At 53.5% G+C, this 56,654-nt stretch carries 58 protein-coding genes and 2 tRNA genes (1 of these 60 running past the window's edge); 34 read left to right on the top strand and 26 right to left on the bottom strand.

Annotated features, from left to right (window positions below; genetic code table 11):
* From AAA927_RS09770 to AAA927_RS09750, 5 genes are all read left to right on the top strand, one after another.
* On the top strand, positions 1–739 hold the 3' end of the coding sequence (locus AAA927_RS09770) for an AAA family ATPase (RefSeq protein WP_338217695.1). Its footprint begins 2,345 nt before the window's first position; 739 of the gene's 3,084 nt are visible here — the last part of the coding sequence; the start codon falls outside the window, past its left edge; its stop codon occupies positions 737–739.
* Between the two features lie 111 nt (positions 740–850).
* A complete protein-coding gene (locus AAA927_RS09765; RefSeq protein WP_164507870.1) occupies positions 851–994 on the top strand; it encodes a hypothetical protein in 144 nt (47 codons plus the stop codon).
* A gap of 227 nt (positions 995–1,221) precedes the next feature.
* Entirely contained in the window at positions 1,222–1,602 is a 381-nt protein-coding gene (locus AAA927_RS09760) for a GntR family transcriptional regulator (protein ID WP_338217694.1), read from the top strand.
* Position 1,603: 1 nt separating this feature from the next.
* Positions 1,604–2,548 carry a DUF5808 domain-containing protein gene (locus AAA927_RS09755; RefSeq protein WP_338217693.1) on the top strand — a complete coding sequence of 315 codons (945 nt, stop codon included), beginning with the start codon at positions 1,604–1,606 and terminating at the stop codon, positions 2,546–2,548.
* 10 nt (positions 2,549–2,558) lie between these two features.
* Complete coding sequence (locus tag AAA927_RS09750; protein WP_338217692.1) at positions 2,559–2,897, top strand: DUF1648 domain-containing protein; 339 nt, start codon at positions 2,559–2,561, stop codon at positions 2,895–2,897.
* A gap of 86 nt (positions 2,898–2,983) precedes the next feature.
* On the opposite strand, the gene AAA927_RS09745 is transcribed toward AAA927_RS09750, so the two are convergent.
* The 4 genes from AAA927_RS09745 to AAA927_RS09730 all read right to left on the bottom strand — a co-directional run bounded on the left by AAA927_RS09745 (position 2,984) and on the right by AAA927_RS09730 (position 5,258).
* Positions 2,984–3,601, bottom strand: a complete 618-nt coding sequence (locus tag AAA927_RS09745; protein ID WP_338217711.1) for a sugar O-acetyltransferase — start codon at positions 3,599–3,601, stop codon at positions 2,984–2,986.
* Positions 3,595–3,828 (bottom strand): hypothetical protein, encoded by a 234-nt coding sequence (locus AAA927_RS09740; RefSeq protein ID WP_338217691.1) that lies wholly within the window; start codon positions 3,826–3,828, stop codon positions 3,595–3,597. The genes AAA927_RS09745 and AAA927_RS09740 overlap by 7 nt, the downstream gene beginning before the upstream one ends.
* Before the next feature lie 333 nt (positions 3,829–4,161).
* Positions 4,162–4,719, bottom strand: coding sequence for a chromate transporter (locus AAA927_RS09735; protein WP_338217690.1), 558 nt, complete (start codon positions 4,717–4,719; stop codon positions 4,162–4,164).
* Positions 4,716–5,258 (bottom strand): chromate transporter, encoded by a 543-nt coding sequence (locus tag AAA927_RS09730; protein WP_338217689.1) that lies wholly within the window; start codon positions 5,256–5,258, stop codon positions 4,716–4,718. Before AAA927_RS09730 ends, AAA927_RS09735 begins: the two co-directional genes overlap by 4 nt.
* Before the next feature lie 97 nt (positions 5,259–5,355).
* On the opposite strand from AAA927_RS09730, the gene AAA927_RS09725 reads away from it, so the two are divergent.
* The gene (locus tag AAA927_RS09725) at positions 5,356–6,234 is read left to right on the top strand and encodes a LysR family transcriptional regulator (RefSeq protein WP_338217688.1); all 879 of its coding nucleotides are present in this window, start codon (positions 5,356–5,358) and stop codon (positions 6,232–6,234) included.
* A gap of 83 nt (positions 6,235–6,317) precedes the next feature.
* Here AAA927_RS09725 and AAA927_RS09720 read toward each other — a convergent pair whose 3' ends face one another.
* Positions 6,318–7,124 (bottom strand): Cof-type HAD-IIB family hydrolase, encoded by an 807-nt coding sequence (locus AAA927_RS09720; RefSeq protein WP_338217687.1) that lies wholly within the window; start codon positions 7,122–7,124, stop codon positions 6,318–6,320.
* A 102-nt stretch (positions 7,125–7,226) separates the two neighbouring features.
* Here AAA927_RS09720 and mutY point away from each other — a divergent pair, with 102 nt between their 5' ends.
* From mutY to AAA927_RS09700, 4 genes are all read left to right on the top strand, one after another.
* Positions 7,227–8,324, top strand: coding sequence for an A/G-specific adenine glycosylase (mutY, locus tag AAA927_RS09715; RefSeq protein WP_338217686.1), 1,098 nt, complete (start codon positions 7,227–7,229; stop codon positions 8,322–8,324).
* A 1-nt stretch (position 8,325) separates the two neighbouring features.
* Positions 8,326–8,988 (top strand): NAD(P)H-dependent oxidoreductase, encoded by a 663-nt coding sequence (locus AAA927_RS09710; protein ID WP_338217685.1) that lies wholly within the window; start codon positions 8,326–8,328, stop codon positions 8,986–8,988.
* A gap of 2 nt (positions 8,989–8,990) precedes the next feature.
* Complete coding sequence (locus AAA927_RS09705) at positions 8,991–9,170, top strand: hypothetical protein (protein WP_338217684.1); 180 nt, start codon at positions 8,991–8,993, stop codon at positions 9,168–9,170.
* 69 nt (positions 9,171–9,239) lie between these two features.
* On the top strand, positions 9,240–9,761 hold the full coding sequence (locus AAA927_RS09700) for an HdeD family acid-resistance protein (RefSeq protein WP_338217683.1): 522 nt from the start codon (positions 9,240–9,242) through the stop codon (positions 9,759–9,761).
* A gap of 73 nt (positions 9,762–9,834) precedes the next feature.
* Here AAA927_RS09700 and thiD read toward each other — a convergent pair whose 3' ends face one another.
* From thiD to AAA927_RS09680, 4 genes are all read right to left on the bottom strand, one after another.
* Positions 9,835–10,674: a bifunctional hydroxymethylpyrimidine kinase/phosphomethylpyrimidine kinase gene (gene thiD / locus AAA927_RS09695; protein WP_338217682.1), complete on the bottom strand. Its 840-nt coding sequence runs from the start codon at positions 10,672–10,674 to the stop codon at positions 9,835–9,837.
* A 572-nt stretch (positions 10,675–11,246) separates the two neighbouring features.
* A complete protein-coding gene (locus AAA927_RS09690; RefSeq protein WP_338217681.1) occupies positions 11,247–11,744 on the bottom strand; it encodes a hypothetical protein in 498 nt (165 codons plus the stop codon).
* 129 nt (positions 11,745–11,873) lie between these two features.
* Entirely contained in the window at positions 11,874–12,929 is a 1,056-nt protein-coding gene (locus tag AAA927_RS09685; protein ID WP_125580456.1) for a hypothetical protein, read from the bottom strand.
* Positions 12,922–13,761: an SbcC family exonuclease gene (locus tag AAA927_RS09680; protein WP_204117880.1), complete on the bottom strand. Its 840-nt coding sequence runs from the start codon at positions 13,759–13,761 to the stop codon at positions 12,922–12,924. Before AAA927_RS09680 ends, AAA927_RS09685 begins: the two co-directional genes overlap by 8 nt.
* Before the next feature lie 217 nt (positions 13,762–13,978).
* Between AAA927_RS09680 and AAA927_RS09675 the strand changes: the two genes are divergently transcribed.
* The 3 genes from AAA927_RS09675 (at position 13,979) to AAA927_RS09665 (ending at position 15,888) form a co-directional block, all read left to right on the top strand.
* A complete protein-coding gene (locus AAA927_RS09675; RefSeq protein ID WP_338217680.1) occupies positions 13,979–15,139 on the top strand; it encodes an MDR family MFS transporter in 1,161 nt (386 codons plus the stop codon).
* A 277-nt stretch (positions 15,140–15,416) separates the two neighbouring features.
* Positions 15,417–15,489, top strand: a tRNA-Ala gene (locus AAA927_RS09670).
* A 78-nt stretch (positions 15,490–15,567) separates the two neighbouring features.
* On the top strand, positions 15,568–15,888 hold the full coding sequence (locus AAA927_RS09665) for a YjgN family protein (RefSeq protein ID WP_204117882.1): 321 nt from the start codon (positions 15,568–15,570) through the stop codon (positions 15,886–15,888).
* A 46-nt stretch (positions 15,889–15,934) separates the two neighbouring features.
* Here AAA927_RS09665 and celB read toward each other — a convergent pair whose 3' ends face one another.
* Entirely contained in the window at positions 15,935–17,284 is a 1,350-nt protein-coding gene (gene celB / locus AAA927_RS09660; protein WP_338217679.1) for a PTS cellobiose transporter subunit IIC, read from the bottom strand.
* A gap of 350 nt (positions 17,285–17,634) precedes the next feature.
* Between celB and AAA927_RS09655 the strand changes: the two genes are divergently transcribed.
* The 3 genes from AAA927_RS09655 (at position 17,635) to AAA927_RS09645 (ending at position 18,542) form a co-directional block, all read left to right on the top strand.
* Positions 17,635–17,707 (top strand) — tRNA-Ala (locus tag AAA927_RS09655).
* A 139-nt stretch (positions 17,708–17,846) separates the two neighbouring features.
* Positions 17,847–18,329, top strand: a complete 483-nt coding sequence (locus tag AAA927_RS09650) for a DUF2975 domain-containing protein (protein WP_338217678.1) — start codon at positions 17,847–17,849, stop codon at positions 18,327–18,329.
* Between the two features lie 9 nt (positions 18,330–18,338).
* Entirely contained in the window at positions 18,339–18,542 is a 204-nt protein-coding gene (locus tag AAA927_RS09645) for a helix-turn-helix domain-containing protein (RefSeq protein WP_204117886.1), read from the top strand.
* A 56-nt stretch (positions 18,543–18,598) separates the two neighbouring features.
* Here AAA927_RS09645 and AAA927_RS09640 read toward each other — a convergent pair whose 3' ends face one another.
* A complete protein-coding gene (locus AAA927_RS09640) occupies positions 18,599–18,769 on the bottom strand; it encodes a hypothetical protein (RefSeq protein WP_204117887.1) in 171 nt (56 codons plus the stop codon).
* Positions 18,770–19,048: 279 nt separating this feature from the next.
* Here AAA927_RS09640 and nrdD point away from each other — a divergent pair, with 279 nt between their 5' ends.
* A complete protein-coding gene (gene nrdD / locus AAA927_RS09635) occupies positions 19,049–21,235 on the top strand; it encodes an anaerobic ribonucleoside-triphosphate reductase (RefSeq protein ID WP_338217677.1) in 2,187 nt (728 codons plus the stop codon).
* Positions 21,236–21,398: 163 nt separating this feature from the next.
* Here nrdD and AAA927_RS09630 read toward each other — a convergent pair whose 3' ends face one another.
* From AAA927_RS09630 to AAA927_RS09620, 3 genes are read right to left on the bottom strand one after another with little or no spacing between them, the layout of a single operon-like run.
* Positions 21,399–22,658, bottom strand: a complete 1,260-nt coding sequence (locus tag AAA927_RS09630) for an MFS transporter (RefSeq protein WP_338217676.1) — start codon at positions 22,656–22,658, stop codon at positions 21,399–21,401.
* Positions 22,659–22,673: 15 nt separating this feature from the next.
* On the bottom strand, positions 22,674–23,432 hold the full coding sequence (locus tag AAA927_RS09625; protein WP_338217675.1) for a LiaF transmembrane domain-containing protein: 759 nt from the start codon (positions 23,430–23,432) through the stop codon (positions 22,674–22,676).
* 1 nt (position 23,433) lies between these two features.
* On the bottom strand, positions 23,434–23,877 hold the full coding sequence (locus AAA927_RS09620) for a LytTR family DNA-binding domain-containing protein (RefSeq protein ID WP_338217674.1): 444 nt from the start codon (positions 23,875–23,877) through the stop codon (positions 23,434–23,436).
* A 270-nt stretch (positions 23,878–24,147) separates the two neighbouring features.
* Between AAA927_RS09620 and AAA927_RS09615 the strand changes: the two genes are divergently transcribed.
* From AAA927_RS09615 to AAA927_RS09585, 7 genes are all read left to right on the top strand, one after another.
* Positions 24,148–24,939, top strand: a complete 792-nt coding sequence (locus AAA927_RS09615) for a transporter substrate-binding domain-containing protein (RefSeq protein WP_338217673.1) — start codon at positions 24,148–24,150, stop codon at positions 24,937–24,939.
* Between the two features lie 414 nt (positions 24,940–25,353).
* The gene (locus tag AAA927_RS09610; RefSeq protein ID WP_338217672.1) at positions 25,354–26,520 is read left to right on the top strand and encodes an RNA-guided endonuclease InsQ/TnpB family protein; all 1,167 of its coding nucleotides are present in this window, start codon (positions 25,354–25,356) and stop codon (positions 26,518–26,520) included.
* Positions 26,521–26,708: 188 nt separating this feature from the next.
* Positions 26,709–27,410, top strand: coding sequence for an amino acid ABC transporter permease (locus tag AAA927_RS09605; protein WP_338217671.1), 702 nt, complete (start codon positions 26,709–26,711; stop codon positions 27,408–27,410).
* Positions 27,411–27,620: 210 nt separating this feature from the next.
* Positions 27,621–34,262: a mucin-binding protein gene (locus AAA927_RS09600; protein ID WP_338217670.1), complete on the top strand. Its 6,642-nt coding sequence runs from the start codon at positions 27,621–27,623 to the stop codon at positions 34,260–34,262.
* Between the two features lie 363 nt (positions 34,263–34,625).
* On the top strand, positions 34,626–34,982 hold the full coding sequence (locus AAA927_RS09595; RefSeq protein WP_204117895.1) for an iron-sulfur cluster biosynthesis family protein: 357 nt from the start codon (positions 34,626–34,628) through the stop codon (positions 34,980–34,982).
* 79 nt (positions 34,983–35,061) lie between these two features.
* On the top strand, positions 35,062–35,481 hold the full coding sequence (locus AAA927_RS09590; protein WP_125580391.1) for a GNAT family N-acetyltransferase: 420 nt from the start codon (positions 35,062–35,064) through the stop codon (positions 35,479–35,481).
* 23 nt (positions 35,482–35,504) lie between these two features.
* The gene (locus AAA927_RS09585; protein WP_125580389.1) at positions 35,505–35,798 is read left to right on the top strand and encodes a hypothetical protein; all 294 of its coding nucleotides are present in this window, start codon (positions 35,505–35,507) and stop codon (positions 35,796–35,798) included.
* A 53-nt stretch (positions 35,799–35,851) separates the two neighbouring features.
* Here the strand turns inward: AAA927_RS09585 and AAA927_RS09580 are convergent, their stop codons facing one another.
* A complete protein-coding gene (locus AAA927_RS09580) occupies positions 35,852–36,871 on the bottom strand; it encodes an alcohol dehydrogenase catalytic domain-containing protein (protein ID WP_338217669.1) in 1,020 nt (339 codons plus the stop codon).
* 116 nt (positions 36,872–36,987) lie between these two features.
* Here AAA927_RS09580 and AAA927_RS09575 point away from each other — a divergent pair, with 116 nt between their 5' ends.
* Positions 36,988–37,422 carry a hypothetical protein gene (locus AAA927_RS09575; protein ID WP_338217668.1) on the top strand — a complete coding sequence of 145 codons (435 nt, stop codon included), beginning with the start codon at positions 36,988–36,990 and terminating at the stop codon, positions 37,420–37,422.
* A 37-nt stretch (positions 37,423–37,459) separates the two neighbouring features.
* Here the strand turns inward: AAA927_RS09575 and AAA927_RS09570 are convergent, their stop codons facing one another.
* A complete protein-coding gene (locus AAA927_RS09570) occupies positions 37,460–37,930 on the bottom strand; it encodes a hypothetical protein (protein WP_125582188.1) in 471 nt (156 codons plus the stop codon).
* Positions 37,927–39,090, bottom strand: a complete 1,164-nt coding sequence (locus tag AAA927_RS09565; protein WP_338217667.1) for an AI-2E family transporter — start codon at positions 39,088–39,090, stop codon at positions 37,927–37,929. The genes AAA927_RS09570 and AAA927_RS09565 overlap by 4 nt, the downstream gene beginning before the upstream one ends.
* 252 nt (positions 39,091–39,342) lie before the next feature.
* On the opposite strand from AAA927_RS09565, the gene AAA927_RS09560 reads away from it, so the two are divergent.
* The gene (locus AAA927_RS09560; RefSeq protein WP_338217666.1) at positions 39,343–39,537 is read left to right on the top strand and encodes a hypothetical protein; all 195 of its coding nucleotides are present in this window, start codon (positions 39,343–39,345) and stop codon (positions 39,535–39,537) included.
* Between the two features lie 135 nt (positions 39,538–39,672).
* On the top strand, positions 39,673–40,299 hold the full coding sequence (gene lexA / locus AAA927_RS09555; protein WP_338217665.1) for a transcriptional repressor LexA: 627 nt from the start codon (positions 39,673–39,675) through the stop codon (positions 40,297–40,299).
* A 42-nt stretch (positions 40,300–40,341) separates the two neighbouring features.
* Here lexA and AAA927_RS09550 read toward each other — a convergent pair whose 3' ends face one another.
* From AAA927_RS09550 to AAA927_RS09520, 7 genes are all read right to left on the bottom strand, one after another.
* A complete protein-coding gene (locus AAA927_RS09550) occupies positions 40,342–41,286 on the bottom strand; it encodes an AEC family transporter (RefSeq protein WP_338217664.1) in 945 nt (314 codons plus the stop codon).
* Positions 41,287–41,337: 51 nt separating this feature from the next.
* Positions 41,338–41,880, bottom strand: coding sequence for a 5-formyltetrahydrofolate cyclo-ligase (locus AAA927_RS09545; protein ID WP_338217663.1), 543 nt, complete (start codon positions 41,878–41,880; stop codon positions 41,338–41,340).
* Positions 41,873–42,238 (bottom strand): DUF488 domain-containing protein, encoded by a 366-nt coding sequence (locus tag AAA927_RS09540; protein WP_338217662.1) that lies wholly within the window; start codon positions 42,236–42,238, stop codon positions 41,873–41,875. The genes AAA927_RS09545 and AAA927_RS09540 overlap by 8 nt, the downstream gene beginning before the upstream one ends.
* 324 nt (positions 42,239–42,562) lie before the next feature.
* Positions 42,563–42,823, bottom strand: coding sequence for a helix-turn-helix domain-containing protein (locus AAA927_RS09535; RefSeq protein ID WP_338217661.1), 261 nt, complete (start codon positions 42,821–42,823; stop codon positions 42,563–42,565).
* Positions 42,823–43,191, bottom strand: a complete 369-nt coding sequence (locus AAA927_RS09530) for a type II toxin-antitoxin system RelE/ParE family toxin (protein ID WP_338217660.1) — start codon at positions 43,189–43,191, stop codon at positions 42,823–42,825. Before AAA927_RS09530 ends, AAA927_RS09535 begins: the two co-directional genes overlap by 1 nt.
* 183 nt (positions 43,192–43,374) lie before the next feature.
* Positions 43,375–44,742, bottom strand: a complete 1,368-nt coding sequence (locus AAA927_RS09525) for a class II fumarate hydratase (protein ID WP_338217659.1) — start codon at positions 44,740–44,742, stop codon at positions 43,375–43,377.
* A complete protein-coding gene (locus AAA927_RS09520) occupies positions 44,726–45,631 on the bottom strand; it encodes a LysR family transcriptional regulator (RefSeq protein ID WP_338217658.1) in 906 nt (301 codons plus the stop codon). The genes AAA927_RS09525 and AAA927_RS09520 overlap by 17 nt, the downstream gene beginning before the upstream one ends.
* Positions 45,632–45,745: 114 nt before the next feature.
* Here AAA927_RS09520 and AAA927_RS09515 point away from each other — a divergent pair, with 114 nt between their 5' ends.
* The 5 genes from AAA927_RS09515 to AAA927_RS09495 all read left to right on the top strand — a co-directional run bounded on the left by AAA927_RS09515 (position 45,746) and on the right by AAA927_RS09495 (position 52,714).
* Positions 45,746–47,401: a malolactic enzyme gene (locus tag AAA927_RS09515; protein WP_338217657.1), complete on the top strand. Its 1,656-nt coding sequence runs from the start codon at positions 45,746–45,748 to the stop codon at positions 47,399–47,401.
* Positions 47,402–47,404: 3 nt separating this feature from the next.
* Entirely contained in the window at positions 47,405–48,382 is a 978-nt protein-coding gene (locus AAA927_RS09510) for an AEC family transporter (protein ID WP_204117908.1), read from the top strand.
* A 266-nt stretch (positions 48,383–48,648) separates the two neighbouring features.
* The gene (locus AAA927_RS09505) at positions 48,649–49,245 is read left to right on the top strand and encodes a YitT family protein (RefSeq protein WP_338217656.1); all 597 of its coding nucleotides are present in this window, start codon (positions 48,649–48,651) and stop codon (positions 49,243–49,245) included.
* Complete coding sequence (locus AAA927_RS09500) at positions 49,245–50,747, top strand: metallophosphoesterase family protein (RefSeq protein WP_338217655.1); 1,503 nt, start codon at positions 49,245–49,247, stop codon at positions 50,745–50,747. Before AAA927_RS09505 ends, AAA927_RS09500 begins: the two co-directional genes overlap by 1 nt.
* Positions 50,748–51,376: 629 nt before the next feature.
* Positions 51,377–52,714: a KxYKxGKxW signal peptide domain-containing protein gene (locus AAA927_RS09495; RefSeq protein ID WP_338217654.1), complete on the top strand. Its 1,338-nt coding sequence runs from the start codon at positions 51,377–51,379 to the stop codon at positions 52,712–52,714.
* Between the two features lie 91 nt (positions 52,715–52,805).
* Here AAA927_RS09495 and AAA927_RS09490 read toward each other — a convergent pair whose 3' ends face one another.
* Entirely contained in the window at positions 52,806–53,303 is a 498-nt protein-coding gene (locus tag AAA927_RS09490) for a thiol peroxidase (protein ID WP_338217653.1), read from the bottom strand.
* 146 nt (positions 53,304–53,449) lie between these two features.
* On the opposite strand from AAA927_RS09490, the gene AAA927_RS09485 reads away from it, so the two are divergent.
* The gene (locus AAA927_RS09485) at positions 53,450–53,941 is read left to right on the top strand and encodes a flavodoxin domain-containing protein (RefSeq protein WP_338217652.1); all 492 of its coding nucleotides are present in this window, start codon (positions 53,450–53,452) and stop codon (positions 53,939–53,941) included.
* Here the strand turns inward: AAA927_RS09485 and AAA927_RS09480 are convergent, their stop codons facing one another.
* The gene (locus tag AAA927_RS09480; RefSeq protein ID WP_338217651.1) at positions 53,942–55,750 is read right to left on the bottom strand and encodes a M3 family oligoendopeptidase; all 1,809 of its coding nucleotides are present in this window, start codon (positions 55,748–55,750) and stop codon (positions 53,942–53,944) included.
* 124 nt (positions 55,751–55,874) lie between these two features.
* On the opposite strand from AAA927_RS09480, the gene AAA927_RS09475 reads away from it, so the two are divergent.
* Positions 55,875–56,219: a hypothetical protein gene (locus AAA927_RS09475; protein WP_204117915.1), complete on the top strand. Its 345-nt coding sequence runs from the start codon at positions 55,875–55,877 to the stop codon at positions 56,217–56,219.
* The last annotated feature ends 435 nt before the right edge of the window (positions 56,220–56,654 follow it).

Here is a 56,654-nt window from a genome sequence, read left to right as displayed (position 1 = left end):
CCGGCAGATTAATGGTCAGGCACTGCCTGACGTTGACGAGTTGCAAACAGCGCGCCAAAGTGCGACTGAGGTTCAGGCGCAGGCCCAGGCAGCTGCAGTCACTTTGGCCCAAACGCTTCAACGCGATCAGGAATTGCATGCCACCATTAGCCAGGATTTTGCTAGCAATCAAACCGCGTTGGACGAGGCAGTGGCCTGGGACAATTTGGCCCAAGTGTTGTCTGGCACCAACTCGCGGAAGTTAAGCCTCGAACGGTTCGTGCTGCGGGCGTACCTGGCTGAGGTCCTGAAGGTGGCCAATGTCCGGCTGGCCAAGTTAACGGCTGGCCGCTATCAATTCGTGCTCCACGACGAACCAGGGAGCTATCGCAATGACTCAGGCCTTGAAATCGATGTGTATGATGACCAGGTCGGCCAAACCCGGTCGGTGCACACATTGTCCGGCGGTGAAAGCTTTATTGCGGCCCTGAGCCTTGCCTTGGCGTTGGGTGAGGTCATTCAACAAGAGGCTGGCGGCGTCTCCATTGATGCCCTGTTCGTCGATGAAGGCTTCGGCTCTTTGGACATGGGCAGTCTTAATGTGGCGATGGAGGCCCTGGAAAGCATTGAAGGCCAGGCCCGCATGATTGGCATCATCAGTCACGTCGCCGAGCTCCAAGAAACCGTGCCCGATCAGCTGCAAGTGACCGCTGATGGCAATGGCCAGAGTCACCTGAAAGCCGTGCATGCGGACCGCTAATTTTTAGCACTTGAAATCGTGATGTGCTAACATCGGCAAAAAGTGTTATCATATGTCTGTCGAGAGATGAAATGCCCTCAACTCTATTTCAAAGAAAAAGAGGCGAGAATGATGGCAGGAAAACTCAGTAAGCAGGAACGCAAGGCGTTGATCCAAGAAGCAGAGAAGAAACGCGCTGAGCACCCGGCAAAGAAGACCGAGTCAGGGTTTGCCACAATCGACAAAGAAGCCGAGAAGCTTGAGAATGAACACTAGTTTCTTCATTCGCACTGACTCTGTTCAAAACCAAAAAACCGCCCCGCAGCTTGGCTGCAGCGCGGTCCGATCCCAGCAAGCTTAGGCTTGATGGGATTTTTTAGTCCCTGTACATAATTTTTTTAAGTCTTCAGAGCTGGCTTGGATGCAATCCTGACTTGCGGAAAAGGCTTGCATGGTCGCGCACTGGGTGTTATACCGTTCGTATAACAATAGGAGGCGCTAGCATGGAGCTAACCGTTGATTTTGCCAGTACGGTGCCGATATACACGCAAATCCGGAATGCTGTGATTCGGGCGATTGCGGATGGCCACCTCAAGCCTAGTGAAGCCTTACCTTCAGTGCGCGCTTTGGGCAGTGCGCTAGGCGTGAATTATCATACGGTCAATAAGGCCTATACCCAATTGGCAGATGAAGGCTTCATCACCATGCGCCGCGGTTTAGGCGCCATGGTGGCTGAGCAGTTGCCGGCGGTGGACCCGCACTTTGAACAAGAAGTGGTACCGCAGATGAAGGCTTTGTTCACTGAAGCCAAGGTGCGCACTGTTGATCGGCAGGCCCTGGTTGCGTTGATTGATCAAGTCTATAACGAAGGACGGCACAGCTAAGATGACAGCCTGGATAACCTATCTCGTCACTGCTGCGGGGTTGACGCTGGTGGCGCTGATCCGCCCCTTTTGGGCTCGGCAAAATGAGCTGTTTGGCGTCGTTTTTGGTACTCGTAACTTACGCCAAGACCTAGTTGGCCGTAGCTTGAAGCAACAGTATCTGGTTGAAACGATAGCGCTGGCGGTGCTAGTGTGGGGCGGGCTAGCGCTGATGGCCTGGTGGCGGCAACAAGCTCCTTATTTAGCGCTGGGCATGATTGCTTTTCTTTTGGCAGCATTGGCGGCGACGGCCAATGCCCATCGGCAAAGTAGTCAATATCACAAGCAGTTGGCGGTACCGGAAGCGACGCGTATCAGCGTGGATCTCACCCAATTGGCCAACGAAAAGGCGTTAAGTCCGGTCTGGGGTTTGGTGCTACTGCCCATGGTTGTGTTGAGTTTTGCGTTGCCTTGGTCGGCTGTGGCCTGGGCTAATCTGGTGGTTGCGTTAGTGGCTGGCGGCACGTTTTTGCTGACTAGGCATTTGGCCGCCAATGTGCATGGACTGGCTGCGGCGCCTGGCGCCGGGCAGGCCCGCAATATTTTGCTGAGCTTTTTGCTGGCCGTTGCGGTTGTGGCTCAGGGCTTCGGCCTAGCCTGTGCCTGGCAGCCCGCACAGGCGGGTCTGTTTTCGCTAATATTTGGCCTGCTTACCTTGCTTGGGCTGTTACTCTTGCTGATCACCTGGCTGCGTGTGACGCGCCGGCAAGCCCCAGCAGGAGCTGCGCGCACGGATAATGCGCGTTGGTATTGGGGCGTTTTTTACTATGCGCCTAACGATGCGTCGTTGTTCGTGACCAAACGGATTGGCGTGGGCTTAACGCTGAACTATGCGCATCCAGCATCGTGGTTTTTGCTGTTGGGAGTGGTGGCAGTGGTAGCCACCATCGCGGTCTTGAGCAATTGAGGGGAAGAACATGAAAAAATTTCGATGGTTGAATTGGGGCATCGTTTTGGTAAGCATGCTGATTACTGTAGGCTTCATCGCCCTTAGTCCGAGGCAGGTCATGATGCACTTTAACGGCAGTGGGGCTGCAGATAGTTGGAGCAGTCGCTGGGGCTTATTCCTCGAGCCAGCCATTTTGGCCGGGCTTGGATTGATTTGTGATCGGGTCGCCGCAGTGCAACGGAAGCGGTCGGGGATGCAAGCCGTGCCAGTAGTGCTGTTTAACGAATGGCGTTATCTGGCGTTGATGGGGATCGCCCTGATTGGGTTTGCTTTACTGCAACTCTCGCAAATGGGTTGGCTCAATTAGTGGTGAACGGTTGGCCAAGCGCAGTTAAGCGGATGGCATAAACAAAGCCGGCACGCTCTGAACAGCGCATGCCGGCTTTGTTTGGTCTAGTTGAACATCTCTGGTTTAATCCGATGGTCCTTGAAGTAGAATTCGCGGTCGTGTTCATTGACCGGCCGGGCTACTTTGCACGGATTACCATACGCCACCACGTCGCTGGGCAAGTCGTGAGTGACCACGCTGCCGGCACCGATGACGACGCGATCACCAATCGTGATGCCAGGTAGAACAATCACGCCGGCGCCCAGCCAGCAGTTTTCGCCGATATGGACTGGCGCGTTGTATTGCAAACCACGAGCGCGCAGCTCTGGCAAAATTGGGTGGCCGGCGGTGGCGATGGTGACATTCGGCCCGAACATGGTGCGACTGCCGACGTAAATATGCGTATCATCAACCAGCGTCAGGTTAAAGTTGGCGTAGACGCGCTCGCCAAAGTGAACGTGATGCCCGCCGAAGTTAGCATGAAACGGGGGCTCCAGGTAGCAGCCTTCACCGATGTCAGCAAATAGTGCTTTTAACAAAGTGGTGCGCTTGGCCTGTTCGGTTGGCCGCGTTTGGTTATAGTCGTAGAGCTTGTCCAAGTAGGTCAGCTGTTGTGCCGAAATCTCAGCATCGCTGGGATCGTAAAGCGATTCGTCGTGCAATTTTTTAGATTCAGTCATGATTTGCTCCTTTGCGTATCAATGGTGGTCAGTAGCGTGCCCAAAGCGATGACAGCCAGTGCGCCAGCCATCCAGCTTAAGACATTAATCGTCAGCGGCCCCGCACCGAAGTGGCTCAGGCCATTCCATAACGGCGGGGCCGGGAAGGCACTGACGATGGTGGCAATGGTCAAGCTGCTGGCGGCCAGGTCAATCTGGCCTGGCCCCAGGCCAAGGTTGGTGCGATACACCAAGTATGGCCCTGTGTAAGAATAAATCCAGTTAAAAAAATGGCGGCGGCAATGACCCCGGCTGGCTGTTGTCCAGCAAGCATGGCCCACACACTCAGCGCCGTCCCGAGATAGCCAAGAGCCAGCACATAACGGCCAAGCCGGGCATGCAAACGGCCGAAAGTGAGGCCTGCTAGCAGCCGCCATCCAAGGACAGACTAAGGATGCTGGCCAGGAGCCAAGGTTTGCTTTGTCGCATCGAAAAAGGCCTCGCTTTCTAGCGAGTACCTTTTCATGGCAAACTTTGAATGACGCGACAGTATTCAAGGCAAGTGAGGACCTAATTGCGAGCAGTTAAACCAGGTAATACCACACGCCGCCGATGAGGCCGGCAATCAAAATCGAAAATACCGGATTGAGGTGCCATTTGGCGTCCATGAGCAGGACAATCACAAGCACCAGCAGGTTCGCCCAGTTGAGCTGAGCCTGCGAGATTTGGCCGATCGTGTCCACGCCGCCAATGGTCGTCAGCGCCAGTGTGACCGCAACCGCCAGCACTAACCCGGCACTGGCCGGCTTAATGCCACGCAAAATGGCGCTGAGCCCCCAGTTGTTTTTGATGCGATGTTCGAAATGCAGATAAAGCGGCACAATCACCATTGAAGGCACGCAAACCGTCAAGGTGGCCGCTAACGCGCCGGAAAAGCCGGCGGTGAGTTGGCCGATGTAAGTCGCAGAATTAATCGCAATCGGGCCGGGAATTAGGCCATCCAAGGCGTTGAGGTCGGCGAATTGCGCGGCGCTTAACCCCAGATGCGCGGATTCGGCATAAATCAGCGACAGCATGGCATAACCGCCGCCGAAACCAAGAAAACCGATTTTTAAAAAGGCTAAAATCAACGTAATAATCATGACTTCACCTTCTTGGGCCGGGCACTGATTAGCCCAATGACCCCAGCCAAAATAATCAGCGTCGGCGCGCTCAGCAGGTTAAATAAGGTCGCCAGCAAGCAACCTGCCGCGATTGCCAGGCTGAGCGGGTCTTTCAGATTATAGCGGGCCAAACCATACGCCGCCGAAAATAAGAAGGCTGCCGAGGCCGCCCGAATGGCGCTCATGATGCTTAGGAACACGCCACTTTGCGGCACGTGCTGATAGCCAATGGTTGCCGCCAGCATCAGCACAAAGGCCGGCAAAATGGCGCCGAGACCAGCTGCCAGCATGCCGCTTTTGCCGTTGACCTTTTCCCCGACGAAGCAGGCGTTGGTCAGAGCAATCACACCGGGGAAAGTCTGCGAAAGCGTAGTGTATTCGTATAATTCGTCGCGCGATAGTAGGTGCCGTTTTTGGCAGAGTTCACGTTCGATCACTGGGAGCATCGCCATGCCGCCAGAGAAGGTGAAGGTGCCGGCCATGAGGTACACCTTGAAGAGTTGCCAGTCTTTGTTCATCGTTAAAACCTCCGCTTCCAGCATAGCAAGTTGCGGGTATAATTGAAAATATATAAAGCGAGCATCAAGTATACTGAATTGGTTATAGGAGGGCAGCATGAATCAACGACAACTCCGGATTTTCTTAGCGGTGTGTGACCACGGTACCACGGCGGAGGCCGCTAAGCAGCTCTATCTCTCTCAGCCGGCAGTTTCCAAAGCCTTACGCGACTTGGAAACAAGTATCGGCGTAGCGTTATTCGACCGCGAAGGCAACCGCCTGCGCCTGAATCAAAAAGGGGCGGCCTTTCGCATTCAGGCTACGGCGCTGCTCCGGGATTATGAGCAGCTCGCGCAATTTGGGGCGCGCAGCCGCCACCAGTTGCCATTGCGGGTAGGAATGAGTTTGACGTTTGGCCAAGCCACCATGCCCGCCGCCATTGCCCGCTTTCAGCAGGCCCAGCCGCAAGTGCCGCTGCAACTCTTCGCAGAGAATGTCGCTCAGATTCAAGCCCGTTTGCGGCGCGGTGAGATTGATTTGGCTTTGGTCGAAGGCACCTTGGCCGAGGCGGCTTATACCGCTCAGCGGCTTTCTACTTATGCGTTGTGGGCGGTCGGGGCGCCGCAAGCAGCCAGCCGGTTGACCTTAGCAACTGTTGCCAAGCAGCGTTGGTTGCTGCGCGAGGTGGGGAGTACCTTGCGCGATCGCTTTGAGGCGGCACTTCATCGCCAAGGCCTGCAGGTGCAGCCTTGGTTAGAAAGTACGAATACCACGGTGCTGACGAATGCGGCCGCGGCTGGTCTGGGGCTGACGATTTTGCCCGCGTCACTGGCCTCGCCACTGCTGAAAGCGGGCCGACTGGTGAAGGTTCCGCTGCCCAAACCGCTGGCCATGCGCACGGAGAATTATGCGATTATGCGCGAAGATGGTGTTCAGGATATGCGGCAGGTGATGATTCAGTGTTTTCAAGCGGCTGAATCAGAGAAAACAGTGTGATCGTGTGTCCTTCAAAAAATGTGGCGCGTCTGGCGCACAAAAATAGGTTCATCGCTGGCTTACCAGCGATGAACCTTGCTTGATTAAAGGGCAAATTTACGAATGGCTTGGGCCAGCCCGTCGTCATCGTTGGCGGCGGTGACGTAATCGGCATGCGCCTTGGCTTCAGCAGTGCCATTACCCATGCTGACGGCCACGCCGGCGAAGTCAAACATCGGTAAGTCGTTACCTTCATCGCCCACCGCCATCACATTCTCGGCCGTCATGTTAAGCTGCTCGGCCAAGTCGCTCAGGGCCTGGCCTTTGTTGACGGCGGGGTCCATCAGCTCGATGAAGTTGCGCCCGGCTCGCACCACGTAAAAGCGGTCTTGGAACGCGGCTTTCACGGCGGATTCGTGGGCATCGAGCAAGCGCTCCGGCCCAACAAAGGCGCCTTTGGCAATGGCAAAATCAGCTGGGAGTTCATCAGGTTGGCGAATGAACAGCCCAGCCTCGTTCTCCGCAGCCTGCTCGACAATCCACCAATCCACGTCGCGGTTGGCGGTGTAAATGTTGCTGTGGGCGTCGAGCACATTAGTGGGTAGGTGGTGGGCCTGACCGTAAGCGGTAATTTCACGGTAAGCGGCATTATCGAGCAAGTGCTTGGCCATGACCTGCCCAGAAACGGTTTCCGTTACCGCACCGTTGTAGGTGATGACATACTGCTCATCGCCTTGAATGCCCAGTTCATCGAGGAACAGTTTCGCGCCAGCCAGCGGGCGGCCAGTGCAGAGCACGACTTTGATGCCTTGGGCTAGCGCATCCTGCACAGCCTGTTTGGTGGTGGGCAGGATGTGACGCTGTGAGGTCAGCAAGGTATCGTCGATATCGAGCGCAATCAATTTAATCATCGTATGCCTCCTGAAGTTGATACCTGAATCATAGCATAGCTGCCGAAGCCTTGTGCAAGCCGGCTGGCTTTTCCGTATAATGAGAAGCGAGGTGAACTTGCTTTGGAAAAATTAGATTGGCCACCAGCTAAAATCAGAGCCTTCCGCCAGGCGCTGCTAGACTGGTACGACACCGAAAAACGCGATCTGCCGTGGCGGCGTGACCATGATCCTTATCATATTCTGATCAGCGAAACGATGCTGCAGCAAACCCAAGTGGCAACCGTGATTCCCTACTATCAACGCTTTTTGGCTCAGTTTCCTACGGTTGAGGCGCTCGCCTCCGCCTCGGAAGCGGCGGTAATGAAGGCCTGGGAGGGGTTAGGCTATTATTCTCGCGCACGCCGCTTGCAGCAAGCGGCCAAGCAAGTGGTGCGCGATTACGGGGGTCAGTGGCCGACTACCGCCGCTGAGTTGCAAGCGTTGAGCGGCATTGGGCCGTACACAGCCGGCGCCATCGCTAGCATCGCGTTCAACGAGGCCGTACCAGCCATTGATGGCAATGCCTTTCGTGTGTTTGCGCGGCTGTTTTGCATTGAAGACGACATCGCGAAGCCCCAAACTCGCGGCGGCTTTGAACAACTGATTGGCCAGTTGATCGACCCTGAGCGGCCCGGAGACTTTAACCAGGCAGTGATGGATCTGGGCTCGTCATACATGCGCGCGAAAGACCCTGATCCGGCCCATTCGCCGTTGGTGGCTTTTGATCAAAGCTATCAAACCAATCGGGTCTTGGATTTTCCGGTCAAAACCAAGAAGCCGCGGCCCAAGGTGGTGCCCTATTTTGCCTTGGCGATTCACAGCCCCGCTGGCTGGCTGCTGGAGCAGCGGCCTAACTCGGGCATGCTCGCGGATTTGTGGATGTTTCCGTTGGTGGCGCGAGCAGCGCTCGAAGGTGACCTCACCGCGCAAATCGCCCAGGCGGCGGCACAATTTGCGGCTGAAGCCGGCATCGCCGTTGAGTTGCAACCAGCCGACGCTAAGTTAGTTAAACATACCTTTACCCATCAACAATGGCAGTTGACCCTATTAACTGCGGCAGCGCCGGCCTTTGACTTGGCGGTGCTGCCAGCGCGCTGGGTGCCAGCCGCTGACCTGGCCGCCGTGGCACTACCCACGGTCCAAAAGAAGCTGTTTAAGGCCCTAAACGGAGGCAAGTAAGATGAAAACATTGGTGATTGTGAGTCATCCGGAATTGAGTAACTCCCTGACCCAGCAGTTCCTCAAAGCCAGCGCGGCGCCTTTAACTGACGTGCTTTGGCACCATTTGGACGCAGCGCAACCGTTTGCTGTGGCCAAAGAGCAAGCGCAATTGCTAAAGGCCGACCGGATTGTGCTTGAGTTTCCGCTTTATTGGTATGCCGCACCGGCCAGTCTGCATCAATGGCTAGCCGATGTGTGGACCGATGAGTTTGCGGTCCGGCCCCAGCAACTGCGTGGCAAGAGCTTGGGGCTGGTGGTGAATTTCAGCCAACCGGAAAAAGCCTACCAACTCGGCGGGGCGGAAGGGGTCTCGATCAGCGAATTACTGGCGCCATACGCGGCTTTGGCGCATAAAACTGGGCTGAAGCTGCTGGCGCCGCTGACGATTGCCCAATTCGCTTACCAAAGTGAGAAGCAGCGCGCGGCACTGCTGGTGCAATATCAGCAGTATCTCACCGTTGATCAGCCGCAGCATTTTGACGCGCAAGCGGCTTGGTGGTTGCAGCAGCTGGCGACGAGCACCGATCCAGCGCTCAACATTTTGGCCGATACGTTGCAGCAGCGGCAAGACCGCTTAGAATCACTGCAGCAAACGCTGGCGGAATTGAAGCAGGGGGACTGAGCATGGACGACACAACGGCGTGGTTGTTACAGACGGCACAGGCGCAAGCCAAGGAAGCTAAAAGCTACGAAGAGGCGGCGTTTTTCACGGCGCTGCAGACTTTCATTCAGACCCAGGCGAAGCGGCTCGAGCAGGCGGAAAGCGAAGTCGATGGCCGCACCTGGGACCATGAGCGCTGGTAAATCATGCTTGCGCCCGAGGAAGGGGCTGCTGGTCAGTGTTAAACTGGGCCTTAGAAAGGCGTGATCGGATTGAAAAATGCCATTGATAAACTGACGCGTTACGCGTGGCTCAAAGCGCTCTTACTAGCGCTGGTGGGCGTGTGGTTTTTGCTGGCGCCATACAGTGTCTACCATGTGGTGAAGTATGTGTTGATTGGCGGGGTACTGCTCATGGCGGCCGGCGCCTTTATCGACGCGTTTCGCGACCAAGGGCAAAGACAAGTGGCCTTGTGGCGTGGTAGCGGGCTGCTCATCGGGGCGTTGGTCTTGAGTGTGCTCCTGCGGCCGGCTTTGTCGATGCTACCGATGATTGTCGGGATTATTCTAGTGATTTACGGCATTACTCGCATCACCACCGCTCGGGATTGCCAGCAGTATGTGAATGTGTCACCATTCCCCACGATTATTTACGGTTTGGTCGTAGCCATCACGGGGATTGTGTTGTTGTTTAATCCCTTCGGTTCCATCCTTGCCCTGCTGCAAGTGCTCGGGGTGATTCTGATTGTGATGGGCGTCGCCGAATTGATCGATATTCTGCGCGGCCGCCGGTAAAGCTGACAGAATGACAAACGAGTCCTTCAACGCGGGTATCCGCGCTGAAGGGCTCGTTTTTGAGTGGTTGGCGTTAATCGTCTGAAGCAGCAGTGAAACTTGGCTGCACGATGGCGTTGGCCCAGTGGTTGATGGGCCCGAATTTGTGACCAACAGGAATTTCATTGGCAATGGCCGTGTCGACAAAATGCTTGGCCAGGCGAATCGCATCTTCCAAGTCGGTACCTTTACCCAGTTCCGCAGTGATGACAGCACTGAGGGTGTCGCCAGTGCCGTTTTTGCGGGTGGTGGGGAAATAAGGACCAGTGAGCCAAAAATGCTTGCCGTTTTCGAGCAGTACGTAATCGCGGACCTGCGTTTGCTCGTCGCTATCATGACGGCCTTTGAGCACCACGTTCTTGGCGCCCATGGCACGAATTTGCTCAGCGGCTTGGATGATGGCGGCGTCATCATCGAGCTTGAGGCCGGTCAGGTGCTCAGCTTCATAGAAGTTAGGCGTGATCACTGTGGCCATTGGAATGAGCACTTTTTTCAAGGTGTCGAAAGCGCTGGTTTCCAGCAGCATGTTGCCATGCTTCGTGGAAATCACGGGGTCAAGGACCAGGGGGCCGAAGTCATATTTTTTCAAATTCTTCGCGACAGCTTCAATCATGGCTGAGTCAGCCAGCATGCCGGTTTTGGCGGCGCGGATGTGTAGGTCAGCGGCCAGCGCGTCGAATTGGTGATCAATAAAGTCCAGTGGCATCAAGGTGCTATCTTGGATGCCGTAAGAGTTGCCGGCGACTGCGGCGGTTAAAATCAAGGCGCCGTATGTGCCGCGCATGAAGAAACTGTGCAGATCCGCCTGGGCGCCTGCACTGCCATCGCTATCAACGCCAGCGATAGTCACGACTTGTGGTAATTCGTTTGCCATTTCTTCTCTTCCTTTCGCAATCCCAGCGCACGTTCCGCCGGGTCTTCGTGGCTCTAATCATAACCGGAAAAGGGCGTCTTGACAACTAAAGGCGTCAGGCAGCGGAGTGGAGCCGCACTTAGACGGATGGGTAGCCTAGCTCAAGGCATTGCCGTTGTATTTTGACGGCGAGGCCTTGAGCGTAGCTAGCCACTCCGGCGTTGGCTCCACATAGCGCGACTACCCCGCGGCGCCAACCAGTGAGGCTCCGGGGCGCGGCGGTCCGGCTGCGGGGTCGGCTGGAGCCAAAAGGCGGTCTCCAGCCTCAACGGCAAGCCAGCATCGCGCTGCGCGCTCAAAGCTGTCTTGCCGTTGTCCCCAGTTAGCCCAGGAGTAGCCTGCTGCGCAGTCTCCTCGTGGGCTAACTGTTTCGCTGCCGGACCACCGCGCCCCTCCGCCTCACCGGCCGGCACCGCTAGATAACAGTAAATTAACGGCTGAACAGTCAATCCTTGGCCGGATTCGATTGTAGAAGCCTGACTGTTTTAGTTGAGCCAGGGCATTCAAGCCGGATATTAGTCAGTCAATTTAGGCTATTTCACGCTATCGAAATACGAATGCTCTTTTTGATACGGGGACTTTTTTGCAAAGACGGCCAGGTTGAAGAACCACTGGCCCAGCGCCCCGAAAAAGAGGAGCCCAGTGCCCACGGCGATGCGGGTCAGCACATTTTCGTTGTACGGTGGGAGGAGTGGAATCAGCGCGCCCAGCGTCACGAGCAGCGCAGCGGCGCGCGGCTGCTTCAGCTTTCGACCGGTGTCAAAGAACAACGCCAGCCCCACGCCGATGCCAATCAGTAAAAGCAAGAGCACCCACCAGTCTTGAATAGATCCGAGGTTGTCGCGGAGGCGGACGAGGCCATATTCGCGAATCTTATGTTTAGTCAGATATGAATCAAGCGGGTAATACTCAAGCTCGTAAAGTCGGAGCTTGAAAAATAGGCCCATACTGAGGCCATACACTAGCAGGTAAAGTAGGGCAGCATATTTGTGGAAGAAAACTAAGCGGCGATATTGTTCACTTTGAAGCACCGTCATCACCCTCTAATCAATAGCTAACCACACTCTCATATAGCGATATCATGACCGCTGAAGATAGTGGTGTCAAGTAAAACAAAACCCCACCATCGTGTCGACGGCGGGGTCAGGGTTAGGTAGAGATCAGTTAAACGCGCGGCGCTGCGGGAGCACGGACTTGAGCCATTCACCGATGAATGGGTACTGATTGTCCAGCTCGATCAACTGCACGGTTTTTTCCGGATAGCTCAGTGCCAGTTGGTTGCGGGCCGGGTCCATGGTGACCGTCAGCACGTTGTGGTTCGGCAGGTCAACTGCGTATTGGCCGCGATTGCTGCCTTGGCGCATCAAGATGGCATTGGTTGATGCGATGACGAATAGTTCATCCAGCGCCGGTGAACTTTGACTGGCTTGGACTTGTACCCGCAGGCGAAGGCGTTGGCCGACGAGTTCATCTGGAATCGTGGTGGAAGCCCAGGTGAAGGTGTCGTCCTGGACATCAGAGGTGCCGAGGTCTTTCCAGTCGTGCTTGTTGTCATCGAGGACGCTGTAATCCACCACATTGTTGTGATCCAGTGGCAAGGAGAGCTTGACGTTGCCGCTGGACTTGATTTCTGCCATGGTCGCCAGCGGTTGGCCGTTGTCGAACTTGGTGGTAAAGGCCAAACCGTCGACCGGTTGGAGCACGGTTTCGTCAATGGTGCGGAACCGCAAGCCCGCAGTGTAGAAGACTTTGATCATTTGGCTCATCGCCCGCACTTCGTCATCCGGGTAGCCGAGGTCGGGATCTTTGGCGGTGATTTGCAACAGCGTTGGCAGGTTCTTGGCAATTAGGTGGCCATCTTCAGTTAACCCGCCATCAATTACCAACAGCTCCTGGTTTTTGTCCGGGCTGGCCAAGTAGATGGTGATGGTGCTGCGATCGCCATCGCCAACAGCTGGCTGGAACCAAAGGCGTTCCACGAAGGTGGCGGCAATGCTGCCGCCTAGCCGCAAAGCTTCCAGCAGTTTGTCCGCCAACAGCGCGGTGTAGCTGAGCGTGGTGGCCTGAATGGCAGGCAGGTTGCCTTGCCACAGGGGGTCATTGCGCAAAAAATCGGTGCGCTTAGCGTAAGCAGCGGTGACTTGGCGGCGGGCATCAGCGGCATTTAAGGCCGTGGTGGTAATTTGTTGAATTTGTTGATCGTGAAAATTAAGCATTCGTTTGCTCCTCCTTTAGCTCCAAGGCGCGCATGAAGTCCTTTGGTAAGTTCGCCAAGATATTCTTGAACTGTTCAAGTGAGCTGAAGGTGGTGGTGACGGCTTGATATTCATACCGCGTGATGGCGGCGGAAACTTGCAGCTGTCGCTTTTGCGTGTCGAAGGTTTCATCCGCAGTCGCTTTGGCGGCGTCGAACCGGGCCTTCAATTGCACCTGGTCAGTGGTTGGGGCTTTCCGGCTCGGCTGGCTGGGTTGGTCCGCATCGGGATCCACGAAGCTCTTCAAAAAGCCGCGGACCCGAGAGCTGCCAGAATCAGGATTGGCTTTGGGGGCAGTGACCGCTTCCGCTTCCGCGTTTTCTAGCTGCTGGTGTAGCCGGTCGACTTCTTGGTAGGTGGCTTTGCGCATGGCTTCGACTTGGTTGTCGAGATAGTGGCTTTCGTCTTGGGCGAAGGCTTCCAATTGCGGCATGATGGCTACTTCACTGTCGGTGCGCTGAACAATCGTGCGCGCAAAGACATCGATGGTCCCGAACTGGCGGCGATGGTACCAATCGCCAAAGAAGACCTCGCCTTGGTCGCTGACTTCAAAGAACGGCACGTGTTCGCGTAAGAAGCCAATGAAGTCTTGGCGTAAGTAGTCATGCAGTTCATGTTCGGCTTGTTTGTCGTAGGCCAAAATGTAACCCGGCGTTTCTGATAACGCTAACCGCAAATTCTCGGCGGTGTTATCAATGCCTTGATATAAACGATAACTTGAACGGTCGGCCCAAGCAGCGGCGAAATTTTTGAAAAAGGTTGTTTGATAATTAAGACTGGTTTCTACTGTCATATCGATTCCTCTCGCATTCTTAGCTGATACCTTCAGTTTACCGCAACCGCATGGGTTTCGGAACCGCTCGCAACTATTTCTCAAGGAATAACTCTCTGCAATATTTTCAATTTAGTAAAATGAGAAACTGCCCATTTTCGCAGACAGGGTGGGGCTTTTTCGCTAGAATGAGGTGTTAACTGCGCAAGCTGGACGTTGATTGAGGGGGAGAGTGTTGATGGCACGCAAGGAATTAACGTTAAAGTGGCTGTTTTTAGGGTCGTTGATTACCAATACTGGAATCAGCTTCATTTGGCCGCTGACAACGATTTACATGCACGAATATCTCGGCGAACCACTCACGACGTCGGGCATCGTGTTGTTTTTTAATTCCGTGGCCATGATGATTGGCAATGTGGTCGGCGGGCGGCTGTTCGATCGCTGGTCGCCATATCGCACCATTTTGACGGGGATTGCCTTGGATGTCCTCACGGCTGGTGCGCTAATTATGTGGCATGGCTGGCCGGCCTATCCCCTGTATCTGGTGATTATGGGCTTTGGGAGTGGGATGGTGAACACCGCGCTGAATTCTTATGCGACCTTGTCCACCCGTCGCCGCTCGAGTTATGTGTTCAACGTCTTGTACTTCATGTCCAACCTCGGGCTGGTCATTGGCACCTTGATTGTCGGGTACGTCTTACCACTGGGGATTAGTTACATCTTCGCCTTGGCCTTTGCGTTGTTCACATTGTTCTTCATTGTCGCCCTGATCCATTTCAATGTACCGTCACGCAAAATCGAAAAGCAGGTTAAAGCCGCGGGAGCGCGGCGAGACAACCCGCATCAAGTGCCCATCATTTTGCTGCTGATCACGCTGTTTTTAACCTGGGTGGCGTATGAGCAATGGCAAAGCAATATCTCGACCTTCATGCTCGGCCTGGGGATGAAGGTGCGGGATTATTCCTTCCTTTGGACCTTCAATGCCGTGCTGATTGTACTGGGCCAGCCGATTTTAACCGCTTTTGACGACTGGCTGACCAAGCATATCCGCTTGCGCCTAGGCGTAGGCTTCACCTTGTTCGGGTGCGCCTTTCTGATTTTGATTGGGGCCAAATCATACTGGCTATTCATGCTCGCGATGGGCGTTTTGACCCTGGGCGAAATTCTCGCGTTGCCGTCCGTGTCGACCTACGTGGATATGTACACCGAAGCCGCCGAAAAGGGCCGGTTCCAAGGGTATGTACAGATGTTTGCCTCGGCGGGCCGGGCAGTGGGCCCGCTCATTGGGGCCTTGGTGATCGAGGCGGTTGGCTATCATCCGCTGTTCTTGATGCTGGCGCTGATCCTGTTTGCTTCGATCGGAATTTTCAGCTGGCGAGCCGCTCGTTTACATGGATAACTTATGCAATTCATAAATTAAATTCTAAAAATTCACAATTTCTTCACAACTTATCGTTATGATAAGAACATAGAAATGAGCAATGTCATTTCTACCCCAACCCTATTTTTCATTTTTACTCCTCCAAAGTAGAAATCGTCACGCGCCTACCCATCGCGTGACCAAGCAAAAGGTCGCTTGCCCGCGGCCTTTTTGCTTGTCCACGATTACCCGCTCAGGGTAGGCGGAATTGTGCTTTACAGGATGCGGTTCTATGCTACAATGTTAATTGTGTTTTGGGTCCGTAGCTCAGCTGGGAGAGCGCTGCCTTCGCATGGCAGAGGTCGAGAGTTCGAATCTCTTCGGATCCACTGGCAAAGGCCACCGAGTTTTCATATGAAAACTCAGCGGCCTTTTTTGTCACAATCATCTGGGTGGAGGAAATTAACATGGAAATGAAATACGGGCGAGATTCGTTTTTTGATGGTTCACTCTTGTCGCTAGTGGGGTGGACGCTGCTAGGCGGCATCATCACTGCCATCACTTTTGGCATTTGCTATCCTTGGGCGCTGTGCATGATCTACGGCTGGAAAATCAACCACACCGTGATTGAAGGCCACCGGATGCAGTTTTCCGGCAGTGCCGTGGGGTTGTTCGGCAATTGGCTCAAGTGGTTCTTCCTGACGCTGATTACCCTGGGCATTTACGGGTTCTGGGTGAGCATCAAGCTCGAAGACTGGAAGGCTAAGAACACGTATTTCCTGAATTGACAAAAAGACCCGGCGCAATTTTTGCGCCGGGTCTTGTGCTTGAGGCTTATTGATTGGATTCGTGAGCTTGTTCTTGCTTCAGCAGCATCCGGTCATACTTGCGAATGAATGGATACCATACCAGGAAGGCCACCAAGGCGCAGATAATGGAAAGTACTGCCCCTTGCCAGCTGGCGGTGGCGATGAACCCACTCAGGCCCACTGGAGTTGGCCATGGTTGTTGCAGAATAATCTTCGGTACCAGGCCACTGGAGACACCCAGGTAGCCAACAATCCCAGCGGCCAGTGGCGCACCGATAAATGGGATTAAAAGCTGTACGTTATACACGATTGGCAGCCCGAACAAAATCGGTTCGTTGATGTTGAACAGGGCAGGGACAATTTCAACTTTCCCAATTTCTTTCAATTGGACGGACTTGGCGCGGAAGGCAAGCCAGATGGCTACGCCCAAGGTCGCACCGGCCCCACCGATGATAACAAAGGCGTTCATTGGATCGCCGGCAAAGAAGTTGTTTTGTCCGCCAACGTTAGCGGCCAAGTTGGCCAGCACGATTGGGGTGTAGAAGGAACTCATAATCGTGGAGCCGTGAACCCCGAACCACCAGAGGAAGTGGATCAGGAAGATGATGATCAAGAAGCCCCACCAAGTGTTGGCGATGTTGCTGATGAATGAGAATGGAATATAGAGAATTTTGAAAATGTCGGTACCGGCCAAAACCAGCACCATGTTCAGCACGGTCACGACTGCAGCCACGCAGGCCCCAGGAATCAAGGCGCTAAAGGAGTTGGACACACCAGGCGGCACGGAAGCTGGCATCTTAATCTGCCAGTTGTGCTTGATGGTGAAGCGGTAAATTTGCACCGTCAGCCAGCCAACGACCAGGCCAGTAAAGATCCCAACGGAGCCAATCCGGGTAATCCCCCCAGCGGAAACCGCATACCCGCCGCCGATGATGTTGTTTTTGTCCAAAGAGGTGACAAAATTCATCATGCCACCTTTCCAGATCAACTGAGGCACGGTGATGAACATGCCCATCATGAACATCCACAAACCGTTCAGCGGATTAAGCGCGAGATGTTCTTCCTCCCGATAGATCTCAGTGTAGGTGTAGGTGAAGGTCCCAGCAAAGACTAACGCTAAAATCCCCATGGTGGCGTTGAACACCACTTGGAACAGGACTGCAAAGCGGCCCACGGTGCTGGCATACCATTCAGCAAACCCAGGAATCGGGAAGGCTTGCGGCAGCACGGTCAGAATCAAGAACATCGCCCCAATAATGGAGAATGCAATCACGCTATAACCTGCCTGCATGATTGCCCGCACGAATCTTGATCCGGAGAACTTGCCCGCCCAAGCGGCGAACGAATCGCGAAAAGAACTAGATGTGTCAGCCATATCATATACCTGCTAGCCGGAAGCGATGGTTAGAGCAATTTCGGTCTAGCTATCCTTTCGTTAGAATAATTTGATTAAAAAAACAGAATAAGATCATGTCACAGATCGCAGAACCGAAGGCCACCACCGCTAAATGCCTTGTCTTCGGGTATGCAAGAGAAACGACTCACAATAGTGAATTTTGTGTAAGCGCTTCCCTATATTTCCACTATAACTGTCTTGACCCGGGTGATGCAAGTGGTATACCTAGTGAATTGAGGATTTTTTGACCGCTTAGCTAAATTTCACGGCGGACCGTGCTTTAGGGCTTGTCAGCGCTGTCTTTTTCCGGTAATCTATCTTTATCGAAGGGGTCCTTAGCTCAGCTGGGAGAGCGCTTGCATGGCATGCAAGAGGTCGACGGTTCGAACCCGTTAGGATCCAGCGCAAGCAAAAAGCCGTGATCTGCCACATAACTCGTGGTGAATCACGGCTTTTTCGTGACTTGATTTAAACTTTTCTTTATCGATTATCGATAAAGAATCTGCGATACTAGCGTTAAACCATGCAGGAGGCGGATTCAATGAAAGCAAGTACTTGGTTTTTAAGAGTGACGCTCGGCGGGCTGGCGTTGCTAGCGGTGGTGATTGGCGTGATTCCAGTCCCCATTATGTTAAGCGAAATGGGCCAAGGCGCGCCGGCGGGTTTGGGCGGTGTGGTTGTGAGCTTAGGCGTGGGGGTATACCTTGCCCTGCTAGCTTTTTTGGTGGCAGTGGTGGTGGCCGAACAGCTGCTGAGCGTGATTGAGCGGGGGACCGCGTTTACCAATCAGGCGCTGACCAAACTACGTCACCTCACCTGGGCGTTGGTGGCACTGACGCTTGGCGTGTGGTTGTGGCTACCTTTTATCTACACAGCCGCACGGTTAGACGATGCCCCGGGGCTAATGGTGATCGGGTTGGCAGTAGCGCTGGTACCGTTGGTGTTAACGGTTTTTATGGCGGTGTTAACGCGCTTATGGCAGGCGGCGCTGGCCTATAAAACAGACACCGACCTGACCATTTAGGAGGTTGCTATGATTGAAATCAATCTGGAAACGCTACTTGCTCAGCGGCACATGACGCTCACCGAATTGGCAGGTGCGGTTGATATCACCATTGCCAATCTCTCAGTGCTCAAAACTGGCAAGGCTAGGGCAGTGCGTTTTTCCACTTTGGCGAAGTTGTGTCAGGTGCTGGACTGTCAGCCTGGGGACATACTGAGTTATCACGAAGCATAAAAACGGCGAGTAAACGCTCAATTGAGCGCCTACTCGCCGTTTTAATGGTTGCACGGTTACTTCTTAATATAGGTGACGTAAGCCCAGTACAGCGCAGCGATAATCGCCAAGAGCAGGGCGAGCTTGATGATCATGCTGATGATCCCCGCCACGAAAGGCAACAGGAACAAGCCAAGCACAATAATCACCACGAGGACCAGGATTTGTTTAAGTTGGTCTTTTTGCATCATTTACCTCCAGCTGGTTGTGGGTGAATCCCACAACTCGACATGCTTAATTATAGCAAATTTTATGAGCGCCAATACCCGTCGAGGCCAGAATCAGGCTAAGGTATGAGTCGGGACGCGCTTTCAGCCTATCTTCATAGTGAAAGATTAAATAGCATACAACACAATATCTAGTTATTTTGCTGGAAAATTTCCGTATTTCAACTATATATTGTGGCATCTGTTGTGATAGACTATCCTTATTAGTTATTACATAACGAAGACAGGGGCGATTTACCGATGATCGATTTGAAAGTACAAATCAGTGTAAAAAAACGAGACGGTCGCATTGTGACGTTTGATCAAAGCAAAATTACGCGGGCGATTACCAAGGCCGCAAAGGCAGTGAATGGGGAACTGGCCCCAGCTGACTACACCTTGATCGAACAGATCGCCGATGATGCCGTGGCCACCATCACTGAACGGTTCAAATCGGACGTCCGCATTCCCGAAGTGCAGAGCATCGTGGAGCAGGCCTTATTTGATGCGCACCAGTATGACTGGGGCGAGGCCTACACCAAGTATCGCGTGCAGCGCGACATCGAGCGCAGCAAGAAAGCCGATGTGAACTACAACGTCCAAAAGCTGCTGGACCGCGATTCCACGGTGGTCCACGAAAATGCCAACAAGGACTCCCGCGTGTTCTCCACCCAGCGCGATCTAACTGCCGGCGCGGTCGCCAAGGCGATTGGCCTGAAGATGTTGCCGCCAGCTGTGGCCAATGCCCATTTGCGCGGCGATATCCACTGGCACGACTTGGACTACACGCCTTACATGGCCGAAACCAACTGTTGTTTGATCGACTTCAAAGAGATGCTGACGAATGGTTTCTGTATCGGCAATGCCGAAGTCGAAGCGGCGCACTCCATTCAGGTCGCAGTGACCCAGATGACCCAGATTATCGCCAACGTCGCTTCCAGCCAGTATGGTGGTTGCTCCTCGGACCGCACCGACGAGGTCTTGGCGCCATTTGCCGAGAAGAATTACCAGAAGCATTTGGCGGAAGCCACCGAGCTGACGCAAGACCCTGACACCGCCGAAGCTTATGCGAAGCGGCGGACCAAGAAAGACATTTATGATGCCTTGCAGACGTTGGAATACCAAGTCAACACATTGTATTCAACGCAAGGCCAGACACCTTTTGTGACCGTTGGCTTTGGTTTAGGGACTAGTTGGATCGAACGCGAAATCCAAAAGGACATTCTCAAGATTCGCATTGCCGGCTTGGGCAAGGAAAAGCGCACCGCGATTTTCCCGAAGCTGGTCTTCACGCTGAAAAAAGGTCTGAACATGGCGCCAGAGGATCCCAACTATGACGTGAAACAACTGGCTCTGGAGTGTGCCACCAAGCGCATGTACCCTGATGTGCTGTCGTATGACATGATCAAAAAGCTCACCGGCTCCTTCAAAGCACCGATGGGTTGCCGCTCCTTCCTGCAAGGCTGGACCGACCCTGACACCGGCAAAGAAGTCAACGCTGGCCGCATGAACTTAGGCGTCATCACACTGAACCTGCCACGGATTGCGATGGAATCTAAAGGCGATAAGGATAAGTTCTGGTCCTTGTTGGAACAGCGCCTCGACATCTGCAAGCAGGGCTTAGTTTACAAGGTGGAACGCGCCAAGCAAGCGACGCCAGAGTCCGCTCCGATTTTGTACAAGTATGGGGCATTCGGCAAGCGTCTGAATGATGACCAGAAAGTCGATGAACTTTTCAAGAACTCCCGCGCAACAGTTTCCCTGGGCTACATCGGGCTGTACGAAGTGGGCACGGTCTTCTATGGCCATGCCTGGGAGAAGGATCCGGAAGCCAAGGCCTTCAGTATTCAAGTGGTCAAGGATTTGTATGATCACTGCGAAGCTTGGGAAAAAGAATACGGCTACCATTTCTCAGTTTATGGCACGCCGTCAGAATCGTTGACCGATACCTTTGCCCGGTTGGACAAGAAGCGCTTCGGCGTGGTCAAGGACATCACAGACAAGGACTACTACACTAACTCCTTCCACTATGACGTCCGCAAGACCCCAACGCCATTTGAGAAGCTCGATTTTGAAAAGGATTACCCACAGTATTGCTCTGGTGGTTTCATCCACTACTGCGAATACCCAAATCTGAAGCAAAACCCGAAGGCCTTGGAAGCGGTTTGGGATTATGCCTACGATAAAATCGGGTATCTCGGCACCAACACGCCAATCGACCAATGCTTCGAATGCGGGTTCAAAGGCGAATTCAAGGCGACTGCCAAAGGCTATCAATGCCCGCAATGCGGCAACCACAACCCTGACACCTGCGACGTGGTCAAGCGCCTTTGCGGCTACCTCGGTAACCCCAACAAGCGGCCAATGGTTCACGGCCGCCAGGAAGAAATCATTCACCGCAAGAAGCACATGGTGATTGGGAATGATGATCTGGCGGGACAAGCATAGGCTGGATGCTCGGGCGTTGCCTTTGTGAGCGCAACTAAAGTAGGCTGCTGAGGCTAAGCACTCCGGCGTTGGCCCCCCCGGAGCGCACCTTGACTGAAATCGAAAGACAATCAAAATGGCACCGCCTCACATTCGAGGCGGTGCCATTTTCGTCGAGGCGGAACTAAGCTTTGACCAGATTCTCTGGCCGGTTAAGCAACTGCTGCTGGGCAATGATTCCAGCAAAGGTTGCCGTGATCAAAATCAGTACTGCGCCGGCGCCGAGGAAAATTTGGGCGGCGGGGACGTGATCGAACAACCCACCGAAGAACACCACACCAATTGGTGAGAGCAAAGTGCTGATGGCCATGTCCAAGGCAAAGACCCGGCCTTGCATCTTGTGGGGGATGATTTGCTGCATGAAGGTGTTCAGTGGCGTGTTGACGAAGACGATCACGGCGCCATTGAGGAGGCTTTGGGTGAAGTAGATGACCGTCATGACCGGCTTGGAGAAGCCGAGCAACGGCGGCAGCCCTGTCGTCATAAAGATGACCGAGAGCAGGGCAATATTGAGAAAGGACACCGTGACCGGGTGGCGCTTGAGTTTGACCGCCGCTAGCAAAAGACCACCGAGGAACATCCCAACGGCAAAGCCGGAATCGATGAAGCCGTATTGGCGATCAGACAGCTTGAGCGTTTGAATCAGCAGGTAGGGCAGGCCTACGTTGATGGCAGCGAACACCAAATTTATGACCGCGCCAGAGGTGGTGAGTACCAGCAGGAGCTTCTGATGGAGCAGGAACTGAAAGCCACCTTTGAAGTTCGTCCACAGCGAGGTTTTGGTTTGTTCGGCTTCTTCGGCCTGCGCGGCGGCGGAGAACTTTAAGCCGAGAATGGCAACCAATGCCACCAGCTCAAAGCCGATTTCAATGTAGGCAAACACGTTGATTGGCACCAGCGTGTAGACGAAGGCGCCGAGCAGCGGGGCCAAGAAGGTCGCTAGCGAGGTGATGGACTGGTTCAGGGAGTTGACGCGCTGCAGTTCATCGCCTTCAAAAAGTTGGACTAGGCTGGCGGTTAACGTGGTACTCAGAAAGTTGTCGGTAATCTGTAAAATGATGATGAGGACGATCAGTTCGGGATAGTACGCCTGGGGCCAGAGCTGAAAACTGAGGCCGAACAGTAGTAGGCCGATACTGGTGGCAATTTGGGCCAAAATCATGACCCGGCGATGGGCAAAGGTGTCCACTACGTAGCCAACGAAGGGCATCATCACCAGCGCCACCAGGGGACCGGAAATCATGCTGACGCCCATGCTCAGCGCCGAGCCGGTGCGATGGAGAATATACAGGCCAATGGCAAAGGACAGCATGCCACTGCCAAAAGTGCCGGCGAATTTGAGTACCAACATGCGAATAAGTTGAGGAGAACGCGTTTTGGCCATGATTGGCCTCCTTCATTAGATGTAGTGCACCGTGACGTCACCGACATGGAAGTTGCCGGTTAACAAGACCTCCGGCCCTGATGGCACCGGCGTTTCGCCTTTTTCGGAGTAATCGACGGCAAAAGTCGGGAGCTTAGGTTGTAGATTCCATTCTTTTGGAATATACAAATCAACATCGCCGATTTGACCCAGCAATTCAATCGTTGCAGGTTCGGTGGTGATTTGCGCCTTGTCGAAGTAGACTTTGACATCGCCCATATTGACGCGAATGCGGGCGTGGCGGAAGTCGGTGGTATTCACGTAGCGGACGGCGCTACCCATGCGGACACTAACCTCGAAATTGGTTGGAGAATCGTCTTCTTGATACGTTTCTTTGATCTCTTTGTTGGCTTTGTGCCAGTCGCCGAGTGAGTAGCTGGTATCGTTGACGACCAAGGTGCCATGATGTTCGTGCTTGGGCTTGAGTGGACGGAAGATGAGTTCTAGCCCGATGCTAATCAGCGCTGCCGCCCCGAGCAGCGTCCAAGGTACAAGCCGCTCAATCCCCAGCGGCTGGGCAAAGAGAATGCCGAGAAAACTCAGGCTGAACGTCATGCCGACGAAGCTGAGGCTGGCGAGGCTTTTGAGGAAAGCCGCAACCAAAATCATGCCCCATACGAGTGGCCAAAACGAAATATTGATGGTGAACATACCTAGTTGCGCAGTGACCAGCACGCCGGCGCACACCAAGAAGAACAAGCCCCAGAACCAGTTATGCCAATTATATTTTTTCATATTAAAGTCCTCTCATTTCGTCTAGACGTTCCGTCAACTGCTTGTAGTAGCGGCGCGAAGCGTAAATCTGTTTGTGCGTCCCGCCAAAGCTGACCAAACAGTTGGACAGCGAGCGGTTCAAGGCGCTGACGGCGAGTAAATTGATAATCGTCGATTTGCTGACTTGTAAAAAAGTGCCGGGTAAGCGGGCGGCTAGGGTGTAAAGCCGCTCTTTGCTGAGGTAGAGATCATCTTTGGTATGGACTTGCAACTGGCGGTCCTCGGTTTCAATAAAAATTATCGCTGATAATGGCAAGTAGCTTTCTTTGGCCCCTTGATACACCGCCAAGGTCGCCTCGGTTGCATCTAGCTGAGCCTTTAGTTTAGCGGCGAGCTTCGGATCGTTGCTGCGAATAATGACTTCTGGTTCTACCCAGCGCGGATCTTGTTCGAATTTAATTTTCATGCTGTCCGCGCTCCTTTCTGATGACAAGCTTTATTAGACCATTAAAATTCGCTAAGGAAAACACTTTGGCCGTAAGTGGTCAAATATTCGCCTCAACCGGTCGTCTTATAGTGTATGGCAGGTGGTAGCTGTCATCAATCAACCACGGCTTGAGTTGAGAAGGTGAGGCGGTTCTCATCAAACCATGAGAATCAGGAGAAATGATTCGATTACGAAAAGTAAGCAGTGTATAATAGGTAGTACTGATTTTCAGAAACGGGGGAGAATAATATGAAAAAATGGTTACTTGCTTTGACCAGTCTGGTGCTCTTGGGGGCCCTGGCCGCATGCGGCAGCAAACCCGCCAGCAAGGATACAGGTAGTGACATGAAGCTCGTCACCCCGAAGACCTTGACCATCGGCCTGGAAGGTACCTACCAGCCGTATAGCTACCATGAAAACGGCAAGCTCACCGGCTTTGAAGTGGAACTGGGCAAAAAGATTGCCGCAGAACTCAATTTGAAGCCGAAGTTCGTGGAGACCAAGTGGGATTCGCTGATTGCGGGCCTGGACGTTAACAAGTATGATCTGATTTTGAACAACGTCGCTAAGACGCCAGAACGCGCAGCGAAGTATCGCTTCACGGCGCCTTATACCTCAGGCAAGTCGCAGCTGGCGGTCAAAAAAGACAACACTACGATCAAGTCGATTACCGATATCAAAGGTAAGAAAATGGCCCAAAGCGTGACCTCGAACAATGCCGCCAACGTCAAGAAAATGGGCGGTGTGATTGTGCCAGTTGAAGGCTTTGCCCAGTCCGTGACCTTGATTGAACAAGGCCGTGCAGAAGGTACGGTGAACGAAGCCGCCGCCTTTTATTCCTATTTTAAGCAAAAGCCAAATGCTGATATCAAATTAATCAGCGTCGGCAATGCCTTCAAGGCCAACCCAGCGCGCGGCTTGCTGCGTAAGGATGAAGGCACGCTGCAGAAAAAGGTGACCCAGGCCATCGAAAAGTTGCGCAAGAACGGCCAGTTAGGTCAATTATCTAAGAAATATTTTGGTAGTGATATTACCAAGTAATTAGAACGCAGAACCAAGGAGGCTCAAACTGCAATCAACAATGTCGAATTACGTGTAACAGTAAGGTACAACGAGGACGCAATAATTTAGTGGAAGGCGTCCTCATGCTTAAACCAACCGGATCCCTGAATACACCACTGTCGTCATCTTTCCGTCTCTTTGCGTAATTTAAATGTGAGGGGAAGCGGACGGAGCGTTGCTCACGGTTTGCACGATGGATTTCTTTCCTTGTTTTGGCCTGGTTGGTTCGAGTAAATCGCCAGTACTTCTTTTAGCTCTCCCCCCAAAAGGACAGAGATGTCAGACTTCATCGGTGCCATTCGCGTTTTCGGCCGTCGCTGTAAGCAGGACTGAGGCGGAAAAAGCGAATGAAACTGAGGTGGTCTCATCTTACGACGAGTGGGGGTGAAGCGAATGATTAAAACACACAAAATCAAAATCTATCCTAATGCAACGATGCGCCAAGTCTTGACTAGTCTGTTCAATTACCGGCGTTATTGCTATAACCAAGCGTTAGAAACTTGGAACGAAATGTACGATGCATCAATCATTCTTGATGATCCTTTATCTCGGCCTAATGAGCGTAAGGTGCGCAATGAGTTGGTGGCGAATAAGCAAGATTGGCAATACCTGCAATCTGCCCGTGTACTCCAGCTAGCAGTTAGTGACATAGCCAAGGCTTGGCAGAACTATTTCAACCCGAAGATGCCAAACCATGCCAAGCCGCGATTCAAATCAAAAAAGCGTTCAAAAAACGGCTTTAAGACGGATCGCGCCAAAGTGGTTAACGGCCGCTTGCGCCTTGATCGACCGCGCGGTGGCCAGGCTTGGTATGACATCAGATTGGCTGAAAAACCGCGGTGGCAAGGTGAGCTCAAGCTTGTTACGGTAGTTGAAGAAGTGGAAGGGTATTATGCCTGCTTGTCGATTGATGTCACAGAGAGAATCATTGAGAAGCACGGTCATCAGGTGACAGGTGTTGATGCCAATATCGCTCGGTTTGATTACAAAGATGTCGGTGGCTATCAAGCAATCAACACTTTGCCTCAACGGCTGCTTGACTTATATCAGCGCATCACCGCCTATCAACGACAGCTAGCACGTAAACGGCTGGCGAATCCAAAGAATTTTCGGTCCAATAATTACCGCGCAACGAGAACCAAGTTGAAGCGGGATTATCAGAAAGTAACGCGAATTCAAGCGGATTTGCTCAATAAGTTTACAACTAAGCTAGTTTCTGAGAATGACGTGATTGCCATTGAAGACTTGGATAATCTGCACATGAAGATGAACAAGCATCTGGCGAAGAACCTTCAGCGCTCGTTGTTTGGTCAATTCAAGCAGATGATGGCGTACAAGTGCGTGTGGACTGGAACAAAGTTGGTTTTGGTTGACCGCTTCTATCCGAGCACGCAGCGTTGCTCACGCTGTGGCTATATCAAGACTGGCGATGAGAAGATTGGCCTCAATGGCAATCGAAAGCATCATACCGGTCACAATGACTATGTGTGTTATCAATGCGGGGCAGTGATGCGCCGTGATGAAAATGCGATTGAGAACTTGATTCAATACGCAAGTTAATCATTCAGGGTATGGCTAGTACCTTACAGTTCAAGAGTTGGTCAATGTCGCAAAGGTTGAAACCTGAGCGGGAACACCAATGTTGACGGGACTAAGTGAAATGTCGGATGTTAATCAAGAAAGGAAATATATAAACCTTTATTGGTGTCAAAGAGACATTCTTCCACATTTTATATAGCAGGCTATTTATGAGTGCATGGCAAATTGTGACCAAATCACTACCTGATTTACTGGTAGCGATGTTGAAATACACAATCCCGATTACCCTGATTTCATTTGTGTTAGGGCTGATTTTGGCAGTACTCGTCGCCTTGGTGCGGATTTCGCCATCGCGCAAGCCACTGATGAAAGGCCTGAAGGGGCTGAGCTGGTTTTACGTGTGGGTTTTCCGGGGCACGCCGCTCTTGGTTCAATTGTTCCTGATCTTCTTCGGCTTGCCTTACCTCAAGGTCAATGGCGCCCCCATCGTTGAATTGAACGCTTGGACCGCCGGGATTCTGACTTTTGCCTTGAATACCGGCGCTTATGCCTCAGAAACCATCCGCGCGGCGATTTTGTCGGTGCCAGATACGCAGTGGGAAGCGGCACGCGCATTAGGAATGAAAAAATCTTTGATTTTACGCCTCGTGGTTTTCCCGCAGGCGCTGCGCATTGCCCTGCCGCCACTGTCCAACAGCTTTATTAGCTTGATTAAAGATACGAGTTTGGCGAGCGGCATTACCATCATCGAAATGTTCCAAGTCAGCCAGCAATTCGCTGCGCTGTACTACAATCCGTTGGTGTCCTACAGCCTGGTCGCCTTTCTGTACTTGATGCTGACCACCGTGCTGACAGCCGTTCAAGCCTGGCTCGAGAAACGCACCAGCCGATATCTCATTCAAACGGCTTGATGGCGATCACAAGTTTAAACTGAATTAGAACAGTCAAAAAAGCACTGCCGCGCTTCCCTAGCAAGCTCACGGCGGTGCTTTTTTGCCCTCTTAACAAATTCAATTATTAATAATAGAATTTGTCAAAATTGACGTTTCAATAGATGGCGATGATGTTAGGATAACCTTGAATCTATGTATGTAGAACAGATTAGAGCTGGGGGGATTACGATGCAACATCGTTCATATCGGCAACTAAATCAAGCACTCACGGAAAAAAAGGAACATTTTCGCATGTATAAGGTTGGCAAGGTCTGGCTGACCGCCGGGGTTAGTCTACTGTTTGTCAGCTTACTTAGTGCGGCGCCGCAATTAACCGTCAAGGCGGATACCGCCAGTGACGCGCCGCAAACAACCGCCACCACGCAAAATGCGCAAACGGCTTCAAGCACCACGCCGACGGCCACGCCCGCAGCGGCGACGGTTGCGATTCAGGCCAAAACCATCACTGTCGGGACCGACTTGGCGCAGGTGGTGATGCCGGTCCAAGTTGATGGCCTGACGGCTCCGACCTGGACGGCCAAGGACTTTGACGACACGCAAGTTGAGGCTGACCAAGCTGGTACGTACCGTGTCAAATTAAGCGCCCAAGGGCTGGCTGACCTGAAGGCCGCTAATCCTGGCGTGGATGTGACTACTGCGACGGTGACCTCTGGCACCCTGACCGTGCAGGCGGCCCCAGCAGTCGCCACCCCCGCGGCGACCCCGACCACAACCAGCTCGGCAAAAGCAGCCGCGGCGACTAACCCCAAAGCCACCACCGCCAAGCTCAGCGCTGACACGCCGGACCCGCAAGCGGCGACTGCTGCCGCTGGCACGCCAACGACCAGCAACGCCTATGCCAATGTGACCACCTCCACCGATACGATTGGTTACGGTAGTGGTGCCACGACCCTGGTGGTGAACTTCTCGATGAACGCAGTGGCAGGGGATACTTTCACCATCACGATTCCTGCTGGCGGGGCGGTCATTGATAATGCTGAAAATGCCAAAGTCACCACCCTGACGGCCGCGCAAGGTACCACCACGCGGTCGACCGCTAAAGATGGTTCGCTGGTGGTGACCAATCACTTCATAGCGGCTGGCAGTTACCAACAAGCCATTACCATGGCGCTTAAGAGTACTTACAATGGCCAAGCCTCCCCAGCCCCTGACATTGGCACAACGACCCAGACCGGCTCCTATACTAAAAATGATGTCCAGCAAGGTACCTTCTCGCTTACCCAGATTGTGAACCCACAGGCTAAGCCAACCGCCCCAACGCGGGTTAATCCGCAAACTGGTGACGTCGCGGCGGTTTTGCCCAACCAAAATTATGTCTATGAATTTCGGGTGAATGAAAACACCGGGGTTGACACGCAGGATCGCTATTACTCTGCACTGATCAATTCAGGGGTTAATTATGGCACCACAATCACTTTGCCGGTGCCGACCGGATTCACGCTGAATGAAGCCTTAACGAAACAAATCAATGGCTTTACCGATGGCACCACTATCACGCAGCCTGGGGGCAAAGGCAATGCCATCATCATCACGGCTCCTAAAGGCGCCGGCCTGCAGAGCTGGCAAAATCCGCGGGGCTACTTGTTAGTCGGCGCTTACGACATCACTCAAGCGGCGGCAACATCGACGCTCACTGCCAGCGGTGCCGCCACTGTGGTGCAACAACATAGTGACGATCCCACTGATACCGTGACCTACACGGCTAATGCCGCTTGGACCGAGCAACTGCTGGGCGCGAATGAGACCGGCGAGGCTGCGGCCAAGGTCACCGTGAATGGCAATAGTTCGAGTACGCCAGAACAGCTGGTGTTGGATCAAGATACCAGCAATGATCCGGCCAACCTGGGCCGTTTTTCCTTTACTTATCAGGCACCAGCCGCAGCTAAAGATCTCACGATTACAGCTACGATTCCTAACGGCTTGGCGGTTAATCAGGTGAAGGTACCAACCCTTCAGTACTCGACTAAGGGCTATCTGCCGGATACCACCAGTTATGCTTATACCTTGACCTTGCAAGATGGCACCACTGAAACTGGCACCGTGGCGGCCGGCGGCACCATTACCAGCAGTGGCGTGATTCGCCAATTAGTGCTGCAGCCCAATACGATTGAAGCCGGCGCGACGGTGGGCGACTTTACGCTGATGGGCCATTTAGCGGCGACTTATGATGATGGCGCCGCTGTTAAAGTAGGTGATCAACTTAAGACGCAAGTGACGGTCGCGCAAAATGGGGCGACAATCGGTAGCGCCAATTTCACGCAAACGGTCAAAGAGCCGTTCGCTTTCGCTGGTGGCCAAGTGCGGCAAGACGATAAATCGGCTGGGGCCATCGGTGGCATCATGCAGCTGGCCGGGTCTGGTGACTATCCGCATACCGCGAATACTGTTTTCGAGCCCATCTTGTACTTTGTGTTGCCCAAAGATACTAGTATCGAAAATATGGCCACTAATCTCACCACGGCTGATGATAAACAGGGCCTCACCACTACGCCTGGCCACCCGACCGTCACGCAATTCAAGGCGGACGATGGCCGGACCGTGGTCGAATTCGATTACACTGGCACCGGCGAGTCGGTCAACACCACGACTTACGGTACTGGCGGCTATATTACCCTTCGCAACCTGGCTGATGCGTTAGCCGGGACCAGCGACGGTGAAATTTATATGACCTCGCCGACCACCACGATTCAGCCCCATATGTATTTGGGTAAGGTCACCGACCTGTCATTAACGGCTGGGGATGCCAATGCGGTGTTGCTCGACAAGCAGCCTTGGTCGATCACCACGGTTTCCTCAGTTTACGGGGCCGCTTCGGCGCAAGGTGATGAGGCGAACCCAACGGATAATGCTAGTCTGGCCAGCACCAGCACCAAGCCGCTCACGTTCTATGTGACGTTAGCCAACACCACTGGTATCGCCAACGGTCCGGTGGGGATGGCAGTTAATTTACCAGTGACAGGCCAAAATGGCTCAACCTACACCTTTAATCTCACGGACCCAGTGACCTTACCGGCTGGAATCACCGGCACAGTGTATTACAGCACAAACCAGGCCGATCTGAGCAAGGAACAGACTAAGATGGACTTGACCGGGTACGTGACCGCCGACCAAGTCACCGACTGGTCCGCGATTCGCTCGGTTTACATTGCTGTCGACACGTTGGCGCCAAACTCTTCGACGGGGCGGCTCGCGCTGGTCGGCGCTACCAGCTTACCGGTCAGCGAAGAGATTGGGACCGAGGGTTATTTGCAAACCGGCTTCTTCGCGCAATCCTTGGCGGTGATGGCCCAGCAACAAGCGGCTTCGATTAAGATTACCCGCGAAAGCAATTTAACGACTCGGGTGCACTATGTTGATGCCAACGGTCAAGACCAGTACATCATTTTGCCTGATCTTAAGCAAAATCTGGCCGAAAAGACGGATCGGGTCTTCGCCAACTTGCCAACGACTGCCGCCGCTCTATCCGCCGCGGATCAGGCACTCTTACCGCAGGGGTACAAGTTCGTCGACAATAAAATCACCTTGTATGCCAAAGATGGTAAAACTAAGCTGGCCACTTTGGCTGATAATCCCGCCGTTTTGATGAGTGCTGAGGCGGAGGATGGCTACCTGCAGTACGAGCTGCAGCCACTTTCGACCCAATTAACGGTGCAATATGTTGACACCATCACCGGTGGCATTGTGAAGACCGATGCAATTAAGGGCAACGTTGGTGACACGGGTGAGTATACAGTTCAGGTGCCTGCTCACTATGTGCTTGCGGCTGGAGAAACCGCAACTCGGGTGTACGCGTTGACTGCCGATGGGGCAGCGACCTTGACGATTAAGCTCAGCCATGAGATTACTCATGGTAGCGTGACGACCACCCGCACTATTCATTACGTGATGGGTGGTACCAATCAAAGCAAAGCCCCAGCCGCCACCATTCAGACGGTGGCATGGCTGACTTCAACGGACCAGCTGACCGGTGAGACGATTGCCACGCCGCAAGCAGGCTATGCCGCTGCGGTCAGCCCAATCGTGACGGGGTACAAGCCAGATACGCTAGCAGTCGCCAAGCAAAAACTTGTCGCCATCACCCAAACACCCACCAACAGCGATGTCACGGTGACCTATACCCCCAATGACGCCAAGCTAGTGGTGCAGTACGTGGATGATGTGAATGGCCAAGAAGTGAAGTTCACGCCATATTTGGGCAAAGTCGATGAGGCGTTGACCTACACGGCTGACTTCACCGGGCTCACCGGCTATCGCTTAGCAGACGGTCAAGCGGCGCAAGGCACGATGACGCTGACGGCAGATGAGGCGCAGAACATTGCCGTCATTCACCTCACCCATGAGCTGACCTATGGCCGGGCCACCACGACCCGGACCATCACTTATCACATCGCGGGTGATGACCAAAGCAAAGCGCCCAAGGCCGTGACGCAAATTGCCAGCTGGCTGACCACAACCGATCAAGTGACCGGCGTCACCGTCGCCACCCCACAAAATGGTTACGGCGCGGTGGTAAGTCCAACCGTGAAGGGCTACACTCCAAATCCTACTGCAATCGCCCAGTTAGGCTTGGCCGTGACGACTGATGCACCGAAGAACACTGAAGCCACCGTGCTTTACACGCCAGATCCTGCTTTACTGAAGGTGCATTATGTCGATGATGTGACAGGCGATGAGGTCAAGCAACAAACGCTTCTTGGTCAAACCGATGGCACCATCACCTACCAGGCTGACCTGAGCGGCCTCAAGGGTTACCGGTTAGCGGATGGGCAAGCGGCAGGTGGGGTCTACCAAGTGCTCGCACCAACTGGCGAGGTGAAAGTTCACCTGACGCATGAGGTCAATGACGGCACACTGCAGACGACCCGCACTATCCAGTACGTGATTGCCGGCACCGACCAAAGCAAGGTGCCAGCGCCAATCACGCAAACCGTCACCTGGCACACCACGACAGACGAAGTAACCGGGGAAACCGTGGCCACCCCGCAAGCAGGTTACCCTGAAGTGGCCAGCCCGACGGTGGCGGGCTACACCGCTGACACGCCGGCAGTCGCCTGGCAGGCGCTGCGAGCAACCACTAAGCGGCCCGGTGATAGCACGGTGATGGTGACCTACACCCCGAACGATGCGACCTTGACGCTGACTTATCTTGATGATGTGACCGGCAAGGAGGTCTTGACAGGGACGGTGGCCGGGACGACGGATGCTGTCGTCAGCTACACCGCGGACTTGACGCACTTAACCGGGTACCGGTTGGCTGATGGCCAAACCGCGCAAGGCACGGTGCACCTCCCAGCTGGTGGCACCACCGTGGTGATTCACCTGACGCATCAGCTGGCGTATGGTCAGACCACGACAACGCGGACCATCACTTACCAAATGGCTGGCGGTGATCCAAGCAAGGCGCCAGCGCCAGTCGTGCAGACGGTGCTCTGGCACACAACGACGGACAAGGTGACCGGTGAAACGGTGGCCACCCCGCAAAGCGGTTATTTGACTGTTACCAGTCCCACCGTTAGCGGCTACACCCCAGATCATGCGCAAGTCGCGCAACTGGGCTTAGGGGCCACCACGACCCCAATCAATGCCACAGCCACGGTGATTTATTCACCGAATCCAGCACTTTTGACCATCAACTATGTCGATGATGTCACCGGGCAAACGGTCAAAACCCAATCGTACCCTGGCAGCATCGATGAAAGCATTAGCTATGCGGCGGACCTCGCTGGCCTGACCGGTTATCAGCTGGCTGAGGGGCAACCTGCACATTGCACGTATCAGTTCAATGCCGCCTCCGGCACTGTGACCATTCACCTGACCCACCAGGTGAACCATGGTGCGACAACCACGACGCGCACCATCATTTACCAAATGGCCGGCGGTGACCCAAGCAAGGCGCCAGCGCCAGTCGTGCAGACCGTGCAGTGGCTAACCACCACGGATGGTGCAGCCGGCCACACCGTAGCTACGCCGCAGTCAGGCTATGCCGCGGTGGTGACGCCTACGCTAACCGGCTACACCGCAGACCTTGAGCAGGTCGCGCCATTGAACTTGGCGCCGACCAGTGCGCCGACTGCGACCACAGTTCATGTCACGTATACGCCGAATGCGGCAACGCTGACGGTGAATTACGTCGATGACGTCACTGGTGAAACAGTCAAAACACAAGCCTACGCTGGCGTGACCGATGAACCGGTCACTTATCAGGCCGACTTGAGCGGGTTAACCGGCTACCGGCTGGTTGACGGGCAAGCCTCGCAGGCGACCGCGCAGTTAGCCGCAGGGCCCAACGCCGCGACCGTCCACCTGACCCACAAACTGACGTATGGCACCGTGACCACGACGCGGACTATCCTGTATCACATGGCGGGCGCCGACCAAAGCAAGGCGCCGCAAGCGGTGATCCAAACGGTCACCTGGAAAACCGTGACCGATGACATCACGGGTGAGACCGTGGCCACGCCTCAAGGAGGCTATGCCGCAGTCACCTCACCGATGCTTGCCGGGTATACAGCCGACCCTAAGCAGGTAGCTCAGCAAGGGTTAGCTGCTACCACTTTGGTACCGGCTAATGTCACAGTGCTGGTCACCTACACAGCAACGCCAGCGGCGCAGGCTGATGGCACCAAACCGGCAGTGAAGGGACAAACGTCTTCACTAAAGCAGCCGCTAGTTGCCGGTCTCACTGCCAAGCAAGCTAAGGCCCTACCTAAGACCGGCGACGCAGATGCTTCCGTGCTCACGGTCAGCGGCCTTGCCGTGCTGGGTCTGCTGCTTGGGCTGAGGGGCTGGCGGAAACGGGAAAATCGCTAACTGCCTTACCGCGAGACTAAAATACCGGCTCATCAGCGCTTGACGGCGCCGGTGAGCCGGTTTTTTTGCCAAAAAAATGGCCGTCGCTGGGTGGGCGACGGTCAAGTAAGGATTGACCCACCGGCTGGGCGGCCGGTGAGTGATTTTTACTTTGGAGGAGTAAAAATGAAAAAGTTGGGTATGGGTATGGAAATGAGTGGGTAGCTCATTTCTATGGTTCCTAATGTAATCCTTGAATGTGAAGAAAGTATGACGAAATGGGCCGATAATTTGAAAAAATACTTAAGCCTTGCAAAAGTGGTTCAAAGCACATCGATTGCACTTTGGCGGCAAAACGATTACCGTGTGAGCGGAGGTGAGAACATGGAAATTCAGTTTGATGAGGCATCGCAGGCGAAGCTCAAGGGTCACTTGGGACCGGATAAAAAGCTGCTGCTGACTTTCGAAGATGGAGTGGGGCAGTACTCTCAGCATGCCATGATACACATGATGGTGCAGTTTACGATTAACGTGGTGGCGCAGGCGGCGCCGACTGAGGGGTACAACACCACCATCGAGTCGAACTTGGGCCCGATTTTGATCAAAGACTACTCGACGGAAGACCTGGATCCGCACATGACAGTACGCTTTAATCCCACGCTCAATACCATGAGTCTGAACGGAGATGGCGGCGTCATCGATAGTGCGCTGGGGTTCATCGACTTCACGGCCCGCGCGTAATTCACGCTTAAAAAAGCGCTTGTGTTCAATTCCCATTGCGTTAAAATCATTCTGGTAACTACATTCGGGGGTTGGACTTGTGAATTATACGTTTGAATCGGCATTGACCATTCATGAAATTAAAGCACTTTATGGCGCAGTGGGCATGACGCATTACCTCAAAGATGCCGCGGAAACCGCACGGGGCATTGCGAACTCCACTTTGCTCACTGCCCGTGATGGGGACAAGTTGGTGGGGCTGATCCGCGGGGTCTCTGACATGCACACCATTGTTTTTATTCAGGATTTGTTGGTGCTGCCGGACTATCAGCATCAAGGCATCGGTCGCGAACTGCTGAGCGAATTCGATGATTACTTCAAGCAGGTTGATCGCATTGTGGTGGTCACCGACAATGCGGCCTTAAGTGCTTTTTACACGGCCGCCGGGTTTATCCCTGGCGATCAGTCGCAAGCGACCACCTTCGTGCGGCCGCGGCGGCTGCTGGAACCCAAGTATTAATTTTGGTTGAGGGAGGTCAACTCATGGAACCAACAGAAAGTGTCCTGCGCACGCAAAAAGCGGAAGGCGCAGATCTCATTATGGAAAAAGGCTATGTCACCGAACGCGATGAGCCGATGATGATGGACGCCGCCTGGTGTCATGAGTTGCTCGCCCAAATCAACGATGAGCTGCGGCTGCGCACGCTGAAAGAGCGCGCCGTGCTCAAGCTGTTCAATTACTACATGGGGCCAGGCAGCATTATCTATGATCCCCAGCGCCTAACTGCCGATCAGGCAAAGGCCACGCTGCAGAAGGCACTGGGCTTTACCAAATAGACGAAAAGAGCCACATCAACTTCACCGTTGATGTGGCCCTTTTCGTCTACTTGCTAAGCTTCAAACGGCCCGGTGAGCACAATCTTGCCGACCTGATGGCCCGAGGTGAGCTGCGTCAGCCCTTGCTTCAACGTGGCGACCGAAATGGGCTGCAAGGTCGTGGTGGCACTGGCGTCAAGCAGGTTAGCCGCGGCCAAGGCTGCCAGCTGTGATAGGATGTGGCCCTGACTGGCGGTATTGAAATCATAGTCCGTTTTGGCAAACATGAATTCAAAGTCCAAACTGGCGGCTTTACCCTTCAGCGCCGTGACGTCCAGTGGCCCTTGCGGCGTGACCAAGGCGCCGACATGGCCGAAGGGGGCGACGACCTGACTGGCGAGGGCCAGGTAGGGTTCGGTGGCGTACAAAATTGCGACGCCATCAAATGCGGGCTGGGCGGCAAGCGTGGCCGCTAAATCCTGATGATAGTCTAGCGGTTGATCCACGCCATGCTGCCTTAGCCATTCAAAGTTTCGCGGACTGGCGGTAGCACTGACCGTCAAGCCGGCCCAATGTGCCAGTTGGCTGAGCATGGAGCCGACCCCGCCGGCCCCATTGATAATCAGCAGACGCTGGCCTTGATTGGCGAAGGCCTCGGCGTGAAAACCCATTTTTTCAAACAATAACTCCCAAGCGGTCAGTCCCACCAGCGGCAGGGCCGCAGCAGTTTGATCAGACAACCCGGCCGGCACAGCGGCAATCAACGCCGCCGCAACCGCCTGATACTGCTGCCAGCTGCCGGGGCGCTTGGTAGTACCGGCGTACATGACCCGCTGGCCCACCGTAAACTCGGTAACGGCAGGGCCACAAGCCACAATTTCACCGGTAGCATCGTAACCGAAAACCCGAGGCGTCTTTTGCTTGGGCAGACTGGCGCGCATTTTTTCGTCCACTGGATTCAGAGAAATCGCCTGCACTTTGACGACCACATCAGTAGGCGCTGGTGTCGGCATCGGTAGCGATACTGCGACGAGGCTCTCAGCGTCTTCCAAGGGGCGGCCTTCATAGGCAGCAAAAGCAAGATTATTGGACATCGAATCGACCTTTCTATCGGGCAGCCGGCAAACATTCTCGGCCACATTCTTGACTCACTATGTCTATGGTAACTGTTTTCTGCTAAAATGGAAAAAACGAGAAAGAAGGCTTCTTGATGCCAGGCAAGCACGAAAGCACAGAAAAAAAACATACCACGTGGTGGATCAACGGAATCTTACTGGTGTTCGGCGCGCTGTTCACGGGGTTTGCTTGGTACGCCACTAATCCCAAAACCTTGGTGGCTCAAGTTAGCACTGTCAGCTTCGGCTTTGGCTTGGTGGTCCTGATTGGCCTCTTGGCTTATCTTGACGATCGGCCATTCACTCGCTTCGGCCGCTTTGCGGTGGATCTGCTGGTGGGCCTAGCGATTGTGGTCTTGATGTACGTCTTCATGATTGGCATCACGGTGTATTGGCAAGTGATGGCCATTGCCGGTGGCATCGTGTTGCTGCTGGCGGCGTTGTTCGCCATTCGCAAACCCGTCAAAGCTAAGCCCCATCGGCTGACCCGGGATATTGATGAACCAGAAGATGAAACGCCAATTGAATAAACCCAAAAAAATTCCGAGTCAATCGACTCGGAATTTTTTATTGGACTTGTTGGATTTTGATTTCGATGGCTTCAGGCACCCGCGGCCGCAACACGTTGAACAGGGTCTGCAGATCTGAGCGGAAGGTCAAGCGGATGTAGCGCCGCGGTGAGATCCCGAAAACCCCGACCACGAGGCTTTGGCCGTTCGGCAGGGTGAGGGGCGTCAAGGTGACCCCGACCAGCTTGGTGTAGGGCACGACGCGGGCAAAAATGCCAACATTAATCAGGCGCGTGGGCGTGAGACCGGTGCTGCCGGACATCACGGTGAGCGTGATGAAGGCGGCGATGAAGACAATGTACCAGATATTGGCAATGCCAGTGGTTAAAAACCAAAAGCCCAGCACCACTGCCATGAACAGTTGAAAGGTGCTGTATGAAGCCCGAAAGTCGATGCGACTTTGCCAAAACAGATAGTAGCCGCTCAAGGCGAGCAGGGCGACGTCAAGTAAAATTAGGAATCCATTCATTTTTCAGGGCCAACTTTCTGTGTGATGGTTTGCGGCGATTCTTTCGGGTACAAGCCAGAGACTTGTTGATACCAGCGGAACAGCCTCGTTACAATGATCTTAAGCACTGCGAAGCCGGGGATGCCGAGAATCACGCCGAGCAAACCGAACATGTTACCAGCAGTAAGCAGCACCACGACAATGGTGATCGGGTGCATCTCTAGTTTACTCCCCATGACAAATGGTGAAATTAACTGGGTTTCCAGCAGCCATTCGACGAAGAATACGATGATGACCGCGATGAACATTTTAGGGCCTTGAATAGCGCCCATCACCAGTGCTGGAATCATGGCCACCGCAGAGCCGAAGTACGGAATCAAATTGAGCGGCCCGGCCAGCAACCCGAAAATCAACCCATAACGCAGGCCGATCACCGTGTAACCGAGCATAAAAATCATCGCGACAGCCATGGCGACGGTTAACTGCCCTTGCACGTAAGAGCCGACTTTGAGGTTCATTTCATGGAGCATATCGCCAATGCCCCGGCGCTGGCGGGTTGGCACGAGCTGGAGAATCATCGGGGTAAACTTGTTGCCTTCTTTAAGCATGAAGAACAGGACGATCGGGGCCGTGGCAATGGTGACGACGACATTGCCCACCGCGCCGACAATGCTACTCAATGAATTCAAGGTGCCAGAGAGAATAGTGGAACCACGGTTGGACAGCCAGGACTTGATCTCATTGGCGAATTGGTTGATGTCTGATTGCGAGAAGATGTTTTGCTTATCATTGAGATCAGTGAACCACTTGAGGCCGCTTTCCCAATAACTCGGCCAGGCCGCCACGAAGCTGCGCACCTGGGCCTCGATTGGCGGTACCACCCGCACAATCGCTAGGACAATCAGGCCAATCACCACGACGAAGACCAGCAGAATGGCGAGCATGCGTTTCAACCCGCGCTTTTCCAGCCAATTCACGATGGGATTGAGCATGTAGAACAAGATCCCAGCCAAAATGAACGGCGGCGCGATGATGCCAAGAAAGTTCACGGCTGGTTGCAGCAGCCAAGCGACTTTGGTGAAGATCCACACCGCTAGCAGCGTCAGCACCAAATCGAAAATCACCACAGCGAATTTACTATCTAAGAACCGGTGATAGAACCAAGAATTTTTCTTTTCCATTCCGGCTTCCTCCCTCTTGCTTATCAGTTTTATCATACCGAAAAAGCGGCGTGAAAGCGAATAGGACGCGGGACTGATTTTATCCGCCTTTCCCCTTGATGAATCTTTACATTACTGCTGTTGTTTGTATCGAAGAAACGCTAAATCCCCACTTCCCGGCTTTAAGTGTAAATTGTTAGATACAATAACTTTACAAAAGCCGAGGTTTCGGTATAATAGGGAGTATCAAATCTCGCGGGGGAGGGAAACACAATGTCACTGAAGATGTTAAAGTGGAGTTTACGGGCACTGACCGTGCTGACTGTCGTTTTGCTGTTCACCAATGCTGCTGCAATCGGCATCGGTCTGATGGCAGTCGATCTGATTGTCGGCGGTCTGTATCTCATGCATAAGTCGGCGTGCGACCGCCGCCAAATGCACCATTTAAGCTTAATGCACCGGCTGTAAAAGTCGGAAGCCGTTGCCAAAATTGGCAGCGGCTTTTTTGTTGGCACAGAATGCCGATATGACGCGATTTTTCCCTTGCAAACACGCGTTCGCACTGTTATGATGAAAGAAACTAATGAGCGGAGGCGGACGGCGATGCCATCCCAAGCAAGTCAGAAACGTTGGAAACAGATCCTGCAAACCATTTACGAATCAATCGATGGCCGCGGTTATCCGCCGACGGTGCGCGAAATTGGCAAGGCCGTGGGCTTGAGTTCCTCAAGTACCGTGGCGGCTTATTTGGAAAAGCTGCTGGCGGAAGGCTACATTGCCAAGGACCCGGCTAAGCCGCGGACGCTGGAAATCACCAAGGCTGGCCGGGAATACATTGGGGTCGGCGAAAGCGGCATCCCGATTCTCGGGACCGTCGCCGCTGGGGTGCCGATTACCGCCATTCAAAACGTCGATGACTATTTCCCGGTGCCGGATGACATTCCGTATCCTGCCGACGAACTTTTCATGTTGCGGGTGCAAGGGAATTCGATGATCAAGATTGGTATTTTGAATGGCGACCAGATCATTGTCAAAAAGCAGGAAACCGCCGAAAATGGCCAGATTGTGGTGGCCATGACGGCGGAAGACGAGGCCACCGTCAAGCGGTTCTATAAGGAGCCTGGCCGCGTACGGCTGCATCCTGAAAACGACATGATGACGGACATGTTCTTCGATGATGTCACGATTTTAGGCGTGGTCGTCAGCTTGTACCGCCCAGCGCTCATTTAAAGCCAAATTAAAAAGGCCGCATTTGCGGCCTTTTTGCGTGGACTAAAGTTGTTGGACCAGCGTCATCAGAATCGGAATCACCACAATCGAAAATAATGTGGTGGCAGACACGGTGATGGCTGCATTACTGCTATCGGCACCGTAGAGCTTCGCGACCACTGGGGCGTTGGTCATGACCGGCATCGCGGATTGCAGAATGAAGACTTGTTTCATCAGGAGCGGCACTGGTGCGAACACGACTAGGGCATACATAATCAGGGGTGCAAAGATAAACCGACCGCTGAAGACGCCGAGCAGTTCCTTGTTGATGCGGATGTTTTTGAGTCCCGCTTGGTGCATGGCAATGCCGATGAAAAACATGGAGCCGGGAATCGTCAAGTCACCGACATAAGTAAGGGTGGCGGTGAGAAAACTTGGCAGTTGCACCCCAAGCAGTACCAGCACCACCCCGACCATAAAGCCCAGCAGCGGCGGTGAGAAAACTTTGCCTAAGGTCTGGCGCCAATCGAAGTGGGCGGCTTGCTGGCCGTCTTTTTGAATCAGGTACACCCCTACGGTCCAGAAAATGGTGGTGTTGGCCATGTAGTAAACCAGCACATAAGGCAGACTTTTCGGCCCGAACAAGGCCATGTTCACCGGCAGGCCAATGAACACCGTGTTGGAATTGAAAAACATCGACTTGAACAACCCGCGTCGTGCGCGCGGCACGGCCAAGGCCTTGGCCACCCCAAACGATAAGCCGAACAAAATGGCCATCGACAGCACGGGAAAACGCAGGTCCGGTAGCAGGCGAGCTAGTTCGCGGGCGGTGAAGCGACCACAAATGGTTTCGACCATATAGGCTGGCAGCGCCACTTGGGTCACGACTTTCGCAATGATGCGACTGGAGCGGTCATCGAACCAGCCGCGAGCCGTGAGCGCGTAGCCGAGCGCCACCAGAATCAGAATTTCACTCACGCCACCTAAACTTGATAAAAATGCAGTCAACCAGAAGACTCCTTTGATGTAAAACCGGCCCTGTGGTAGCGGCCGGCGGGTTTAAAGCTGAATTAAGGTCTGAATCGGAATATCAAATGATTCGACTGGCCACTGCGGCGTTGCGAAGGCCATCACACTTGGCACTAAGGCGACGGTGGGGCCTGCATACTGGGCCAAAAACCGATCATAGTAGCCGCCGCCAAAGCCAATGCGGTAATGGTCTTTCAGGCTAAACCCGATCCCAGGGACAATCATGAGGTCAGGGTTTTGGTTGACCAACGCCGCATCATAAGGCGGCTCCGCCAGTCCGAATTTGCTCGTGATCCGGCCGGCAGGGCCAGGGTCCGGTAAAAAGGCCATTTGCCGTTTGGGCATCACCCGCGCCAGCAGAATCTGCTTACCGGCCTGTTGTGCGGCGGCCATCAGTGGCGCCGTGGCCACTTCCAGCGGGGAGCTGACAGTGGTGGCAATCGTCTGGGCTTGTTGCCACAGTGCGGTGGCCATGAGCTTGCTCAGCAAAGCAGCGCTTTCGGCTTGCGTTTGCGCTGCGGCCGCTTTGAGCCGAGCGATTTGGCCAGGGCGGAAGTCATTTTTGTCAGGCATTGGCGAGCTTCTCCTTCAGGTAGGCGGTGAGGACCACCGCATTGTTGTGCGCTTCATCTTTCGCGCCGAACAGCAGGAGCACCGGCTGCTTGGCCGCCTGCGCCTTGACTACAGCGATTAACGCTGGCGTATCAGGATTGGCGTCGAGCTCAGCGGTGTAGCGTTGCTGGAATTCAGGAAACTTCTCGGGATCATGCCCAAACCATTTGCGTAATTCAGTGGAGGGGGCAATGGTCTTGGCCCAGTCGTCGAGGCGGGCATTGACCTTGCTGATGCCGCGCGGCCAGACCCGATCCACCAATAAGCGAAACCCTTCAGGCTGTTCGTGACTATAAATCCGAACCGGAATAATCGTCATGTTTTTCCCTTCTTTCTGAAAATACCTTACCCCTTGATTAAAGGCGCTTCAGCCATGAACGTCAAGTCAGGGCGATGAAAATTGACATGCGGGGATGGCGCAATAATGGATCGTCGTTCGCTTACAGTGTTTGCGATTGCCGATTTAGCTTGAGCCGCATCATTAAAAATAGTTTTCAGTCTGCCTGCGCATGTTATGCTGGCGTCCTGATTGGCCTAAAAATCCCATTTCTCCAGGGTATGGATACCCTGAACAAATGGGATTAAGTGTTGGCTGCGCTTACGGTTCTATTCTTCTCGACGATCTTTTAAATCTAATCTGTTTTTAGGCGGTGATTAACAGCTTCAATTTTAGGCCAAGGCCTGCTGCATAGCGATTAAGCGTGCTCAGAGATGGAACAGAGTCCAACCGCTCAATTTTGGCCAGTTGCGGCTGTTTCATGCCAATTCGTTCAGCAAGATCATGCTGAGACAGTCCCTGACGAATTCTCTCTGCATAGAGAGATGCCATTGCATCGACCACATCAAGTTCGGCCGCTGGCATAACCGCATCCATTTTCTTTTCAAAATTCTTCCATGTTGCCATCAGACCCGCCCCTTTCTAGAAAGCCAATCGTTTAACAAGTTCAGCGCATGTGCCACTTCTCGTGAATCTGTTTTATTTTGACGCTTCGTATAATGACTCAAAATAACGTAGCGGTCCTTATCCCAAAAAGCGAAGAAGACTCGTTCAGGCATAGGCCGGAGCTCAAATAGTTTTTGCTTATATCCTTTTAGCTCTTTAACCTGAGGCTCACGTAATGCAGGACCAAGCACTTCCAACAATCTCATCTGGTAACGTATCTTTTTCAAGATAATTGCGTCTTTCTTTTCGTTACTTTCGAGTAGCCCATCAAGGTAGGCTTCAAACTCGCTATAGCCATCCTTGTCCTCGTAGAAGTCGATTTCGTACATAAACCGAGGTTCACCTCTTAACACGTTTGCTATATCAATAAATTAACACGATTGCTATATAGATGCAATAGCAATCGTGTTAAGACATCGAATGTGGGTTTGCAAATGGTTGTAACGTTCAGCTTTGGTTACAAGAATATATTACGCGTACAACGGGCAGTTAGATTTCATTGTTCAATCACCCTACGCTTCCGGTTTCGCCATTTTCAGTGGATCTACCCACTGTTCATATTCTGCCGCTGTGACCTGGCCAGAAGCCAGCGCTGCGGCTTTGAGGGTGGTGCCTTCCTGTTGGGCGGTTTTGGCAATTTTGGCCGCCGCTGCGTAGCCGATATGCGGCGATAAGGCGGTGACCAGCATCAAGGAAGCATCCACCAGCTCTGTCATTCGCGTTGCGTTGACCGTTAAGCCTTGCAGCAGGTGGGTATCGAATTGGGTCATCCCACCAGCCAGCAAGGTGCAGCTTTCCAAAAAGCTACTGATGATGACGGGCTTATATACGTTCAACTCAAAATTACCTTGACTGGCGGCGATGCTGATGGTGACATCATTGCCTATGACTCGGGTGGCCATCATGGTCAGCGCCTCAGCCTGGGTCGGATTGACTTTGCCTGGCATAATCGAGCTACCTGGCTCGTTCGCCGGAATGTGCAGCTCGCCGTAACCGCCGCGCGGGCCGCTGGCGAGAAAGCGAATGTCATTGGCGATTTTCAGCAGATCAGCAGCCAAGGTCTTGAGCGCCCCATGCACCGCCGTGAGCTCGCTATGGGCACTCAGGCCGTGGAACTTGTTGGCCATGCTGACAAAAGGCAATCCAGTCAATTCAGCGATGGCCTTGATCATCGCCTGCGTCGCAGCCGGCGTTGTATTCAGCCCGGTGCCGACTGCGGTGCCGCCCAGGGTGAGCGGCAGCAGGTGGGCCTGGGCCTCCTGCAACATCGCGACATCGGTTGCCAAAGTCGCGCGCCAACCACTGACTTCCTGGCCAAAAGTCAGCGGCGTGGCGTCTTGCAGGTGCGTCCGCCCGAGTTTCACCACATTCGCATAAGTGGCTTCGTGCTGACGGCAAGTGGCTATCATTTGCTGCGCGGCGGTGATGACCTGTTGCACCGCGGGATAGGCTGCCATGTGCATGGCCGTGGGGAAGGTGTCATTGGAGCTTTGGCCGCAGTTGACATGGTCGTTGGGCAGCACGGTTTGGCCGAGCTGCTGCGTGGCCAAATGGGCAATCACTTCATTGACGTTCATATTGGTTTGGGTGCCGCTGCCAGTTTGATACACATGCAGGGGAAATTCGATCATCAACGCTTGGTCGTCCAGCGCGAGTAATTGCTGGCACACTTGAATAATGGCCGTTGCAATCGGCTGCGGCAAGGCATGACCGCCGTTCACCGTCGCGGCGGCTTGTTTAATGGTGATCAGTGCGCGAATCACGGCACTGGGCATCAGTGGCCCAGTGGCAAAGTTATGCCGAGAGCGCTCGGTTTGCGGGCCCCAAGCCGCCTGGTTAGGAATCTCAACCGGGCCAATCGAATCATTTTCTATGCGCATGGGTTTCTCCTTTCGCGGCTGCGAGTAGAATCTGCGTCAGCTGCGTTAATTCCGGCGTTGGGGCGGCGTTTTTGCCGGCGACCAGCGCGATATCAAAAGCGGGTTGGTTGGCGGCGATGATGGGAACGGCCACCAAATTGTCGCTGGGCAGCACTGCCATTTGGGCGAGCAGCGCAATCCCGACATGGGTTTGAATCATCCGCTTCAGCAAGGTGACATCAGCAGTGCGATAAACAATGCTCGGCTGCACGCCGCTGGCATGGGTGAACCAAGCGAAGGCCTTCGTGTGGACGAAACCTTCCGTCAACGTGACAAAGGGCTCATCAGCCACTTCGGCAAAGGTCACTGCCGGCTTATGCGCTAGGGGATGGTCTGGGGGCACCACGATGGTAAAGGGACTGGCGGTGAGGGGCTGGACCTTTAGCGCCGGGGCATCCAGCGGACCACTGGAGCCGAGTAGGCCCAAATCCAAGCTGCCGGCGCGTAGGGCCTCGAGCAAATTCGCCGAGCCTTTTTCCAGTGGCTGAAGGTGCTGCATTAGGTCGGCGGCCACGAGCTGTGGGGCGAGCTTAGGAAAATAGAAGTTGCCAATGATTGGCGGCAGGCCCAAGCGGATTTTGGACGAGCGGGCCCGGGCCAGTTCGGCTTCGGCGGCGGTCAGCTCGGCGATAATGACCTGCACATGCCCAGCCAGCTGCTCGCCGGCTGGGGTGATTTTGATCACGCCATGGCTTTGGTCCCGGTCAATCAGTTGAATGCCGAAATGACTTTCCAGTCGCTTCACCGCCATGCTGATGGTGGGCTGCGTCACATGAAAATTCGCGGCTACTTGCGAAAAACTTTTTATTTTTGTCAGGGCCTGAAAATATTGCAAGTCTCTGGTGTTCATTAGCGCCCGTCCTTTCGTCTCATATCAATAAATTTTATCACAAACGAGCGGTTTGACTATAATTTTTTCCGCCGCGTATGCTAGGCCTTGTTAATGAGGAAAGGACCGATCAAAATGAAATACACACCACAACAATTACTCCATGATCCATTTTTGAATAAAGGCACCGCGTTCAGTCAAGCCGAACGTGATCAATATGGCCTTAACGGCTTGCTGCCAAGCGCCATCCAAAGCTTGAGCCAGCAAGTGAAGCAGGCCTATGCCCAATACGAAACCAAGCCGACTGCGCTGCTCAAGCGGCAGTTTTTGATGCAGTTATTCAACACCAACCACGTTTTGTTCTATCAACTGTTCTCCCAGCACATCGCTGAATTCATGCCGATTGTGTATGATCCAACGATTGCTGATACCATTGAAAACTACAGTGCGTTGTTCGTTGAACCGCAAAACGCGACTTATTTGAACATTAATGCCCAAGACCAAATCGAATCGGCCTTGAAGCACAGTGCTAATGGCCGTGATATTCGTTTGATTGTGGTCACTGATGCGGAAGGGATTTTGGGCATTGGCGACTGGGGCACCCAAGGCGTCGATATCGCCGTGGGTAAGCTGATGGTTTACACGGCCGCTGCGGGGATCGACCCGAGTCAAGTCTTGCCTGTCGTTTTGGATGCCGGGACTAACAACCAGGCGCTGCTCGATGACGATCTGTACCTGGGCCTGCGTCAAAAGCGGGTTTATGGTGAAGCCTACCATGCCTTCGTTGACCGCTTCGTGGCTGCCGCGGAAAGCATGTTCCCAAATCTGTACCTGCACTTTGAAGACTTCGGCCGCGCCAACGCTGCCGACATCCTGGATCAGTACCAGGATCAATACACCGTCTTCAATGATGATATTCAAGGCACCGGGATCATTGTGCTGGCTGGTTTGCTCGGGGCGATGAACATTTCCAAGCAAAAGCTGACCGATCAAGTTTACATGAGCTTTGGCGCTGGGACCGCCGGCGCCGGCATCGTGGCCCGCGTGTATGATGAATTCATTCAGCAAGGCCTCAGTGCCGACGAAGCCCGCAAGCACTTCTACCTCGTGGACAAGCAGGGTTTGCTCTTTGATGATGACCCAACGCTAACGCCGGCACAGAAGCGCTTTGCTCGCAGTCGCAGTGAATTTGACCACCCAGAGGCCTTGACCAGCTTGGCCGCCGCAGTGACGGCGGTGCACCCAACTGTCTTGGTCGGCACCTCCACTCAACCAGGTACCTTCACTCAAAGCATTGTGGAAGACATGGCGGCGCACACCGAACGCCCGATTATCTTCCCTCTGTCCAACCCGACCAAGCTGGCGGAAGCGACCGCAGACGACTTGATCAAATGGACCGATGGCCGTGCTTTAGTGGCCACTGGGATTCCAGCCGCTGATGTGACGTATGATGGCGTGACCTATGCGATTGGCCAAGCCAACAATGCCCTGGTTTATCCGGGTCTGGGCTTAGGCACGATTGCCGCCACCAGCAAACGCCTGACCGACGGCATGATTTCCGCCGCTGCCCACAGTTTGGGCGGCTTGGTCGACGTTGACCAGCCAGGGGCCGCAGTGCTGCCACCAGTCACCAAGCTGGATCAGTTCAGTAAGACGGTGGCTAACGCTGTGGCAGCCCAGGCCGTCGCGGAAAAGCTGAATCAAAACCCGATTGCGGATGTTAAGGCCGCCGTGGCCGCGATGCAGTGGCAGCCCGTCTATCACGACCTTGAAATCGAACCGGAGGTGTAAACGGTGACCGCATTATATACTTCTATTGAAAGCATTTTGACCATTGTGCTGATGATTGCCCTTGGCTATCTTCTGCAACACAACGGCTGGTTCGATGATAACTTCGGCGGGACGATTTCCAAACTGCTGATGAAAGTGGCCTTGCCGGCTTCCATCTTTATCTCGGTGTTGCAGCGCCTCACGCTGAAAAAGTTAGTGAGCTTAAGCTCCGGGCTAGTGTACGGCTTTGGCGCCGTCATTCTGGGCTACCTGATTGCCTTCTTGCTGGTTAAACTGCTGAAGGTCAAGCCCGGCCGGCGCGGGACGTTCATTAACATGTTCGTCAACGCCAACACGATTTTCATCGGTTTGCCGTTGAATTTGGCCTTGTTCGGCGACCAAGCGACGCCGTACTTCCTGATGTATTACGTGGTCAACACCGTTTCCACATGGACGCTTGGTGCGTTCTTGATGAGCTGGGATGACCCGACCAAAGATGGCAGCACCAGTTCTTCCTTTAATTGGAAAAAGCTGTTGCCGGCGCCGTTAGTCGGTTTCCTGGTGGCGCTGGTCTTCTTGCTGCTGAATATTCCCTTCGTGAATGTCGGCTGGTTAGGCTTTGCTGTCAACACCTTGACGTATGTGGGTAATTTGGTCACGCCACTGTCTCTGATATACATCGGGATCATTTTGGCCAAGGCCGGCTTTAGTACCATTCGCTTTGACCGCGACTCCGTGGTGGCCCTCCTTGGCCGCTTCGTGTTAGCGCCAGCGTTGATCTTCACCTTGATCATGCTGGGTGCGCATGCCGGCTTTGGCATGCCGAGTCTGGAAGCTAAGACCCTGATTATTCAAGCCTCAGCGCCCGGCCTGGCAGTGCTGCCAATTCTGGCTACCGAAGGGCACGGGGATGTCGAATATGCCACCAATGTTGTGACCTTATCGACCGTTCTGTTCGCCGTCGTGGTACCAATCATCATGTTGCTGATTCAAGGCATCTAAAAGCGCCAGTTAAGTCGATCGCAGCTGCGGTCGGCTTTTTGTGTGCAGCTAAGTTCGCTGGCCTTCGCAGCCTAGTTGCGCTCAGGCCAGCAACGCCTGAGTGATTAGCTACGCCTCGGCCCTCGCCGCGTGCCGCGGCAATGACCAAGGCTAGGCTAATCATCAGGCTAAGGGCGCTGGCCTTCGCAGACTAACCGTGAAAAGGCTTTATCTTGGTTCCCGCCTGGTGTAACCTGTATGCATTAAAGCAAAAAGGACGGTTCAAGATGAAGAGGCAACGCAACGCGCTTTTGCTGATTGTCGCCGGTGATGCGGTGATGGCATTCGCGTATGCCAAATGGCTGGTTCCCAATCAAATTATTAATGGTGGGGTCACCAGTTTGGCCCAGATTATGCATCAGCTGGTGCCGGCCATCAGTATTCCGGTGGCCAACAATCTGTGGCTGGCGGGTTTACTGATTTTGGCCCTGGCTTTCTTGGGCCGTGAGGTGTTTCTGAAGTCGTTGTTTTCGAGCATCGTGTACTCGCTGTGTTTCACGCTGTTTTACGATTGGCCGGTGCAAGTCACGATTCAGCCGGTGGTGGATTTGCTGCTGGCGTCGGGGTTGATTGCCTTTGGCTATTTTGCCTGTTTGACAGCGAACGCTTCGACCGTGGGCGTGGATGTGTTGGCCTTGATCATGCAGCGGTTTCGGCCCCAGACCAATCTCAGTCATGCTATCCGCGGCTTTAACATTGTGGTGCTTGCCGCCGGACTGCTGGTCTTTGGCTGGCAAGCGGTGGCCTTGGGTATCGTGTTTGCCGTGATCTATACCGCAGAATTGAATTGGATGTTGCAGCATTGGGGAAAGGAGGCCGCGTGATGGCCTTGAAGCAGGGATTGAATCTGTTTTTACTAGCGGACTTGCACCTTGGCAGTGAGCGGCATACGACCGCCGCATTTCACCATGCGCTGGTGAATATGCGGCATCTGGATCCCGATGCCGCCGTGGTGATTGCCGGTGATATCACCGATACCGGTGAAAAAGATCAGTTTCAGGATTGCTGGAAGAGTCTGGACCGCGTGCCGGCGGAGCAACTGATTGTTGGGCTAGGCAACCATGATGTCCGCGGGCCTGACCCGCTGACCTGGAACAACGATCAAGCGGCCGATCCCGCGTATTTTCGCCAAAACGTGTTGCCGGAGTACAGCCGCCACTATTTACGGCGGCTTAAACCCGACCAACCTTGGCAGCCTTATTTCAGCCAGCGGCTCGGGGACTATCAGTTCATCGTTTTAAACACGGAAAAAGGGTTGAAAGACAGCGCCTATCTTTCTGCCGCACAGGTGCGCTGGCTGGATGCTCAGCTCCAGGCAGGGGAAAACAGTGGCTGCATTAATATCGTGCTGTCACACCAGCCGCTGCGCGACACGCATTGGCGGAGCAATTTTGGTGGGGGCTTTGGTCTTCAAGATGCGGTGGTGAAAGACGTGCTGCGGCGCCATCCCAATACCTTTATTATCAGCGGCCACATTCACAACGGCTTTGGCGTGGCGGAGGCTATTCCGCGGTCATATGGCACCTGCATTGACCTGCCAGCGTTTGCGTTAAGTGAAAATGGCCGCACCGGGTCAGGCTTGGGTTATTACTGCACTTGGACCCATGACGCCATGAAGTTTGAATCCTGGGATTTTGCCATTAATCGGCCTTTGGCGGCTTACGACTTTACCCTGAAAACCACCACGCTGGCGGCGGCGATGCCAGACCTCAGTGTCTTGCATCCGGAGTCGGCCCAGCATGCTTTGCAACTGCTGTACCGCAGCTATGATACCCGGTTGTTCGACGATCCCCGCACGGATCAACATACGGCGCCACCGGTCCAACCCTTATTTGGCCCGGAAGTGCAGGCTCAGATTCAGGAGTTGCTGGCCAGTGCTTATCCCCGGCCGGCACAACGGCCGCCGATTGACTTGCGCCCTTATCATGGCTATTTTGCCCAACGCGATGAGTATGTAGCGGCCATTGAACGCTTTACCGAAAATCTCGCTGGTGATATACGCAGTGGTCAGATTGAGGCACAATTAACGCGGCAATTCGTCGCCGCGCGGCTTAATGTGCTGCGGCCACAACTGGCGCGCTTTGACGATGCAACGCTCAAAGCCGCCGTTGAGGAAGCCCAGCATGTGCTAGTGGGGGTCTTTCCCCGCGTCGACTTTAGCCGGCTGCAGGCCTTGGTTGATGAGAATTCGGCCGCCACCAGCGCCGAGTTGCAGTTGGCCTTGAGTGCTGGTCGTTATTTAATCAAAGACCGCGCTGCGACTCAGCCGGCTGTAGATGGTGTGATTGCTGAAATACAGCGACTTTTAAAAGAAAATACAAATTAATTTTAGGCTCAGGTTAGTTATTTCTAACCTGGGCCTTTTTTGATTCTAAAAACGATAGCCGTGTCTTCAATGTTAGATAATAATCAATCAAATATACAATATACTACCTGCGATAATGATAGGTTAAAATTTAGGCTTTTCCAAAATAACGAACAAAAAATAGACTTTTCACGGTGACCTTACTACCAAAAAATAACAATATTTTACCTGTTGAGATGTAGAGTACCACTGGCAGAAAATCGTGGCATTTCGTGGCAATCAATTGACTTTTCGGTCGTTTATCGCAGCGATTCCAAACGAGGAATAGGCGGGATAAACGCTGATATAAGTGTATTTTACAGGAATTTGTGGGATAAAATTTAATTTTTGAGATCTGAATTGAAAACAGACCATTGCAAACCGTACCACTGTGCAGTTTGCAGTTGATTGGCTTCGTAAAACTGCTCATCAGTGAAACGGAGATTTCAAAAATACTAAAAATTTTACGTCTTTTCTGCGCGAGTTATCATAGACAATAATTTATATCGGTATTACAATTTAGGCGATATCCGTAGAGAAAAACTCATAATAAGAGATAAAGGGGAATTTGGCGGATATAAATTTGCATTATCCTATGGGAGGAATTTGATATGAAGAATCGTCAAGGGGCAAAGAAACTCTATAAGGCTCACAAGACCTGGATTGCAGCTGGTCTTGCGGCAGCAACGCTGTTCAGTGTTCAAGCCTTGGGTACGCAAACCGTAGCTGCTGATACGACGCCTGCACAAACGCTAACCGCAACAAAGACAGAGTTACTTAATGTAATTGCGGGCAACAAGGATCAATTTGCTCAGCAAGGCATTGGTAATGTCAGTGATACTGTCACAGGCAAGTCTTTCTACGGTGATCTCGACGCCTTGAAGGCGCAGGTCGAAAACGGCACCATCACGTCAAAGACGCAACTGTTTGAAGCACTGAAGCCGGTGATGGAAGGCTTTAAGGAATACACTAAAGAACAGTTTAAGAAACAAGTCGCAGCAGTAGGTAATCAGATTTACACGCCAACTGGTCGGACCTATTTTGGCCAGATTGACTATCTCTTCAATAACGCCACGGTAACTTCCGACGCTGATTCTACTAATTTAAACCTTGACTACACCGCCTTGCAGGAAGTGCTCGATGCTGCGAAAGAAGCTGCAACCACCAAGACTGTCAAAGTCGACTTGATTGATGAAGATACCGACGTTGTGGTTAAGCAGTTAAGCTACACTGTAGCTAAGAATGCAGGCGTACCGTATGCCGAAGTTGAAAATGAAGTGCCAGCAGGCTACCGCATTGATAAAACGAAGGGCTTCACGGATCCAAAGACGGGTAAGCATTATGTTGCCTTGAAGGCGACTAAGACCATCAAGATTGACCTGATCGATGAAGACACTAATGTCGTGCTGAAACAACTTACTTATACGGTTGATCAAGGTGCAGGTGTCCCGCTTGACAAGGTGCAAGGCGAATTGCCTACGGGTTATACCATTGACCAAGCAAAGAGCAATCAGCAAAATGGTAAGTATCATGTGGCGGTTAAAGCACCTAACAAGACCATCAAAATCGATTATATTGATACCACGACGCTTGAAGTCGTCAAGCAAACCAGCTATTCGGTTCCCGCTCATGGTGCGGTTAGTGAGCAAGAAGTCAAGGATAATGTGCCGGCTGGGTATCTGATTGACCCATCCCAGATTCGTCACGATCCGGCGAAGAATAAGTATTATGTTGGGGTTTACAAAGAAAAGACGGCTATTGTCACCCCAACACCAAAGACGCCAACCAAGACGGCAGCTAAGGCTGCCACCACAACGTCCGCTAAGAAAGCGACCAAGACCCTGCCTAAGACCGGCGACACGACCAACACGGTTGCTTCCTCAATCGGGGTGGTTGCGGTAATCGGTGCCCTGTTCGGCTTGGCCGGCACCACCAAGAAGCGTGCCTAATTAAAGCTTCACTCGAAAGTCTCTCTGCGGAGAGGCTTTTTTGCGTGGAATCAAAGAGCCTGCCGCGAGGCGACAGGCTCAAAGGTGGGCGTTACTTGGCGTGGGTTTCGAGGTAAGCCAAGGCGCTATCATAATCTGGTTCTTCGGTTTGTTCTTCAATCAGTTCGCGGTAAACAATCTTGCCTGCAGGATTGGCAATCCAGACGCTGCGAGCATTGGTGTTGTTATCGGCAACATACAGGCCCATCGCTTGGCCAAAGCTGCCGGCTTCGTCAGAGAGCAGTTGCATCTGCTTCACGCCTTCCGCCGCGCACCAGTTTTGCTGCTGCGCAATGGTGTTGGTGGAAATGGTGAAGAAGTTGATATCTGCAAAGCCATCAGCGGCTTGATTGAAGTTCTTGGTGGAGACGCTGCAAACGCGGGTATCGATATCTGGTACTACGCTGATCAGGCTGTAGTGGCCGGCCAGGTCGTGATTAGAGACGGTGTGGCCATCGGCGGCTTTGACAGTAAAAGCCGGCAAGTCATGGCCAATCATTGGGGGCTCGCCGTTTGTTTGCTGCGGCGCACCATGACGGGTGATTTTCAAAACAATCCCTCCTATTGAACGAATCGGCAGTCCAAACGACTGCGCTCATCTTCAGTTTAGCATAGAAAAGCCTGGGTGTGTTTCTTTGCGGCTAGCGCTTACGGGTTGCTACAATTGAAGTGAGCCTTTGCAAAGGAGGTGCAGCCATGGCTAAGGTGGTCGTTGTTTATTTATCGCAGTCGGGGTTTACTCAGAAATACGCGATGTGGATCGCGCGTGAGCTGCACTGCGAGGTGGTGGATAGTCAATTCGTCACCACGCCAGATTTGGTGCAAGCGCGCCTGGTGGTGTACGGGGCGCATGCCAAAAATTCTGGGGTGATGGGGTTTCGCCAGTTTTATGCTCGGTTTCAGCTGTCGTTGCCGCAGCAAATGATTGTGTTTGGTACCGGGATTCAGCCGGCATCGCAACTGGATTTGCCAGGGATTCGAGCGAGAACCTTTCGCAAATGCCAGCGCGAACCGCAGCTGTTTTACTTCAACGGTCAGGTCGATGAATCGGCACTGCCGCTGCGCTTAAAGTTGCCGTACCATTACCATCAGCGCAAGCTCACCGAAGCGCCGCCACAATGCGGGGTGCGCACGATTTTACCACTGCTGGAAGCGGTAGATCGGCTGGATGAAAAAGGGTTGCTGTGATCAGCCATTGATTTGTTTGGTTAAGGCTTCAATCTGGCGTTCCGTATCGTCAAGAAAGCTGATCATTTGCTTCAGTGGCGCCGTGGTACTGATGTCCACCCCGGCGACTTCGGCAGCTTCCAGTGGGGCCTTGGTGTCACCAAGGGCCAAGAAGCGTTGCCAATCAGCGATGGCGGCTTCGCCATCTTGAGCGAGGCGCAGGTAGGCGGCGGTGGAAATCACCATCGAGGCTGAATAGGTGTAGGAGTACAAGCCCATATAATAATGACTCTGGCGCATCCACGTCAGTTCCGGCATGCCATCGTCCAAATCAACGGCATCGCCCCAGAACTGGTGCAGGACGCCTTTTTTAATCGCGTTCAACTTAGCGGCGTCGAAGGACTCGCCGGCGTCAATCAAGGTGTAAACCTCGCGCTGGAAGGCCGCTTCCAGCAAGTGAGTGACGCAGTTGTGGAAGTAGGTATCGGAAAGCAGCCGGCTTAAGGCGTAGCGCTGCAGCCGCGGTTCCTGATTGTCGCTGAGCAAACTGTGGGTCAGTAGCAGTTCGTGGAACGTGCTAGGGGCTTCGCTGATATAAGTCGATTGTCCGCTGGCCAAAATGCTGTGCTGCTCGCCAGCCAGGGTCATTTGCCCGGTGTGGCCGAGTTCGTGCACCAAGGTGTACAGTGCCGGCAGTGTATCTGCCCAGCTCATTTCGACAAACGGATGCACGCGGTAAACACTGGCGGCAAACGCACCAGATTCCTTGCCCTGATTAGCCGCAAAATCGACCCAGCGCTCTGGGAAGGCCTGCATAATCCGATTTTGATAAGCCTGGCCCATGGGCGCAATCGCCTTGGCAATGGCAGCTGGTGCTTCCGCCAGGCTGATGGTAGGCGTGTAGGTCGGGTCCAAGTCAATCTGTAAATCGGTGTAGCCAATGTGATCGAGGCCCCAGAGCTGTTTGATGAGCGTGACGTAGCGCCGCATAATCGGGGCGAGGCCGTTCATCAGGCCGTCGATTTGGCGGTCGAACATCTCGCGGGTGACTTCCTGCGGCGCGAGTAAGTAATCGAAAACGGAGTCAAAACCGCGCATGGTCGCCAACGTCTTTTCCTTGGCCACTTGTGCATAGTAGCCAGCCGCCATCGTGTTTTGGTAGCGCGCAAGGGTGGCGCAGAACTGATGATACGCGGCGCGGCGCACTTTGGTGTTGGGATGTTTTTGGTATTCCTCTTCATATAGAACAAAGGAGAGCGGATACGTTTGCCCATCCACTTCGAAGCTGCCAAAGTCCATGTCACCAAAAATGGCTTGGCTGCGCATGGCATCCGGGGCGTTCAAGGCCGGATCGAGTTCGGCCAGCACCTGCTCAGCCGCCAGTGGCAAGGCATGATGCTTTTCGAGCAAAATGTGGCGGATGAAGGCGGCATGGTCGTCAGTGTCTGCCGCGGCCTTGAGTATTGCTTCCGGCTGGCCTTGCAGCTCGGTGGTGAAGAATTGCAGCTGGGCGTCGTTTTGCGCTAGCAGGCTTTCCACCCGATGCAGACGCGCATTGGCCTTGGGGTCGGTGGTGTCGGCAGATTGCGGCAGAAAGGCATAAGCGCTAATGTGATCGGCCAGCACTTGTAAGCTGGCGTAGTCGTCAAGCGCGTCGTCAATCACCGGCGCCTCGGTCAACCGACCCGAGTAAATGCGGATGAAGTCGGTGGTGAGGGCTTGCAGTTGCTTAATGGCACTTTCAAAATCAGTCTCGGTGGCAAAAATAGCGGTCAGGTCCCAAGTTAGTGCGGGATCAACGGCGCTGCGTGGTGGTAAGGCGGTAGGCATGGAATCACTCCTTCAATTCAGTTTGGCCTCAGTATAGCATGCAAGCTAATGGGATTATCAGCCGTGCGTTTTTTTCCGCAGTCATTTTTGGTAAACTAAGTGAAAACAAATAAGGAGGCCGCGTATGATTAACAATAATCAACTGGTGACTCGGTACTACAATCTCAAGGCCAAAAATAATGAGTTGTTCAAGGTCACAGAAGGTTATGTGGATGAACAGGTCAATGCGTTGTACGAGGAGCTTGACCAGCATTTCGTTGATCGGCTGGAAATCGATGTGCAGGTGGCCATGGATAAGGCCCAAAAGGCTGCGCCTGAGCTTGATCCGGCGGAATTAGAAGTGGCCGTGACCAACAACATCATGAAGCATCTCGATGATTTGGGGCTTTCGGTGTTGCCGCCGCGCTTAAGCGAGCCGAACACCATCGTCGCCCATTTGAACTTCTTCAACCACAGTCGGTACTACTAAAAACATCCCACCTGACTTTTTTAGTTAATGGTGGGATGTTTTTTCCTGCCGCGGATGCGGGCGGGGTGGCTCCGGGGCGCGGTCGGCCTGCTGTGGGGCCCGGGCCGAGCCAAGGTCTCGGCCCTCAATCTGGAGCCTCGACTCGCTGCGCTCGCCTTCGAGTCTCCAGATTGGCCCCGAAAAATAGGGTGAGCCTGCCAAAAGCGCAGTCTGCGATAATCCCTTTGTGGTTGTCAGATGAAATATCATAATTCATCTGATAATCATGGAGGGATTTTTGTATGCCTAGAGCCAAGTACTCGGCAACGGAGAAACTTGCGTTGTTAGAAGAATTCTGGCGGTCCAATCTGGCCAGAGCCACCTTTGCACGACAACATCGAATTGGCAAAACCCCGTTCACTTCATGGCTTGCACGCTATGAACGTGATGGTATCG

Origin of the sequence: Lacticaseibacillus salsurivasis (assembly GCF_036246225.1) — a bacterium.
GTDB lineage: Bacteria > Bacillota > Bacilli > Lactobacillales > Lactobacillaceae > Lacticaseibacillus > Lacticaseibacillus salsurivasis.
The sequence above is the reverse complement of the archived record's forward strand: the minus strand, read 5'-3'. Positions and strand labels throughout refer to the sequence as shown.

Coding starts and splice junctions, on each gene's coding strand:
- AAA927_RS09765 (WP_164507870.1), top strand. CDS start 851: ATGGCAGGAAAACTCAGTAAGCAGGAACGCAAGGCGTTGATCCAAGAA.
- AAA927_RS09760 (WP_338217694.1), top strand. CDS start 1,222: ATGGAGCTAACCGTTGATTTTGCCAGTACGGTGCCGATATACACGCAA.
- AAA927_RS09755 (WP_338217693.1), top strand. CDS start 1,604: ATGACAGCCTGGATAACCTATCTCGTCACTGCTGCGGGGTTGACGCTG.
- AAA927_RS09750 (WP_338217692.1), top strand. CDS start 2,559: ATGAAAAAATTTCGATGGTTGAATTGGGGCATCGTTTTGGTAAGCATG.
- AAA927_RS09735 (WP_338217690.1), bottom strand. CDS start 4,719: ATGATTATTACGTTGATTTTAGCCTTTTTAAAAATCGGTTTTCTTGGT.
- AAA927_RS09730 (WP_338217689.1), bottom strand. CDS start 5,258: ATGAACAAAGACTGGCAACTCTTCAAGGTGTACCTCATGGCCGGCACC.
- AAA927_RS09725 (WP_338217688.1), top strand. CDS start 5,356: ATGAATCAACGACAACTCCGGATTTTCTTAGCGGTGTGTGACCACGGT.
- AAA927_RS09720 (WP_338217687.1), bottom strand. CDS start 7,124: ATGATTAAATTGATTGCGCTCGATATCGACGATACCTTGCTGACCTCA.
- AAA927_RS09710 (WP_338217685.1), top strand. CDS start 8,326: ATGAAAACATTGGTGATTGTGAGTCATCCGGAATTGAGTAACTCCCTG.
- AAA927_RS09705 (WP_338217684.1), top strand. CDS start 8,991: ATGGACGACACAACGGCGTGGTTGTTACAGACGGCACAGGCGCAAGCC.
- thiD (WP_338217682.1), bottom strand. CDS start 10,674: ATGGCAAACGAATTACCACAAGTCGTGACTATCGCTGGCGTTGATAGC.
- AAA927_RS09685 (WP_125580456.1), bottom strand. CDS start 12,929: ATGCTTAATTTTCACGATCAACAAATTCAACAAATTACCACCACGGCC.
- AAA927_RS09680 (WP_204117880.1), bottom strand. CDS start 13,761: ATGACAGTAGAAACCAGTCTTAATTATCAAACAACCTTTTTCAAAAAT.
- AAA927_RS09675 (WP_338217680.1), top strand. CDS start 13,979: ATGGCACGCAAGGAATTAACGTTAAAGTGGCTGTTTTTAGGGTCGTTG.
- AAA927_RS09665 (WP_204117882.1), top strand. CDS start 15,568: ATGGAAATGAAATACGGGCGAGATTCGTTTTTTGATGGTTCACTCTTG.
- celB (WP_338217679.1), bottom strand. CDS start 17,284: ATGGCTGACACATCTAGTTCTTTTCGCGATTCGTTCGCCGCTTGGGCG.
- AAA927_RS09650 (WP_338217678.1), top strand. CDS start 17,847: ATGAAAGCAAGTACTTGGTTTTTAAGAGTGACGCTCGGCGGGCTGGCG.
- AAA927_RS09645 (WP_204117886.1), top strand. CDS start 18,339: ATGATTGAAATCAATCTGGAAACGCTACTTGCTCAGCGGCACATGACG.
- AAA927_RS09640 (WP_204117887.1), bottom strand. CDS start 18,769: ATGCAAAAAGACCAACTTAAACAAATCCTGGTCCTCGTGGTGATTATT.
- nrdD (WP_338217677.1), top strand. CDS start 19,049: ATGATCGATTTGAAAGTACAAATCAGTGTAAAAAAACGAGACGGTCGC.
- AAA927_RS09630 (WP_338217676.1), bottom strand. CDS start 22,658: ATGGCCAAAACGCGTTCTCCTCAACTTATTCGCATGTTGGTACTCAAA.
- AAA927_RS09625 (WP_338217675.1), bottom strand. CDS start 23,432: ATGAAAAAATATAATTGGCATAACTGGTTCTGGGGCTTGTTCTTCTTG.
- AAA927_RS09620 (WP_338217674.1), bottom strand. CDS start 23,877: ATGAAAATTAAATTCGAACAAGATCCGCGCTGGGTAGAACCAGAAGTC.
- AAA927_RS09615 (WP_338217673.1), top strand. CDS start 24,148: ATGAAAAAATGGTTACTTGCTTTGACCAGTCTGGTGCTCTTGGGGGCC.
- AAA927_RS09610 (WP_338217672.1), top strand. CDS start 25,354: ATGATTAAAACACACAAAATCAAAATCTATCCTAATGCAACGATGCGC.
- AAA927_RS09605 (WP_338217671.1), top strand. CDS start 26,709: ATGAGTGCATGGCAAATTGTGACCAAATCACTACCTGATTTACTGGTA.
- AAA927_RS09600 (WP_338217670.1), top strand. CDS start 27,621: ATGCAACATCGTTCATATCGGCAACTAAATCAAGCACTCACGGAAAAA.
- AAA927_RS09595 (WP_204117895.1), top strand. CDS start 34,626: ATGGAAATTCAGTTTGATGAGGCATCGCAGGCGAAGCTCAAGGGTCAC.
- AAA927_RS09585 (WP_125580389.1), top strand. CDS start 35,505: ATGGAACCAACAGAAAGTGTCCTGCGCACGCAAAAAGCGGAAGGCGCA.
- AAA927_RS09580 (WP_338217669.1), bottom strand. CDS start 36,871: ATGTCCAATAATCTTGCTTTTGCTGCCTATGAAGGCCGCCCCTTGGAA.
- AAA927_RS09575 (WP_338217668.1), top strand. CDS start 36,988: ATGCCAGGCAAGCACGAAAGCACAGAAAAAAAACATACCACGTGGTGG.
- AAA927_RS09570 (WP_125582188.1), bottom strand. CDS start 37,930: ATGAATGGATTCCTAATTTTACTTGACGTCGCCCTGCTCGCCTTGAGC.
- AAA927_RS09565 (WP_338217667.1), bottom strand. CDS start 39,090: ATGGAAAAGAAAAATTCTTGGTTCTATCACCGGTTCTTAGATAGTAAA.
- AAA927_RS09560 (WP_338217666.1), top strand. CDS start 39,343: ATGTCACTGAAGATGTTAAAGTGGAGTTTACGGGCACTGACCGTGCTG.
- lexA (WP_338217665.1), top strand. CDS start 39,673: ATGCCATCCCAAGCAAGTCAGAAACGTTGGAAACAGATCCTGCAAACC.
- AAA927_RS09545 (WP_338217663.1), bottom strand. CDS start 41,880: ATGCCTGACAAAAATGACTTCCGCCCTGGCCAAATCGCTCGGCTCAAA.
- AAA927_RS09540 (WP_338217662.1), bottom strand. CDS start 42,238: ATGACGATTATTCCGGTTCGGATTTATAGTCACGAACAGCCTGAAGGG.
- AAA927_RS09535 (WP_338217661.1), bottom strand. CDS start 42,823: ATGGCAACATGGAAGAATTTTGAAAAGAAAATGGATGCGGTTATGCCA.
- AAA927_RS09530 (WP_338217660.1), bottom strand. CDS start 43,191: ATGTACGAAATCGACTTCTACGAGGACAAGGATGGCTATAGCGAGTTT.
- AAA927_RS09525 (WP_338217659.1), bottom strand. CDS start 44,742: ATGCGCATAGAAAATGATTCGATTGGCCCGGTTGAGATTCCTAACCAG.
- AAA927_RS09520 (WP_338217658.1), bottom strand. CDS start 45,631: ATGAACACCAGAGACTTGCAATATTTTCAGGCCCTGACAAAAATAAAA.
- AAA927_RS09515 (WP_338217657.1), top strand. CDS start 45,746: ATGAAATACACACCACAACAATTACTCCATGATCCATTTTTGAATAAA.
- AAA927_RS09505 (WP_338217656.1), top strand. CDS start 48,649: ATGAAGAGGCAACGCAACGCGCTTTTGCTGATTGTCGCCGGTGATGCG.
- AAA927_RS09500 (WP_338217655.1), top strand. CDS start 49,245: ATGGCCTTGAAGCAGGGATTGAATCTGTTTTTACTAGCGGACTTGCAC.
- AAA927_RS09495 (WP_338217654.1), top strand. CDS start 51,377: ATGAAGAATCGTCAAGGGGCAAAGAAACTCTATAAGGCTCACAAGACC.
- AAA927_RS09485 (WP_338217652.1), top strand. CDS start 53,450: ATGGCTAAGGTGGTCGTTGTTTATTTATCGCAGTCGGGGTTTACTCAG.
- AAA927_RS09480 (WP_338217651.1), bottom strand. CDS start 55,750: ATGCCTACCGCCTTACCACCACGCAGCGCCGTTGATCCCGCACTAACT.
- AAA927_RS09475 (WP_204117915.1), top strand. CDS start 55,875: ATGATTAACAATAATCAACTGGTGACTCGGTACTACAATCTCAAGGCC.